At 61.2% G+C, this 55,979-nt stretch carries 55 protein-coding genes, 1 tRNA gene and 1 other RNA gene (1 of these 57 cut by a window edge); 35 read left to right on the top strand and 22 right to left on the bottom strand.

The features are described from left to right. Positions 1-478: 478 nt before the first annotated feature. Positions 479-895 (top strand): MarR family winged helix-turn-helix transcriptional regulator, encoded by a 417-nt coding sequence (locus ACD590_RS23155; RefSeq protein ID WP_003544385.1) that lies wholly within the window; start codon positions 479-481, stop codon positions 893-895. A 113-nt stretch (positions 896-1,008) separates the two neighbouring features. Here the strand turns inward: ACD590_RS23155 and ACD590_RS23150 are convergent, their stop codons facing one another. Then, the gene (locus ACD590_RS23150) at positions 1,009-3,393 is read right to left on the bottom strand and encodes a bifunctional diguanylate cyclase/phosphodiesterase (RefSeq protein ID WP_028731843.1); all 2,385 of its coding nucleotides are present in this window, start codon (positions 3,391-3,393) and stop codon (positions 1,009-1,011) included. Positions 3,394-3,607: 214 nt separating this feature from the next. On the opposite strand from ACD590_RS23150, the gene ACD590_RS23145 reads away from it, so the two are divergent. The 7 genes from ACD590_RS23145 to ACD590_RS23115 all read left to right on the top strand — a co-directional run bounded on the left by ACD590_RS23145 (position 3,608) and on the right by ACD590_RS23115 (position 13,413). Beyond that, the gene (locus tag ACD590_RS23145) at positions 3,608-4,996 is read left to right on the top strand and encodes a M20/M25/M40 family metallo-hydrolase (protein WP_028731844.1); all 1,389 of its coding nucleotides are present in this window, start codon (positions 3,608-3,610) and stop codon (positions 4,994-4,996) included. 403 nt (positions 4,997-5,399) lie between these two features. Continuing rightward, a complete protein-coding gene (locus ACD590_RS23140) occupies positions 5,400-6,068 on the top strand; it encodes an SH3 domain-containing protein (protein WP_028731845.1) in 669 nt (222 codons plus the stop codon). 536 nt (positions 6,069-6,604) lie between these two features. Then, positions 6,605-6,826, top strand: a complete 222-nt coding sequence (locus ACD590_RS23135; protein WP_028731846.1) for a hypothetical protein — start codon at positions 6,605-6,607, stop codon at positions 6,824-6,826. A gap of 211 nt (positions 6,827-7,037) precedes the next feature. Next, on the top strand, positions 7,038-9,377 hold the full coding sequence (locus ACD590_RS23130; RefSeq protein ID WP_028731847.1) for a transglycosylase domain-containing protein: 2,340 nt from the start codon (positions 7,038-7,040) through the stop codon (positions 9,375-9,377). A gap of 383 nt (positions 9,378-9,760) precedes the next feature. Continuing rightward, positions 9,761-11,677, top strand: coding sequence for a molecular chaperone DnaK (gene dnaK, locus ACD590_RS23125; RefSeq protein ID WP_018244286.1), 1,917 nt, complete (start codon positions 9,761-9,763; stop codon positions 11,675-11,677). Between the two features lie 86 nt (positions 11,678-11,763). Beyond that, on the top strand, positions 11,764-12,891 hold the full coding sequence (gene dnaJ, locus ACD590_RS23120; protein ID WP_018244285.1) for a molecular chaperone DnaJ: 1,128 nt from the start codon (positions 11,764-11,766) through the stop codon (positions 12,889-12,891). A gap of 321 nt (positions 12,892-13,212) precedes the next feature. Next, entirely contained in the window at positions 13,213-13,413 is a 201-nt protein-coding gene (locus ACD590_RS23115; RefSeq protein ID WP_018244284.1) for a hypothetical protein, read from the top strand. Positions 13,414-13,667: 254 nt separating this feature from the next. Here ACD590_RS23115 and ACD590_RS23110 read toward each other — a convergent pair whose 3' ends face one another. Then, positions 13,668-14,033: a helix-turn-helix domain-containing protein gene (locus ACD590_RS23110; RefSeq protein ID WP_018244283.1), complete on the bottom strand. Its 366-nt coding sequence runs from the start codon at positions 14,031-14,033 to the stop codon at positions 13,668-13,670. A 449-nt stretch (positions 14,034-14,482) separates the two neighbouring features. On the opposite strand from ACD590_RS23110, the gene recF reads away from it, so the two are divergent. The 3 genes from recF to ACD590_RS23095 are packed head-to-tail and all read left to right on the top strand — an operon-like array spanning position 14,483 to position 16,913. After that, positions 14,483-15,607: a DNA replication/repair protein RecF gene (recF, locus tag ACD590_RS23105; RefSeq protein WP_018448011.1), complete on the top strand. Its 1,125-nt coding sequence runs from the start codon at positions 14,483-14,485 to the stop codon at positions 15,605-15,607. Further along, entirely contained in the window at positions 15,604-16,428 is an 825-nt protein-coding gene (locus tag ACD590_RS23100) for a molybdopterin-synthase adenylyltransferase MoeB (RefSeq protein ID WP_130653387.1), read from the top strand. The genes recF and ACD590_RS23100 overlap by 4 nt, the downstream gene beginning before the upstream one ends. Next, the gene (locus ACD590_RS23095; RefSeq protein WP_028731849.1) at positions 16,425-16,913 is read left to right on the top strand and encodes a GNAT family N-acetyltransferase; all 489 of its coding nucleotides are present in this window, start codon (positions 16,425-16,427) and stop codon (positions 16,911-16,913) included. The genes ACD590_RS23100 and ACD590_RS23095 overlap by 4 nt, the downstream gene beginning before the upstream one ends. A gap of 13 nt (positions 16,914-16,926) precedes the next feature. On the opposite strand, the gene ACD590_RS23090 is transcribed toward ACD590_RS23095, so the two are convergent. Beyond that, on the bottom strand, positions 16,927-17,928 hold the full coding sequence (locus ACD590_RS23090) for a 2-hydroxyacid dehydrogenase (protein WP_028731850.1): 1,002 nt from the start codon (positions 17,926-17,928) through the stop codon (positions 16,927-16,929). A 185-nt stretch (positions 17,929-18,113) separates the two neighbouring features. Here ACD590_RS23090 and ACD590_RS23085 point away from each other — a divergent pair, with 185 nt between their 5' ends. After that, on the top strand, positions 18,114-18,653 hold the full coding sequence (locus ACD590_RS23085) for an SH3 domain-containing protein (protein WP_028731851.1): 540 nt from the start codon (positions 18,114-18,116) through the stop codon (positions 18,651-18,653). Here the strand turns inward: ACD590_RS23085 and ACD590_RS23080 are convergent. Further along, on the bottom strand, positions 18,646-19,638 hold the full coding sequence (locus ACD590_RS23080; protein WP_018244277.1) for an adenosine kinase: 993 nt from the start codon (positions 19,636-19,638) through the stop codon (positions 18,646-18,648). The two genes, ACD590_RS23085 and ACD590_RS23080, sit on opposite strands and share 8 nt — an antisense overlap. A 519-nt stretch (positions 19,639-20,157) precedes the next feature. Here ACD590_RS23080 and ACD590_RS23075 point away from each other — a divergent pair. Continuing rightward, positions 20,158-21,105, top strand: a complete 948-nt coding sequence (locus ACD590_RS23075) for an AEC family transporter (protein WP_003555804.1) — start codon at positions 20,158-20,160, stop codon at positions 21,103-21,105. Positions 21,106-21,233: 128 nt separating this feature from the next. On the opposite strand, the gene ACD590_RS23070 is transcribed toward ACD590_RS23075, so the two are convergent. Next, the gene (locus ACD590_RS23070; RefSeq protein WP_018244276.1) at positions 21,234-21,797 is read right to left on the bottom strand and encodes a c-type cytochrome; all 564 of its coding nucleotides are present in this window, start codon (positions 21,795-21,797) and stop codon (positions 21,234-21,236) included. Positions 21,798-21,951: 154 nt separating this feature from the next. Here ACD590_RS23070 and ACD590_RS23065 point away from each other — a divergent pair, with 154 nt between their 5' ends. Together ACD590_RS23065 and ACD590_RS23060 are read left to right on the top strand one after the other, a co-directional pair. Then, positions 21,952-22,707, top strand: a complete 756-nt coding sequence (locus tag ACD590_RS23065) for a 3-deoxy-manno-octulosonate cytidylyltransferase (RefSeq protein ID WP_028731852.1) — start codon at positions 21,952-21,954, stop codon at positions 22,705-22,707. Positions 22,708-22,717: 10 nt separating this feature from the next. Further along, entirely contained in the window at positions 22,718-23,572 is an 855-nt protein-coding gene (locus tag ACD590_RS23060) for a prephenate dehydratase (protein ID WP_018070385.1), read from the top strand. A 24-nt stretch (positions 23,573-23,596) separates the two neighbouring features. Here the strand turns inward: ACD590_RS23060 and ACD590_RS23055 are convergent, their stop codons facing one another. The 5 genes from ACD590_RS23055 to ACD590_RS23035 form a co-directional block, all read right to left on the bottom strand. Beyond that, positions 23,597-23,965 carry a VOC family protein gene (locus ACD590_RS23055; RefSeq protein WP_003555800.1) on the bottom strand — a complete coding sequence of 123 codons (369 nt, stop codon included), beginning with the start codon at positions 23,963-23,965 and terminating at the stop codon, positions 23,597-23,599. Positions 23,966-24,160: 195 nt separating this feature from the next. After that, positions 24,161-24,421, bottom strand: a complete 261-nt coding sequence (locus tag ACD590_RS23050; protein ID WP_018244273.1) for a hypothetical protein — start codon at positions 24,419-24,421, stop codon at positions 24,161-24,163. A 71-nt stretch (positions 24,422-24,492) separates the two neighbouring features. Continuing rightward, the gene (locus ACD590_RS23045; RefSeq protein ID WP_018448015.1) at positions 24,493-25,188 is read right to left on the bottom strand and encodes a helix-turn-helix transcriptional regulator; all 696 of its coding nucleotides are present in this window, start codon (positions 25,186-25,188) and stop codon (positions 24,493-24,495) included. A gap of 4 nt (positions 25,189-25,192) precedes the next feature. Then, positions 25,193-26,152: an NAD(+) diphosphatase gene (nudC, locus tag ACD590_RS23040; protein WP_018244271.1), complete on the bottom strand. Its 960-nt coding sequence runs from the start codon at positions 26,150-26,152 to the stop codon at positions 25,193-25,195. Further along, complete coding sequence (locus ACD590_RS23035; protein WP_026242289.1) at positions 26,149-26,559, bottom strand: HIT domain-containing protein; 411 nt, start codon at positions 26,557-26,559, stop codon at positions 26,149-26,151. The genes nudC and ACD590_RS23035 overlap by 4 nt, the downstream gene beginning before the upstream one ends. 89 nt (positions 26,560-26,648) lie before the next feature. On the opposite strand from ACD590_RS23035, the gene ffs reads away from it, so the two are divergent. The 3 genes from ffs to ACD590_RS23020 all read left to right on the top strand — a co-directional run bounded on the left by ffs (position 26,649) and on the right by ACD590_RS23020 (position 29,014). Next, positions 26,649-26,745, top strand: an RNA gene (ffs, locus tag ACD590_RS23030) — signal recognition particle sRNA small type. A gap of 45 nt (positions 26,746-26,790) precedes the next feature. Further along, positions 26,791-28,668, top strand: coding sequence for a DNA polymerase III subunit gamma/tau (locus tag ACD590_RS23025; protein WP_018244270.1), 1,878 nt, complete (start codon positions 26,791-26,793; stop codon positions 28,666-28,668). 22 nt (positions 28,669-28,690) lie between these two features. Next, complete coding sequence (locus tag ACD590_RS23020; protein ID WP_003555794.1) at positions 28,691-29,014, top strand: YbaB/EbfC family nucleoid-associated protein; 324 nt, start codon at positions 28,691-28,693, stop codon at positions 29,012-29,014. Positions 29,015-29,039: 25 nt separating this feature from the next. On the opposite strand, the gene ACD590_RS23015 is transcribed toward ACD590_RS23020, so the two are convergent. Continuing rightward, the gene (locus tag ACD590_RS23015) at positions 29,040-29,657 is read right to left on the bottom strand and encodes an MOSC domain-containing protein (RefSeq protein WP_439003411.1); all 618 of its coding nucleotides are present in this window, start codon (positions 29,655-29,657) and stop codon (positions 29,040-29,042) included. A 57-nt stretch (positions 29,658-29,714) separates the two neighbouring features. On the opposite strand from ACD590_RS23015, the gene recR reads away from it, so the two are divergent. Beyond that, positions 29,715-30,320, top strand: coding sequence for a recombination mediator RecR (recR, locus tag ACD590_RS23010; protein ID WP_003555792.1), 606 nt, complete (start codon positions 29,715-29,717; stop codon positions 30,318-30,320). Between the two features lie 11 nt (positions 30,321-30,331). Continuing rightward, positions 30,332-31,579 (top strand): lytic murein transglycosylase, encoded by a 1,248-nt coding sequence (locus ACD590_RS23005; protein ID WP_439003410.1) that lies wholly within the window; start codon positions 30,332-30,334, stop codon positions 31,577-31,579. Between the two features lie 6 nt (positions 31,580-31,585). On the opposite strand, the gene ACD590_RS23000 is transcribed toward ACD590_RS23005, so the two are convergent. Continuing rightward, positions 31,586-32,041, bottom strand: a complete 456-nt coding sequence (locus tag ACD590_RS23000) for a GNAT family N-acetyltransferase (protein WP_018448022.1) — start codon at positions 32,039-32,041, stop codon at positions 31,586-31,588. Positions 32,042-32,064: 23 nt separating this feature from the next. Further along, positions 32,065-33,744 carry an MFS transporter gene (locus tag ACD590_RS22995; RefSeq protein WP_197730794.1) on the bottom strand — a complete coding sequence of 560 codons (1,680 nt, stop codon included), beginning with the start codon at positions 33,742-33,744 and terminating at the stop codon, positions 32,065-32,067. A gap of 198 nt (positions 33,745-33,942) precedes the next feature. Here ACD590_RS22995 and rimP point away from each other — a divergent pair, with 198 nt between their 5' ends. From rimP to ACD590_RS22945, 10 genes are all read left to right on the top strand, one after another. Further along, the gene (gene rimP / locus ACD590_RS22990; protein ID WP_018244264.1) at positions 33,943-34,548 is read left to right on the top strand and encodes a ribosome maturation factor RimP; all 606 of its coding nucleotides are present in this window, start codon (positions 33,943-33,945) and stop codon (positions 34,546-34,548) included. A 60-nt stretch (positions 34,549-34,608) separates the two neighbouring features. Then, positions 34,609-36,210: a transcription termination factor NusA gene (gene nusA, locus ACD590_RS22985; RefSeq protein WP_018244263.1), complete on the top strand. Its 1,602-nt coding sequence runs from the start codon at positions 34,609-34,611 to the stop codon at positions 36,208-36,210. After that, entirely contained in the window at positions 36,207-36,899 is a 693-nt protein-coding gene (locus ACD590_RS22980) for an RNA-binding protein (RefSeq protein WP_017989926.1), read from the top strand. The genes nusA and ACD590_RS22980 overlap by 4 nt, the downstream gene beginning before the upstream one ends. 101 nt (positions 36,900-37,000) lie before the next feature. Beyond that, positions 37,001-39,754 carry a translation initiation factor IF-2 gene (gene infB / locus ACD590_RS22975; RefSeq protein ID WP_018244261.1) on the top strand — a complete coding sequence of 918 codons (2,754 nt, stop codon included), beginning with the start codon at positions 37,001-37,003 and terminating at the stop codon, positions 39,752-39,754. A gap of 148 nt (positions 39,755-39,902) precedes the next feature. Next, positions 39,903-40,307: a 30S ribosome-binding factor RbfA gene (gene rbfA / locus ACD590_RS22970; RefSeq protein ID WP_017966457.1), complete on the top strand. Its 405-nt coding sequence runs from the start codon at positions 39,903-39,905 to the stop codon at positions 40,305-40,307. A 13-nt stretch (positions 40,308-40,320) separates the two neighbouring features. Continuing rightward, positions 40,321-41,253 carry a tRNA pseudouridine(55) synthase TruB gene (truB, locus tag ACD590_RS22965; protein WP_439003409.1) on the top strand — a complete coding sequence of 311 codons (933 nt, stop codon included), beginning with the start codon at positions 40,321-40,323 and terminating at the stop codon, positions 41,251-41,253. Positions 41,254-41,356: 103 nt separating this feature from the next. Continuing rightward, a complete protein-coding gene (locus tag ACD590_RS22960) occupies positions 41,357-42,208 on the top strand; it encodes an alpha/beta fold hydrolase (RefSeq protein ID WP_210066697.1) in 852 nt (283 codons plus the stop codon). A gap of 151 nt (positions 42,209-42,359) precedes the next feature. Next, entirely contained in the window at positions 42,360-42,629 is a 270-nt protein-coding gene (gene rpsO, locus ACD590_RS22955; RefSeq protein WP_003544317.1) for a 30S ribosomal protein S15, read from the top strand. Between the two features lie 347 nt (positions 42,630-42,976). After that, positions 42,977-45,115, top strand: a complete 2,139-nt coding sequence (gene pnp / locus ACD590_RS22950; RefSeq protein WP_026188572.1) for a polyribonucleotide nucleotidyltransferase — start codon at positions 42,977-42,979, stop codon at positions 45,113-45,115. A gap of 180 nt (positions 45,116-45,295) precedes the next feature. After that, positions 45,296-46,312, top strand: a complete 1,017-nt coding sequence (locus ACD590_RS22945; RefSeq protein ID WP_439003408.1) for a class I SAM-dependent methyltransferase — start codon at positions 45,296-45,298, stop codon at positions 46,310-46,312. Between the two features lie 93 nt (positions 46,313-46,405). Here the strand turns inward: ACD590_RS22945 and fabI are convergent, their stop codons facing one another. Genes fabI through fabA form a run of 3 tightly spaced genes read right to left on the bottom strand, consistent with a single transcriptional unit; the run spans position 46,406 to position 49,010 of the window. Beyond that, positions 46,406-47,212, bottom strand: coding sequence for an enoyl-ACP reductase FabI (gene fabI, locus ACD590_RS22940; RefSeq protein WP_018244255.1), 807 nt, complete (start codon positions 47,210-47,212; stop codon positions 46,406-46,408). A gap of 4 nt (positions 47,213-47,216) precedes the next feature. Next, complete coding sequence (fabB, locus tag ACD590_RS22935) at positions 47,217-48,449, bottom strand: beta-ketoacyl-ACP synthase I (protein WP_112905647.1); 1,233 nt, start codon at positions 48,447-48,449, stop codon at positions 47,217-47,219. A gap of 45 nt (positions 48,450-48,494) precedes the next feature. Beyond that, positions 48,495-49,010 carry a 3-hydroxyacyl-[acyl-carrier-protein] dehydratase FabA gene (fabA, locus tag ACD590_RS22930; protein WP_027682244.1) on the bottom strand — a complete coding sequence of 172 codons (516 nt, stop codon included), beginning with the start codon at positions 49,008-49,010 and terminating at the stop codon, positions 48,495-48,497. Between the two features lie 300 nt (positions 49,011-49,310). Here fabA and irrA point away from each other — a divergent pair, with 300 nt between their 5' ends. Then, on the top strand, positions 49,311-49,730 hold the full coding sequence (gene irrA, locus ACD590_RS22925; protein WP_003555773.1) for an iron response transcriptional regulator IrrA: 420 nt from the start codon (positions 49,311-49,313) through the stop codon (positions 49,728-49,730). A 92-nt stretch (positions 49,731-49,822) separates the two neighbouring features. Here the strand turns inward: irrA and ACD590_RS22920 are convergent, their stop codons facing one another. Further along, positions 49,823-50,458 (bottom strand): trimeric intracellular cation channel family protein, encoded by a 636-nt coding sequence (locus ACD590_RS22920; RefSeq protein WP_064653569.1) that lies wholly within the window; start codon positions 50,456-50,458, stop codon positions 49,823-49,825. Between ACD590_RS22920 and ACD590_RS22915 the strand changes: the two genes are divergently transcribed. Then, positions 50,457-50,612: a hypothetical protein gene (locus ACD590_RS22915; RefSeq protein ID WP_018244250.1), complete on the top strand. Its 156-nt coding sequence runs from the start codon at positions 50,457-50,459 to the stop codon at positions 50,610-50,612. The two genes, ACD590_RS22920 and ACD590_RS22915, sit on opposite strands and share 2 nt — an antisense overlap. Positions 50,613-50,808: 196 nt before the next feature. Next, entirely contained in the window at positions 50,809-51,282 is a 474-nt protein-coding gene (locus ACD590_RS22910) for a hypothetical protein (RefSeq protein ID WP_018448035.1), read from the top strand. Between the two features lie 97 nt (positions 51,283-51,379). Here the strand turns inward: ACD590_RS22910 and ACD590_RS22905 are convergent, their stop codons facing one another. Both ACD590_RS22905 and ACD590_RS22900 read right to left on the bottom strand, forming a co-directional pair. Further along, positions 51,380-52,168, bottom strand: a complete 789-nt coding sequence (locus ACD590_RS22905) for a YdcF family protein (RefSeq protein ID WP_112905644.1) — start codon at positions 52,166-52,168, stop codon at positions 51,380-51,382. Between the two features lie 68 nt (positions 52,169-52,236). Beyond that, on the bottom strand, positions 52,237-52,959 hold the full coding sequence (locus ACD590_RS22900; protein ID WP_112906701.1) for a YoaK family protein: 723 nt from the start codon (positions 52,957-52,959) through the stop codon (positions 52,237-52,239). A 238-nt stretch (positions 52,960-53,197) separates the two neighbouring features. Between ACD590_RS22900 and ACD590_RS22895 the strand changes: the two genes are divergently transcribed. Then, on the top strand, positions 53,198-53,434 hold the full coding sequence (locus ACD590_RS22895; RefSeq protein ID WP_112905643.1) for a DUF2798 domain-containing protein: 237 nt from the start codon (positions 53,198-53,200) through the stop codon (positions 53,432-53,434). A gap of 55 nt (positions 53,435-53,489) precedes the next feature. Here ACD590_RS22895 and ACD590_RS22890 read toward each other — a convergent pair whose 3' ends face one another. The 3 genes from ACD590_RS22890 to ACD590_RS22880 form a co-directional block, all read right to left on the bottom strand. Continuing rightward, complete coding sequence (locus tag ACD590_RS22890; protein WP_028731870.1) at positions 53,490-53,729, bottom strand: GIY-YIG nuclease family protein; 240 nt, start codon at positions 53,727-53,729, stop codon at positions 53,490-53,492. A 120-nt stretch (positions 53,730-53,849) separates the two neighbouring features. Beyond that, positions 53,850-53,925, bottom strand: a tRNA-Ala gene (locus ACD590_RS22885). Between the two features lie 151 nt (positions 53,926-54,076). Further along, on the bottom strand, positions 54,077-54,460 hold the full coding sequence (locus ACD590_RS22880; protein WP_003544290.1) for a TIGR02300 family protein: 384 nt from the start codon (positions 54,458-54,460) through the stop codon (positions 54,077-54,079). Positions 54,461-54,735: 275 nt separating this feature from the next. Between ACD590_RS22880 and aroA the strand changes: the two genes are divergently transcribed. Continuing rightward, positions 54,736-55,979, top strand: partial view of a 3-phosphoshikimate 1-carboxyvinyltransferase gene (gene aroA / locus ACD590_RS22875; RefSeq protein WP_439003407.1) — the 5' portion only. The gene runs 115 nt beyond the window's last position; the window shows 1,244 of its 1,359 coding nt (coding positions 1-1,244); the start codon lies at positions 54,736-54,738; its stop codon lies beyond the right edge, outside the window.

Raw genomic sequence — 55,979 nt, 5'->3', positions numbered from 1 at the left:
AAGGATTATGGCGTTCGGAGCGTCACACAGCGCCGCGCGTCTTTTCGGACGCGCAAAGGACGCTGAGCACTTGGCGTTGCTGCATAATTTTATCCTTCCATCGATTCCGATCTCAGGAATTGTGCGGCAGCGATTCCAGCTCACCAAACTGTTACCGATTTGTAACGATCGCCCTCCCTTGAAAAACCACATTCTGAGCCACAAATCCATGTCACCGGCGCTTGATTGCGTCGCGGGTCTGATTACCGGCTTGTCCCCCGCCGCGTCAGGCTTGGACAAAGGCCTTATCCCCCTCTCCGGGCCTTTGTCCCCACTTTAAAGTCGCCATGGCCAACCTCCAGGCCATGGCGACTTTTGTTTTTTCGAGGCACTCGAAATTATCATCACGGCTTGCATGTTAAGGAGCATCGTAATGCGATTTGCTGCATTGTCTCCGGCATGGTTTTGAGCCTAACTTGCAATCATGGGATTTAACCGCATGGATTCGGGAGCCTACCTTGCCAGCCAGCTGGCGAAGGGTTTTGCCCGCTCGCTGCACCAGCGCGCGGTCGGGCTTGGTTTTTCTCCGGGCCAGTTCCCCATCCTGCTGGAACTCTGGGCCGAGGACGGGCTGACCCAGAAACAGCTTCTCGAGCGGGTCGATATCGAGCAGGCGACCATGGCCAATACGCTTTCGCGCATGGTCCGCGACGGGCTGATCGAGCGCCGGCCGCATCCGTCCGACAAGCGGGCGCAACTGCTCTTCCTGACGCCGAGGGCGCGCGCCATGGAGGCCGAGGCGATCGAGACCGCGCGTGAGGCCGACCTTGCGCTGTTTAAAGGTTTCCGGGTTTTCGAGCGCGAGCTGACGCTCGAATATATCCGCCGGCTGCTGGAAAACGCCAAGGCGCTCTGACCGCTGCATAATTTTATCCTTAAATCATAATCGATTTAAGGATAAAATTATTCAGCAATTCAAAGTGTTACAGCGTTTTTTGCGCGTCTGAAAAGACGCGCGGCGCTGTAAGATCACTCGCCGGCACGCTGTGCGCGTCGCAATAGGGACACGCCGGTTTCGATCTGCATGGTCAGGACGTTTTCGTCGGCGGCAAGCTTGACGCTCGGCTCGATATCCGGCTTGCCGAGTAAAAGGCCCTGCACTTGCGCGCAGCCTTCCTCGACGACGATCCGGCGCTGCATCTCCGTTTCCACGCCCTCCGTCACGACAGGCATGCCGAGGCTATGACCAAGGCCGATGATGGCGCGCACGATCGAGCGTGCCGACGCATCATGTTCCAGCACGCCGGTGAAACTGCGGTCGACCTTGATCTTGTCGAAAGGGAATGAACGCAGGTTGGACAGCGAGGAAAAACCGGTGCCGAAATCATCCATGACGATGTGCACGCCGAGCTTGTGCAGCCGCAGCAGCGTCGTCATCACCCGGTCGCGATCGCGAATGAGGGCCGCCTCGGTGATCTCGAGCTCCAGCCGGCTGGGCGCAAGCCCGGTTTCGGCGAGGATCGACTCGATCCGCTCACAGAGGTTCGGCAGCATGAATTGCACCGGTGAGAGATTGACGGCGATCATCAGCGGCAGCGGCCAGCGCACGGCCTCCCTGCAGGCCTGCAGCAACACCCATTCGCCGAGTTGGACGATCGAGCCGCTTTCCTCGGCGATCGGGATGAAGATATCGGGCTCGGTCAGGCCGTAACCTGGCCGGTTCCAGCGCATCAGGGCCTCGTAGCCGCCGATCTCGCCGCTCTGCGCATCGAGGATCGGCTGATAGCTGACATGGATCTGGTTGCGGGAGATCGCATGGCGCAGTTCGCTTTCGATCTGGCGGCGGTTCCGTGCCGCTTTGTCCATTTCCGCGTCGAAGAAACAGACCTTGCCGCGACCGTCATGCTTGACGCGGTAGAGTGCAGTATCGGCATTGTTGCAGAGCTCTTCAGCAGCAGCGCCATCCGCGGGATAGAGTGCGATGCCGAGGCTGACGCCGACGGCTGTGGGGTCACGCGCCGTGTCCATCTCGGCGGCGAATTCGTCGAGGATATCAGCCGCAAGCTTCTGCGCCGCCGCCGGCTGTTGCCCGGCGGGCTGAATGATGGCGAATTCATCGCCGCCGAGGCGGGCGACCGTATCGCTCTCATCGGCCACGCGGCGCAGGATCGAGGCGACCTTGCGGAGAATCCGGTCGCCTTCGGCATGGCCGAAGATATCGTTGACGGCCTTGAAGCGATCGAGGTCGAGATAGAAGAGGGCAACCTCGCTGTTCTTTCGTTCAGCCATCTGCAGCGCCTGCCGGATGCGGGTATCGAACAGCGACCTATTCGGCAGATCGGTGAGCACATCGTGGTGGGCGAGATGCTCGATCATCTCCTCGGCCTGCCTGCGCTCGGTGAGATCACGCACCGCAAGCACCTCACAATTGTGCCCGCGATAGACGATCCTGCTCGCGGTCACTTCGACGGCGATCTCCCTGCCGTTCCTGGTGTTGAGCAGCGTCTCGCTGGGTCTGTTCTGCCCAGTTCCCTGAATAGCAGACAAAACAGCCGAGGGCGCCTTGCCGGCAAGATCGGCAAGCTTCCAGCCGGAAAGCCCCTGGAAGCGTTCATTGGCATCGATGATCCGGCCTTCCCGCAGGATCAGCAGCCCTTCCTGCGAGGCATTCGCGAGCCCCCTCAGATCCGTCAGGTGGCTTTCGATAAAGACCACCGCGAGGGCAATCAGAATGAGCGTCGTCGCCGCCACCACGACGATCACAGCAAGCAGGCTGGCGTCGAGCACCGTTGCCGGAACTTGCTTGCCGGGATCCGGCACGAGTGTGATGCTAGCCATCGAGATGAAATGGAGAGCGCAGATCGCGAGGACGAAAGTGATTGACGAGGCGAGGAGCCGCCTCAGTCCCTTCAATTGGAAAAAGGCGTGGAAGGCGGCGCCCGACAACAGCGCTCCTGCGAGAACCGCACTCAGCGTCATCAAGGGATCATAAAGGATGACCGCCGGCGTTTCGATCGCCTGCATGCCGGTCAGGTGCATGGAGGCGATGCCGAGCGCCATCAGGACGCCGCCGCGGATGCGAGAAAACCTGCCGCGGCTTTCCGAAGCGACGAGGATCGCCGCCCACGAACCGACAACCGACAGGAGGAAAGAAAGCGTCGTCAGGCCCAGTTGGTAGCCGATCGGCATGCCGCCGTCATAGGCCAGCATTGCGATGAAGTGCGTTGCCCATACGCCGGTACCGAAAGCGAAAGCCGAGGCGCCGATCCAGAGCTTGCGCCGCCCGGCATCGCATTCCTGGGCGCGGGAAAGCAGCAGCATAGCCGCCGTAGCGCCGACCAGGCAGACCGCGGCGGCCGCAAGCACCAGCCGCCAATCGTGGTTGTCCCGAATACATGTAATGACCGAAAACATCCGAACCTCGCACAGCTGAATTCAGTCAGGCTATTTAGGTTATGCTAAATAACGGTAAATTGAATTAGAATTCTCTTCTATATTATCCAGCAAATCTTCTTGATATTAGTCTATGCCCCGCCGGTCTTTCGCGCCGCCGATTTTTTGTTTTTCCGCCTCGCCTGCCTATCTGGTTTGGTCTATCGTCCGGCCGAATTTCAAAAAGGAGTCGAAAATGACCGATGTACGTCAAGTGCTTGCGCGCGCGGATCAGAATCTTCCATCGAGCCTCGACAAGCTGTTCGAGCTTCTGCGCATCCAGTCGATATCCACCGATCCCGCCTACAAAGCCGAATGCCGAAAGGCTGCGGAATGGCTCCTCGCTTATCTCGGGACGCTCGGTTTTACGGCCTCGGTGCGCGATACACCAGGCCATCCGATGGTCGTCGCCCATCATGCCGGCGCGTCCGCCGATGCGCCGCATGTTCTCTTCTACGGCCATTACGATGTTCAGCCGGTCGATCCGATCGAACTCTGGGAAAACGACCCGTTCGAGCCATCGATCAAGGATGTCGGCGAGGGCCGCAAGATCTTGACCGGCCGCGGCACCTCCGACGACAAGGGCCAGTTGATGACCTTCGTCGAGGCTTGCCGCGCCTATAAGGAGATCAACGGCGCGCTTCCCTGCCGCATTACCATTCTCTTCGAGGGCGAGGAGGAATCCGGCTCGCCATCCCTGAAGCCCTTCCTCGAAGCCAATGCCGCCGAACTCAAGGCCGATTATGCGCTCGTCTGCGATACCGGCATGTGGGACCGCGACACGCCGGCGATCGCCGCTGCATTGCGCGGCCTCGTCGGCGAGGAAGTGATCGTGACGGCGGCGGACCGCGACCTGCATTCCGGTCTCTTCGGCGGCGCGGCGGCCAATCCGATCCATATTCTCGTCGAGGCTCTTGCCGGCCTGCATGACGAGACGGGCCGCATCACGCTTGACGGCTTCTATGAAGGCGTCGAGGAGACGCCTGACAACATCAAGGCGTCATGGGAGACGCTCGGCAAGACCGCGGAGAGCTTCCTCGGCGAAGTCGGCCTTTCCATTCCATCCGGCGAGAAGGGCCGTTCGGTGCTGGAACTCACCTGGGCCCGGCCAACCGCCGAAATCAACGGCATCTGGGGCGGGTATACCGGCGAAGGCTTCAAGACGGTGATCGCCGCCAAGGCTTCGGCCAAGGTTTCGTTCCGGCTTGTCGGCACGCAGGATCCGGCCGCCATCCGCGAGGCTTTCCGCAGCTATATCAGCTCGAAGATTCCCGCCGATTGCTCGGTGGAGTTCCATCCGCATGGCGGCTCGCCGGCAATCCATCTCTCCTATGATTCGCCGGTTCTGACCAAGGCGAAGAACGCGCTTTCCGACGAGTGGCCGAAACCCGCCATCGTCATCGGCATGGGCGGGTCGATCCCGATCGTCGGGGATTTCCAGAAGATGCTCGGCATGGAATCGCTGCTCGTCGGCTTTGGCCTCAGCGATGATCGCATCCACTCGCCGAACGAGAAATACGAGCTTATCTCCTACCACAAGGGCATCCGCTCCTGGGTGCGGATTCTTCAGTCGCTCGCTGCCTGAAGGAAAAGGCGCGGCTTCCATCAAGACGCGCCACGCAAAGTCGCGACAAACAAAAAGGCCGGTTCGACCCGGCCTTTCGTCATCCGCTCATCTCAGTGCCAGTTCATCCGTGGTCAAGGAGCAAGCGGGTATTGCAATGAGACTGCCGCCGAAAGGTTAACGGACCGTTAACAGTGCCCGCCCTTGCCGGAAGCACTACTCGCGGCTCAAGGGCGCTGACAGACATTTCGCCGTTCAAGCTACGTTCATCGCGAGCGACGTATAAGCCATTGAAAGATAAGACGAATGATAACGCCCTAAAAACACCTGCGGGCGATCCGTCTATCTTTTGTTTCAGTGGCATATGCCAAGGAAACGCGGCCCCAGCGCTGCCTGAAAAACGTGCCAACAAGGACTGAGAAGCGTGAAAAATCTCTTTGTTAAAATCGCAGCGGTCGGCCTGCTTATGCTGGCGCCTGCCGTAGTGCAGGCTGCCGAGGGCTACTCGACGGCGAACGTCAACATGCGTGCGGGTCCGAGCACCCGTTATCCTGCCGTCGCGGTCATCCCGGCTGGTTCTTCCGTCGAGATCCGCGGATGCCTTTCCGACGTCAACTGGTGCGACGTGGAATTCTACGGCGGCCGCGGCTGGGTTTCCGGCCAGTACGTGCAGGCCCTCTACCAGCAGCGCCGCGTCTATGTCGGCCCGCAATATTACCGTCCGCTCGGCATTCCGATGATTCGCTTCAGCGTCGACAATTATTGGGACCGCTACTACCGCAACCGCGATTTCTATCGCGACCGTGACCGCTGGAGCCGCGGCCCGGACTATTACTACCGCGACCGCGACAATCGGGATCGCGATAGAGATCGGGATAACCGGGATCGCGACCGGAACTGGCGCGAGCGGGATGGCGACCGAGATGGGCGCGACCGCGATCGTGACTGGCGCGACGACAATCAAAGGGACGATCGGCAGAGGGGCGATCGGCAAAGAGGTGAACGGCAGAGGGACGACCGGAGAGGCGATGATCGCAGGCCGGACCGCAGGGACTTTGATTGCCGCCCCGGCGATCCCTCCTGCGACGAATGAAACACAAAGGGGACGGCAGCGCCGTCCTCTTCCGAGGCTTGAAGCCAAGGGAAAACACCCAAGAAAAAGCCCGGCGCTCCCATGAGGGATGCACCGGGCCTGATGTCGATCGGCGCGTGTTGAGGGGAGACGGCCGATCATGCGCGGGACGTGAGGGGTTGTCCCGCTTGTACTTAAACAATCGCGGAGCCTATTGGTTCCGCCTCCTGCATAATTCCTTAAATCGGAATCGAATTTAAGGACGAAATTATGCATGAATTCAAAGTGTTACAGTGTCCTTTGCGCTTCTCGAAAAGACGCGCGGCGCGGTAATCCACGTCGTATCGCACGTAACTCACGCCACGCACTTCGGGGCCTTTGTTTTCACGACGCGCGCCGCTTCGCCGGCGAACGCAAGACAGGAACCGCGGGGGAACTCGAATGCGGTCACCGACAATTTGATGTGAAGCCATCGCGAGGCTCTTGTTTTGCGGGATTCTTTATTGCAGTTTTGTGGCGTTGCGGATTGATTTTAATCCGTTCGAGGCTGGACCCTGATGACGCAAGACTACCTGGCTTTCTTCGGGCTTTTTGCCCCTCGGGCAGCCGCCGCAGATGTTACCGTTTGGCATAAACACAACCCCATCCTGCCTGTACGCCTTACCGATGGGGCGAACCTCAACCCTTCCGGCCAGATCTGGCGCCGCTTTAATCTGGGCGAGTGGGAATATAAGCAGGACCCGGAAACGCTCGACGATTACGAGGCCCGGCAGTTCTGAAGGCCAATGCTGTCGCCCGGCGCGATCTGCTTTACTTTCCATTATTAACACCCCGTTAAATCGCCGCATTTACAGTTCAGTCGGATGATCACGGCGGCACTCAAAGTGCTCCAGCGTCCTTTGCGCGTCTGAAAAGACGCGCGGCGCTGGAGAAGAGCACCGTTATGCGAAGCTGGCTTCGCGATCGAACATGGGGTGTGACCGGTCCGCGATGGCAGGCAGAGGCAGATCAGGCGACAGAATAGAACCGTCCTTCAGCGGCCGCCCGGCACGCGACGATGACGAATTCTCGCTTGATGCCGACGATCGCATTGCCGGAGGCCGATCCCAACGCCGCGGCGGCTCGAAACCCCCGCCGCAACGTGCAGCCCCCCGGCGGCGGCGCGAGCCGCGGGAGCGTGAAGGCGGCGGGTTTTTCGGATTCCTGCGCCGCGTGATCTACTGGTGCGTCGTGCTTTTCATCTGGGCGGGCATCGGCGTTGCCGGGCTTGTGGTCTATTATGGCTCGCGCATGCCGAGCGCCAGCACATGGGCGATCCCGGAACGGCCGCCGAATGTGAAGATTACTGCCGTCGACGGCAGCGTCATCGCCAATCGCGGCGCGACCGGCGGCGAGGCGCTGTCGCTCGAAAACATGTCGCCCTATATTCCGGAAGCCGTCATCGCCATCGAGGATCGGCGTTTCTATTCGCATTTCGGCGTCGATCCGCTCGGCCTCGGCCGGGCGATCGTGACCAACTTCACGGCCGGCCACATGGTGCAGGGTGGCTCGACGCTGACGCAGCAGCTTGCCAAGAACCTCTTCCTCTCCCCGGACAGGACGCTGGAACGTAAGGTGCAGGAGGTGCTGCTCGCGCTGTGGCTGGAGCAGAAATACACCAAGGACCAGATCCTTGCCATGTATCTCAACCGGGTGTTCTTCGGATCGAACGCCTATGGCGTCGAGGCGGCATCACGCCGCTACTTCAACAAATCGGCGCGTGACGTGAACCTCGGCGAGGCCGCGGTGCTGGCCGGCCTGCTCAAGGCGCCGTCGCGGCTTTCGCCGGCCCGCGATGCCGACGCGGCGAATGCCCGCGCCCAACTCGTGCTCGCAGCAATGCGCGAACAGGGCTTCATCACCGATTCCGAGGTCAAGACGGCGATGTCACAGACCCCGGCCTCGGCCAAGAGCTACTGGTCGGGCGCCGGGCACTACGTCGCCGACATGGTGATGGACGAGCTGCCGGGTCTGATCGGCGACGTCAAGGAAGACGTCATCGTCGATACGACGATCGACAAGTCGCTGGAAAAGAAGGCCGAGCAATCACTGGTCGACGTGCTCGACAAGGAGGGCGGGAAGCTCGACGCCTCGCAGGCGGCCCTCGTCTCGATCGACGGCACCGGCGCGATCCGGGCGCTCGTCGGCGGCAGGGACTATGCGACGAGCCAGTTCAACCGCGCCGTCAAGGCCAAACGCCAGCCGGGTTCCTCGTTCAAGCCCTTCGTCTATGCCGCAGCACTCGAGAAGGGGCTGACGCCCTATTCGGTGTTCAACGACGCGCCGATCCGGATCGGCGACTGGACGCCCGAAAATTACGAGAAGAAATACAATGGCGAAGTGACGCTGGCGACCGCGCTGGCCAAGTCGCTGAACACGGTGGCCGCCCAGCTGGTGATGTATGACGGGCCGGATCAGGTGATCAAGCTTGCCCACCGGCTCGGCATCGAAAGCGAGCTGCAGCCGAACGCCTCGATCGCGCTCGGCACGTCCGAGGTGTCGCTGATGGAACTTACCGCCTCCTATGCCGCCTTCATGAACGGCGGCTACAAGGCGACGCCGCACGTCATTCGCCGGGTGACGACTGCCGAAGGGAAGGTTCTCTACGAAAATACCTATGACAGCCCACCGCGCGTGCTCTCCGAGCAGATCGTCGCCGAGATGGATGCAATGATGATGGGCGTCATCGACAACGGCACCGGCAAGAGCGCCAAGATCCCAGGCTGGCAGGCGGCGGGAAAGACCGGCACAACGCAGAATTCGCGCGACGCGCTCTTCGTCGGCTTCACCAGCAACCTCACCACGGGGGTCTGGTTCGGCAATGACGACGGCAAGCCGATGAAGAAGGTGACAGGCGGCGGCTTGCCCGCCAAGGCCTGGAAGGAATTCATGATCGCCGCCCACAAGGGTCTTTCGCCGGCACCGCTCTTCGGCAACGGCCAGTTGATCGCCGATCCGAACAATGGTCAGCCGATGGCGCAGGCAGCCCCTGGTGATGGACAAGCGGGCAGTGGGCAACCGATGACGGCCGAGGCGCCGCCGTCAACGATCGGCGGTATCATTTCCGGCGTCTTCGGCGGCGACGACAATGCAAACCGCTATCCGCAAGCGCCTGTCCGGCAGCAGGCGGCAAGCTCCGGCAATGGCCCGGTTCCGCCCGCAGACATTGCCGAAGGCGGCGGCTCGAACTATGAGGGCGTGGTGCCACCCGGGGATGTCGGAGGCGCGCAGACAACCTCTTCCGTCCAGCCGCGGCGCACGACGCTGCTCGATCTGATCATGGGCCAGTGAGATCTTTGCTGCACGTCCAACACAAGCCCGATGCTCTAAAGCGCATCGCGATCTTTCAGAGTCGCTATCGCGCTTTAGGTCTTTGTTTTACGCATGTCGTCGTCGCAAGACCGCTTCACAGTTTTGCGCGACATGCTCTAAAAATCGGCCGCTTTCCGGACATGGGGCGACCTCTTTCCCGGCTACTGTAAAAATTGAACGCAACACATTCGTTTTGCTGGATTCCGGGGCATTTCTCGCCTTGCAGTCCAGAAAACCGCTCCTTATATACGCCGCATCACCGCAATCACGATTGCGTAATCGCAAGTAGACCCATCCCGTAAGGGGCTGTCAGGGAAATGCCTTCTCGGGGTTCCGACAGCTTGCTTCAAGGAGAGAATGACATGGCAAAAGTAATTGGTATCGACCTTGGAACGACGAATTCCTGCGTCGCAGTCATGGACGGCAAGGACGCGAAGGTTATCGAAAATGCGGAAGGTGCACGCACGACCCCTTCCATGGTGGCATTTTCCGATGATGGCGAACGCCTCGTCGGCCAGCCGGCCAAGCGCCAGGCAGTCACCAACCCGACGAACACGCTCTTTGCGGTCAAGCGCCTGATCGGCCGCCGCTACGAAGATCCGACCGTCGAGAAGGACAAGCACCTCGTTCCCTTCACCATCGTCAAGGGCGACAATGGCGACGCCTGGGTCGAAGCCAATGGCAAGGGCTACTCGCCCGCACAGATTTCCGCGATGATCCTTCAGAAGATGAAGGAAACCGCCGAATCCTATCTCGGCGAAAAGGTCGAGAAGGCCGTCATCACCGTTCCCGCCTATTTCAACGACGCGCAGCGCCAGGCAACCAAGGATGCCGGCCGCATCGCTGGTCTTGAAGTTCTGCGCATCATCAACGAGCCGACCGCTGCAGCCCTCGCCTACGGCCTCGACAAGAAAGAAGGCAAGACAATTGCCGTCTACGACCTTGGCGGCGGCACCTTCGATATTTCGATCCTCGAGATCGGCGACGGCGTCTTCGAAGTGAAGTCCACCAACGGCGATACTTTCCTCGGCGGTGAAGACTTCGACATGCGTCTCGTCGAATATCTCGTTGCCGAGTTCAAGAGGGACAACGGCATCGACCTGAAGAACGACAAGCTTGCCCTGCAGCGCCTCAAGGAAGCTGCGGAAAAGGCAAAGATCGAGCTTTCGTCCTCGCAGCAGACCGAAATCAACCTGCCGTTCATCACGGCCGACGCCTCCGGCCCGAAGCATCTGACGCTGAAGCTGACCCGTGCCAAGCTCGAGAGCCTAGTCGACGATCTCGTCCAGCGCACGATCGCGCCGTGCAAGGCAGCGCTCAAGGATGCCGGTGTCACCGCTGCCGAAATCGACGAAGTGGTTCTCGTCGGTGGCATGAGCCGCATGCCGAAGGTACAGGAAGTCGTCAAGCAGCTGTTCGGCAAGGAGCCGCATAAGGGCGTCAACCCGGATGAAGTGGTGGCGCTTGGTGCTGCCATCCAGGCCGGCGTTCTGCAGGGCGACGTCAAAGATGTCCTGCTCCTCGACGTGACGCCGCTGTCGCTCGGCATCGAGACCCTCGGTGGTGTCTTCACCCGCCTGATCGAACGCAACACGACGATCCCGACGAAGAAGAGCCAGACCTTCTCGACCGCCGAAGACAACCAGCAGGCCGTGACCATCCGCGTTTCGCAGGGCGAGCGTGAAATGGCTGCCGACAACAAGCTGCTCGGCCAGTTCGACCTCGTTGGTCTGCCGCCGTCGCCGCGCGGCATGCCGCAGATCGAAGTCACCTTCGACATCGACGCCAACGGCATCGTGCAGGTTTCGGCCAAGGACAAGGGCACCGGCAAGGAACAGCAGATCCGCATCCAGGCTTCCGGCGGTCTTTCCGACGCCGACATCGAGAAGATGGTGAAGGATGCCGAAGCCCATGCCACCGAAGACAAGAAGCGCCGCGAGGCCGTCGAAGCCCGGAACCAGGCTGAAAGCCTGATCCATTCCTCGGAAAAGTCGCTGAAGGATTACGGTGACAAGGTTTCCGAGGCCGACCGCACCGCGATCTCGGATGCGATCGCCGCGCTGAAGACGGCGTCGGAAGCGTCGGAGCCCGATGCCGACGACATCAAGGCCAAGACCCAGACGCTGATGGAAGTGTCGATGAAGCTCGGCCAGGCGATCTATGAAGCACAGCAGGCCGAAAGCGGCGCTGCTGGCGATGCCTCCGCCGAAGGCGGCGACAATGTCGTCGATGCCGACTACGAGGAAATCAAGGACGACGACCGCAAGAAGTCCGCGTAATCCGCGACGGCGTGGTTATGCTTCAACACCTGATCCGGCTGCTCACCATGGCAGCCGGAAAATCCATTTCCGGGGTTTAATCCTTAATGGCAAAAGCGGACTTTTACGAAACTCTGGGTGTAGCCAAGTCGGCGGACGAGAAAGAGCTGAAAAGCGCCTTCCGCAAACTGGCGATGAAATTTCATCCGGACAAAAACCCGGATGACAAGGACGCCGAACGGAAGTTCAAGGAAATCAACGAAGCATACGAGATGCTCAAGGACCCGCAGAAGCGGGCGGCCTATGATCGCTATGGCCATGCGGCCTTCGAGCATGGCGGCATGGGCGGCGGTGGCGGCGGATTTGCCGGCGGCGGTTTCTCCGACATCTTCGAGGATATCTTCGGCGAAATGATGGGTGGTGGGCGCGCTCGCCAGCGCTCGTCGGGCGGGCGCGAGCGTGGTGCCGATCTTCGCTACAACATGGAAATAACGCTGGAAGAATCTTTCTCCGGCAAGACGGCGCAGATCCGCGTTCCCACCTCGATCACCTGCGACGTCTGTACGGGTTCGGGCGCCAAGCCCGGCACGCAGCCAAAGAACTGCGGCACCTGCCAGGGAACGGGGCGCGTGCGCGCGGCACAGGGCTTCTTCTCGATCGAGCGGACCTGCCCGACCTGCCATGGCCGCGGCCAGATCATTCCCGATCCCTGCCCGAAGTGCCACGGCCAGGGCCGGGTGACGGAAGAGCGTTCGCTCTCGGTCAACATCCCTGCCGGCATCGAGGACGGCACGCGCATCCGGCTGCAGGGCGAAGGCGAAGCCGGCGCCCGCGGCGGACCAGCGGGCGATCTCTACATCTTCCTGTCGGTCAAACCGCATGAATTCTACCAGCGCGACGGAGCCGATCTCTATTGCGCGGTTCCGATCTCGATGACGACGGCCGCGCTCGGCGGAACCTTCGACGTAGCGACGCTTGACGGCACCAAGTCGCGCGTAACCGTGCCTGAGGGCACGCAGGTCGGCAAACAGTTCCGCCTCAAGGGCAAGGGAATGCCGGTGCTGCGTTCGGTGCAGACGGGCGACCTCTACATCCAGATCCAGATCGAGACGCCGCAAAAGCTCACCAAGCGGCAACGCGAACTGCTTCAGGAATTCGAGCAGCTTTCTTCCAAGGAGAACAATCCGGAATCGACGGGCTTCTTTGCCCGCATGAAGGAATTCTTCGAAGGCTGAGCCGCAATCGACACGCCTATTTCGAAAGCCGGGGACGGAAACGTCTCCGGTTTTTTTGTTCCAGGAATCCCGATTTGCGACATTCGCCGCCCGCGCCGGCCAATCTGTCCCGGATCGATACGGCGGCGGACGGGAAGACGACTTGCGTTAACGCAGCCAGATGATGCCGCTTGCAAGTTTTCCAAATGAATTCAGTCTCTGCGGTCAGCGCATAACTCCGAAGATCGGAATCTCCTTTTGGGGTTATGCACCAAATCAAAGCGATAGAGCGTCCTTAGCACGGCGCTCTAGCGGGGGACAACCAAACCAAGGGTATCGACCATGGCGCCAGCCTTTTCCTCTCAGTCCGAAGACGTCGACGTTCTCGCCGGCGCCATCTACACCTGGTGCGCCGAGCGCAACATCAAGCTTCGCAGCCAGCAGGGCCTTTCAATCGCCAACATCGCGATCGACCTCTATCATGCCGGCCACCAGACGCAGGACGATCTGCTGATGGCGCTGCACGAATGCGAGATTCACTGAAGCGCGCGGCATCGAACCTGAACCGGGCGACCTGCTTCCCGGTCTTCGCCTTGAGGCACGCCGTCCTTCCAAAACCGCTGTACACCCGCATCGGTCCGAGATCATCCAGACCTTGAACAGGTCGTGCTTTCGGTGGGAATCCATTGCCCGCTGCATAGCTTATCGGAACCGATGCAGGGATAAAATCATGCAGCAATTCAAAGTGCTAGAGCGTCCTTGCGGCTCTCGAAAAGATGCCCGGCGCTGTCGTGGAATCAAGCGGCGGTTTCGGCCACTTCGCCAGTCATGAGGGTGACGATGGTCTTGACCGCTTCCTTGCCTGCCGGTGAGTTCAGCTTGTCGTAGCTCAGCGCAAGCGCATAGGCGTCGGGGCTGAGTTCGACACGGCTGCCGAATGGTGACATGCCGGCGCCCTCGAAAAGAGCAGAGATCTCAACGTCGAGAAAAACCGCGATCTGATGCAGCTTGCTGGCGGAAACGCGGTTCGTTCCCTTTTCGTATTTCTGGATCTGCTGGAAAGTCAGTCCGAGTGCTTCGCCAAGCTCAAGTTGGGAAACACGGCGAAGGGCGCGAAACTGTCTGACGTTGCGACCGACGATAATATCAACCGGATCTGGCACTTCATCACTCTCTTATACATAAACGTTCCGTTTACCATATCGTCTGCACCAGATAACTCAACCCTGCAGTTGCAAAATTCAACCGACTTTTTTTGGGCTTTACGTTACGTCAATAGCCTTAAAGGATGGCAGCAAACCCTGAATATCCGGAGCTGGGAGGCATTGACAATAACTGTCGACAGTATCAGCTTGGCGATGTCAGACCATCTCCGGTGGTTGTATTTTTAGCAGAATTTCGAAAGTGTCATGGCTGCCGTTACACCGGGAAGATGTCGGACACCAGGACTTCGGTCACGGGATCTCTGGAATATATGTCCTGGGTGGCGCCAGCCGCCGCGTCCCTGACTTGCGGCAGCACCGACGGTACGATCCCACGGCCAAAAAGCTGCCAGCCTTGCCATCAGCGCCGCTTCGGCTTAGCTGTCACGCTTTACGATTCCGGACATTCGATGCCGCACAAGGTTTCTCTTTCCCGTCTGAAGCTGACAGACTTCCGCAACTATGCGGCGGCGGCCCTTACCCTTGACGGTCGGCATGCCGTACTGACGGGAGATAACGGCGCCGGCAAGACCAATCTCATGGAGGCCGTCTCCCTGCTTTCGCCTGGCCGCGGCCTGCGCCGCGCGGCTTATGGCGATATCACCCGCGTCGGCGCCGCCGGTGGCTTTTCGATCTTCGCCGCGCTCGACGGCATGGAGGGTGACGTCGAGATCGGCACCGGCATCGAAACGAGCGAGGAGACCATCGCCCGCAGGCTGCGCATCAATGGCACGACGGCAAAGACTGCGGACGAACTGACCGACCATCTGCGCCTTCTCTGGCTGACACCGGCGATGGACGGGCTCTTTACCGGCGCCTCTTCCGACCGACGCCGCTTTCTCGACCGGCTGGTGCTGTCACTCGATCCCGCTCATGGCCGCCGCGCCAGCGATTTCGAGCGCGCCATGCGCAGCCGCAACAAATTGCTGGACGAAGGCCGCTTCGATCCGTCCTGGCTTGCCGGCATCGAGGAGCAGATGGCAAGCCTCGGTATCGCCATGGCGCTCGCCCGGCAGGAGATGCTCGGCCTCCTGACCCGGCTGATCGAGGAAACACGGGAGAGCTCGCCCTTCCCTTCGGCATCGCTGCAGCTCTCGGGCTTCATGGACGGTCAGTTCTCGCGCCCCTCGGTCGACCTCGAGGATGACTACGCGGCGATGCTGGCAGAGAGCCGCTACCGCGATGCCGGCGCTGGACGCACGCTCGAGGGGCCGCACCGGGCCGACCTCATCGTGCATCACCGCGAAAAGGCGATGGAGGCGGAGCGTTGCTCCACCGGCGAGCAGAAAGCGCTGCTTGTCGGCCTGGTGCTTGCGCATGCGCGGCTCGTCGGCAATCTCACCGGCCATGCGCCGATCCTGCTGCTCGACGAGATCGCAGCGCATCTCGACGAGAACAGACGCGCCGCGCTGTTCGACCTTATCGACGGGCTCGGCGGCCAGGCCTTCATGACCGGAACAGATCGCGCGATGTTTTCGGCACTCGGCGACAGGGCGCAGTTTTTCACGGTTTCCGACGGAAGAGTGTTCGAATGACGGAGGCGGCTTTTCCCGGCGTCGGGCGTCATGATAACATCGGCGCCATGGAACCGCTCAGCCCGGAAGAAATAGCGCGGTATCACCGCCACATCCTGCTCCCCGAGATCGGCGGCGCCGGCCAGCAGAAACTGAAAGCCGCCCGCGTGCTGGTGATCGGCGCCGGCGGCCTCGGTGCACCGGTCCTGCAATATCTGGCCGCAGCCGGCGTCGGCACGCTCGGTATCGTCGACGACGACCGGGTGTCGCTGTCGAACCTGCAGCGCCAGGTGATCCATGATTCCGGCACGATCGGCGAGTTGAAGACGGAGAGTGCCGCCTTCGCCATCGCCAGGCTCAATCCGCATGTCCGACTGATCCGCTTCGAGGAACGCTTTTCCCCGGAGGCCGCCCGCCGTCAGCTCTCCGGTTTCGATCTACTGATCGACGGCTCCGACAATTTCGACACGCGTTATGCCGCCGCCGATGCGGCGGAAGAAGCGCGCATCCCGCTCGTCAGCGGCGCCGTCGGGCGTTTCGATGGTTCGCTGACGGTTCTCAAGCCCTATGAGACGGCTGAGGACGGAACGTCCAACCCTAGATATCGCGACCTGTTTCCGGAAGCGCCGCCGGCGGGTCTGATTCCCTCCTGCGCCGAGGCCGGCATCATCGGCGCGCTCACAGGCGTCATCGGCACGATGATGGCGATGGAGGCGATCAAGCTCGTCACCGTCACCGGCGAACCGCTGGTCGGACGGTTGCTGCTCTACGACGCGCTCTCGGCCCGCTTCGACACGGTTCGCTACAAACGACGCCGTACAACACAAAGACCAGCCGGATGACGATTATTCGTCTTGATCATAGCTTCACGCGCTGGGACGAACTGCTGACGCTCGTCCTTTCCGCCTTCGCCTCGATGAACGGCAGGATCGACCCGCCATCTTCGGCGCTCAAGCTGACGACGGAGTCACTGGCCGAAAAGGCCAGGGCCGAGATCGGCCATGTCGCCATCGACGGCGAAAAGCTGATCGGCTGCCTCTTCCTGCGGCCGGAGGCCGATTGTCTCTATGTCGGCAAGCTCGCCGTCCTGCCTGAGATGCAGGGCAAGGGCCTCGGCAAGCGGCTGCTGGCGATTGCCGAGGAAACGGCTGCGGCGCTCGGTCTTCCCGCTTTGAGGCTGGAAACGCGGATCGAACTCACCGACAATCACGCCGTCTTTGCCGCCTGTGGATTTTCCAGAACCGCCGAAAAGGCGCATCCCGGCTTTGCCAGGACGACATTCGTCGAGATGCGCAAGGTCCTTGCGCCTCCAATCTGCGTCGCCTGATTTACAGCGTTTTTCAACGACCCGGCAGCACGCGGTTCGGCGGCCTGTGACCGTCGATGAAGGTGCGGATGTTGATGATGACCTTGTCGCCCATGTCGATGCGGCCTTCGATCGTCGCCGAGCTCATATGCGGCAGCAGCACGACCTTGCCCTCATTGGCGAGCTTGACCAACTTCGGATTGACGGCAGGCTCGTTCTCGAAGACGTCGAGGCCGGCGCCGGCGATCCGGCCCTCCCTCAGGCATTTGATCAGCGCAGCTTCGTCGACCACGTCGCCGCGCGCGGTGTTGACGAGATAGGCCGTCGGCTGCAGCAGCGCCAGACGGCGGGCCGAGATCAGGTGGAAGGTCGCCGGCGTCGACGGACAATTGATCGAAACGATGTCGACGCGGGCGAGCATCTGGTCGAGGCTTTCCCAATAGGTCGCCTCCAGTTCGTCCTCAACGGCCGGATTGACGCGCTTGCGGTTGTGATAGTGGATCGACAGGCCGAAAGCCTTGGCGCGGCGGGCCACCGCCGTGCCGATGCGGCCCATACCGACGATGCCGATTCGCTTGCCGTGAATGCGCCGACCGAGCATCCAGGTGGGAGACCAGCCTGCCCATTCACCCGGCTTGTCGGTCAGCACGCGCGCACCTTCGCCGAGCCTTCTCGGAACCGCGAGAATCAGCGCCATGGTCATATCGGCGGTGTCTTCGGTCAGGACGTTCGGCGTGTTGGTGACGGTGATGCCCTTGCGCGCCGCCGCCTCGACGTCGATGTGATCAGTGCCATTGGAGAAGCTCGCAATCAGCTTCATCTGCGGTCCCGCCTGGTCGATCAGCGCCGCATCGATGCGATCGGTGACGGTCGGCACCAGTACGTCGGCGGTCTTGACCGCGGCGATAAGCTCGGGAACGGAACGCGGCGCGTCGTCGATGTTCAGCTCGGCGTCGAAGAGTTCGCGCATGCGGGTTTCGACGGCATCCGGCAGCTTGCGGGTGATGTAGACCTTCGGTTTTTTCTTCGCTGTCATGGCTGCCTGTGGTGCCTTGTTCAGAGGTCTTTAACCAAGAGGGGTGATAATTTTCCCATTCCGGGCATTTTCTACCAGACCCGCACGCGAAGACAAACAAAACTCGCGGTGCAGCCGGGGAATGTCAAAGCCCGGACCGCGAGCAGGCCGGGCCTGCCCGCGAATTCGAGCAAACGGAAACTTCCATGCGCAGCAAAGTCCTGAAGTCCTGCCTCGCCCTTGCCATCGCACTGGCCGCATCCATGGGAAGTGTCGAATTCGCCCATGCGCAGGCGGCCAAGGGGCCAAGCGGACTGCCATTGCCGCGTTTCGTCACGCTGAAATCCAAGCGCGTCAACCTGCGCATCGGTCCGGGAACGGATTACGCCGTTTCGTGGATGTACCTGAAATCCGGCCTGCCGGTGGAGATCATCCAGGAATACGACAACTGGCGCCGCATCCGCGATGCCGACGGCACCGAAGGCTGGGTCAACCAATCGCTGCTGTCCGGCCAACGCGCGGCGATTGCCGCCCCGTGGATGAAGACCAAGGGCAAAGGCGTCTATGTCAATCTGCGCCGCGAAGCGCAGCCCTCCGCCTCGATCGTTGCCAAGCTAGAACCCGGCGTGATGATCACCATTGGCGAATGCAACGGCGACTGGTGCCGCGCCGAAACCGACGGCGCCTCGGGCTGGGTGGCGCAGTCGGAGATCTGGGGCGCCTATCCTGGCGAAGCCTTCAAATAAGCCCCGCCCGTTTGGCTGCCTCGGAAAGCGAGGTCATCGGGCGCGGGCCGATCTGCTGGATGACGATGCCGGCAGCCAGGCAACCGAGCTTGCCGCAATCTTCCAAAGAACGTCCCTGGGTGTAGCCATAGAGGAAGCCAGAGGCGAACAAATCGCCGGCACCCGTCGTATCCACAACTTCCTTGATCCGGATCGCATCGACGTAAAAACGCTCACGGCCCTTCAGGATGACGGCACCATTCTCGCTCATCGTCACAGCGGCGATTTTGCAATCGGCGGCGATCCTGTTCAGCGCCTCCTCGAAATCGTCGGTCTCGTAGAGCGACAGCGCTTCCTGGCGATTGGCGAAGACGATATCGACCTTGCCGGAGCGCATCAGATCGAGGAATTCGCCGCGATAGCGGTCGACGCAGAAACTGTCGGACAGCGTCATCGACACTTCGCGGCCGTTTTCATGGGCGATGCGGGCACAATCGAGGATGGCTTCCTTGGCGCGCGGCGGATCCCAGAGATAACCTTCGAAATAGGTGACCTTGGCGTTGGCCACGACGTCGGTCTCGACGTCTTCCGGGCCGAGCTCGACGCAAGCGCCCAGATAGGTGTTCATCGAGCGCTCGCCATCCTCGGTGACGAAGATCATCGAACGTGCCGTCGGCGGGAAGGTGCCCTTGGGCCGGGTCTGGTAGTGGACGCCCTGGGCGCGGATGTCGTGCGCGAAGATATCACCGAGCTGATCTTCGGCGACATTGCCGAAATAGGCAGCTTTGCCGCCGAGGTTAGCCACGCCAGCCGCCGTGTTACCGGCGCTGCCGCCGGAGGCTTCGAGCGCCGGTCCCATGCGCGAGTACAAGAGTTCAGCGCGTTCGGCATCGATGAGGTTCATCGCCGCCTTGGTGATCTGGTTGTCAATGAGGAACTGGTCGTCGCAACGGGCAATGATATCCACGATTGCGTTGCCGACTGTCAGAACATCGAATCTTGTCATGAAATGGGGGGTCCCGGATTTTGTGATAGCCGGGGTTTGGTCTTAGCGAAATTTCCGCGGTTTGGAAGGATAAATGGTGGATGGCGCATCTATTTCTTCGCAAAAGTGCCGCCTATTCGTCATGTCCCTGTCATCTTCCAAATCTAGAAATACTCGCAAGAAGACCGGCATGAGCAGCTTTCAGTTGCAGCCGGGCGCACGAGGGATGATCCCTTCGATCTTACCGGCGCGACGCTGACCACGGATGAACTGGCAGCTTCGTGATCCGGGTTTCCGGCAAGACCGGAGCGGAAAAGCGGGCTATGCCCGCTTTTTTTGTTTTGCCGATGCGCCTGATTGGACGGCGATTGCCTTTTCAATCCAAGCGGTTTGCTGCTACTGCATAATTCCTTAAATCGGAATCGATTTAAGGATAAAATTATGCAGCAATTCAAAGTGCTACAGCGTCCTTTGCGGCTCTCGAAAAGACGCGCGGCGCTGTAGACGTCGAATACTCCCCCGCGCAGAGCAACCTCCCCCATGTCAGCCATCATTCTCGACGTCCTTCCCATCTTCATCCTGATTCTCATCGGCTGGGTGATCGTCCGCAGCGGATTGATGGCGTCGAATGTCGGCGAAGCGCTCAGCGAATTCGTCTTCAAGATCGCCGTGCCGCTTCTGCTCTTCCGCACCATCGCCGAGGCGGATTTTCATGGCGCCTCGCCCTTCCGACTCTGGATCGTCTATTTTTCCGGCGTTGCCATCACCTGGACGGCCGGCCATATCGCGGCCACACGCCTCTTCGGCCGCGACGAACGGATCGGCGTGCTGGCCGGCGTTTCCTCGGCCTTCGCCAACAATATTTTCATCGGCCTGCCGCTGGTCGAGCGAACCGTCGGCGACGAAGGGCTGGTGGCGCTGTCGATCCTGCTTGCCGTGCATCTGCCGGTGATGATGGTCGCCGGCACGGTCCTGATGGAGCATGCCGAGCGCAAGATCGCCGGCAAAAGCGATCGCAGCATGGTGCTCGTGCTTCGCCAGATCGCGGTCAATCTCGTGCGCAACCCGCTGGTGATCGGGCTTGCGGCCGGCATGGCAATGCACCTTTCCGGTCTCACCATGCCGACGACGGTGGCAACGGTCGTCGGGCAGATCGCCGGCATTGCCGGTCCGGCGGCGCTGATATCGCTTGGCATGGCGCTGGAGAGATACGGCGTCTCCGGCAATCTCGGCATCGCCAGCGTCACCTCGACCTTGAAGCTGCTGCTGCTGCCCGGCTGCGTGTGGGCGGCGAGCCATCTCCTCGGTCTCAGTCCCGAATGGACGGCAGCAATCGTGCTGACTTCCTCCGTCCCGACAGGCGTCAACGCCTGGCTGATTGCCAATCGCTTCGGCGTCGGTCACAGCCTCGCCGCCTCGACGATCACGGTGACGACGGCGCTCGGCGCCATCACGGTCTCGCTCTGGGCCTATTTCCTCGGCGCCTAAAGCGCGTCGTAATGTCGTTAGCGCAAAACCGCTGCACAGTTTTGCGCGACATGCTTTAAGCGGCTCTCTGCACAACGAAAAGCCCGGCTTGCGGGCCGGGCTTCGATGTCATGCGATTGTCTGCCACGTCACTGCGTTGCGGCGTTCGGATCCGGCAGCGGCACCGGCGAATCGGCGAGCGTGTGCAGGTAAAGAATGACGTTGGCGCGGTCCTGATCCTTCGCCAGACCGGCGAAGCCCATGGCGGTGCCCGGAACGTCCTTCTTCGGCGCCAGCAGGAACTTGTTGAGAAATTCGAAAGTCCACTTCTCGCTGCTGCCCTTGGAGAAATCCTTCATGGCAGCGGAATAGGCGAAGCCTTCATGCGAGGCGATCGGGCGATCTACGACACCAAAGAGGTTGGGACCGACCTTGTTCGGTCCCCCTTTGGTGCCGTCATGACAGGCCTGACACTTCTTGAAGACCGTTTCACCGGCCTTGGCATCTGCAGAAGCGAGCAATTGCGCGATCGGAACAGCAACGGCAGGCGCAGCCTCACCACCAGCGGCGGGCGCCTCTTCGGCAACGATCGCGAAACCTTCCTTTTCCGGTGCTTCGGAATGGAAGATCCCTTCGGACGCGATGGAGACCGACATCAGAACGAAAATCGTTCCGAGCAGCGCCCCCACGGCCGTATTGACGTATGAATTCATCTGCAATGCTCCCCTTGCAGCCGGCAGACCATAAACCGGACCATCTTGAAATCGCGCGGAACCTATGTCTTTTGGTTGATCGTTGCAACTGTCTAAATGGTCTTGTGCGTGAGACTTTTTGACACTTTTCAGCCCGGAATAGAAGGCCCGAACAATGAGTGATTCAAATTTAGACGGCGTGCTCGTATTGATCCCGGCGCGCATGGCCTCCACCCGGCTTCCGGGCAAGCCGCTCGCCGATATTTGCGGCCTGCCGATGATCGTCCAGGTGGCGCTACGCGCCAGGGAGGCAGCCATCGGCCGCGTTGTCGTCGCCGTCGACGATGATCGAGTGTTCGATGCCGTCGCCGCCGCCGGCTTCGAAGTCGTCATGACCCGCGTAGACCACCAATCGGGTTCTGATCGAATCTTTGAGGCGCTGAAGAAAGTCGATCCGGACGGAAAGGCGAAAATCATCGTCAACGTCCAGGGCGATCTGCCGACGATCGATCCCGAAACGGTGCGCGCGGCTTTGCGCCCTCTCGAGAACGAGGCGGTCGATATCGGAACGCTGACAACCGAAATCGACAATGAGGAGGACAAGACCGCGCCGCACATCGTCAAGATCGTCGGCTCGCCGATTTCCGACGCCCGGCTGCACGCGCTCTACTTCACGCGGGCAACGGCCCCTTACGGCCAAGGGCCGCTCTACCACCATATCGGCCTCTATGCTTATCGGCGGGCGGCGCTCGAACGGTTCGTCTCGCTCGGTCCTTCGACGCTCGAAAAGCGCGAATCGCTGGAGCAGCTACGGGCGCTGGAAGCCGGCATGCGCATCGACGCCGAGATCGTTGACACGGTTCCGCTCGGTGTCGATACTCCCGCCGACCTCGAAAAAGCGCGGCGCATCCTCTCCGCAAAGTCGAACTGACGGAACCATCATGAACATCAAGACCAACAGGATCGCCTTCCAGGGCGAATTCGGCGCCAATTCCGATATGGCCAGCCGCGACATGTTTCCGACCATGGAGCCGCTGCCCTGTCAGACCTTCGAGGATGCGTTCACGGCAGTCGACAACGGCGACGCCGATATCGCGATGATCCCGATCGAGAACACGATTGCCGGGCGCGTCGCCGATATCCACCATCTGCTGCCGGAGTCGCGGCTGCACATTATCGGCGAATATTTCATGCCGATCCGCTTCCAGCTGATGGTGCTGCCCGGTGTCACCAAGGACGAGATCCGCACGGTGCACAGCCATATCCACGCGCTCGGCCAGTGCCGGAAGATCGTTCGCGCCAACGGCTGGAAGCCGGTGATCGCCGGCGATACGGCAGGGGCGGCAAAGCTCGTCAAGGAAACCGGCGACCGCTCGATGGCCGCCTTGGCACCACGCCTTGCCGCCGATCTCTACGGGCTCGAGATCATTGCCGAAAATGTCGAGGATACCGAAAACAATGTCACCCGTTTCGTCGTCCTGTCCCGCGACGAGGAATGGGCGCAGCGGAATTCGGCGGAAGAAAAGGTCGTCACCACCTTCGTCTTCAACGTCCGCAACATTCCGGCCGCGCTCTACAAGGCGCTCGGCGGTTTTGCCACCAACAACATCAACATGACGAAGCTCGAAAGCTACCAGCTCGGCGGAAAATTCGTGGCGACGCAGTTTTATGCCGATATCGAAGGCCATCCGAACGATCCGAACGTGCGCCGGGCGTTGGAGGAACTGCGGTTCTTTTCCGAGAAAGTCCGCATCCTCGGGGTCTACAAGGGGCATGCGATGCGAGGCCTGCTGTAAGGCAAGCCCCGCAAGTCGCCTGAATTATTTATCCGGCTCACAGACACGCAGCCGATGCCCATCCGGATCGAGCACGACGAAGGTCGGGCCGAAATCCAGTTCGGTCAGTTCCTGGGCGATCGGCAGACCGCGCTGGCGCCAGTCCTCATAATGTCTGGCGACAGCATTTTCTCCCTCGACCATGAAGGCCACTTCGCCGCGGTTGCCGATGGCGGAGGGCTGCGGTTCGACCTTGCTGCGCCGCCAGAGACCGAGCGTGAAGCCACCCTCGAGCGGAAAAGCGACGAAATTCGGCGCCTCCACGGCCGGTTCGCGATTGAGCAGGTTCCGGTAGAAACTGGCGCTTTCACCGGGGTCCTTGACGTAAAGAATGATGAGATTGGGGCTGGTCATTTCGGTTCTCCCGTTATTTAAGAATGGCGCCGCGAGAGGCCTCGTCTGCTGACAGATTATGGCAGCAGATTACCGAGGGCGTTGCGATCGCAACGCCCCGTTCTCGTCGGGCAGAGTGTTGATAAGGATGGGCGGCCTAAAGCGGTCGCGCATGTCGTTGTCGCAAAACCGCTGCACACTTTTGCGCGATATGCTTTAGAGCGGAAAACGGTCCTCGCAGCGCGGGTCGCGTCCGTCGATGAAGCCGAGGTCGCGCTTCAAGTAATCCGGTGTCGCTTCAAGGTCGAGGCCGGTGCGGTCTCCTCTGCGAAATCGGAAAATGTTCATGACCAGGTCCAGCAGGCCGGACGGCGCTGACTGGCGAACATCGGCAAAAGTCTCGGCCGAAATGACATCGGCAAAGGCCTCGGCCGCAAAACGGTCGTTGGTGAAATGAATGGCTGGAGGCGTTACCATGATCAGTACTCCTTCCTGGTGGATTGGCACTGATAATAACTCCATCTGCTGACAGTTTATGGCAGCAGCGTTCAGTTCTCCATCGGCACGTCCTGCGTCTCGCGCCATTCCTTGAGGAGCACCGTGCGGCGGCGCGGATAACGCCCCTCATGCAACGCCATATCGATGATGCGATCGGTGCGGAAATGGCGAAAATCCTGGCGCAGTTCGCACCAGGCCATGAGGACGCGCACATGCTCGAAATAGCCGAGCGCGAAGGGCCAGACGCGGCGGCGCGAAATACGACCCTGCTCGTCGCCATAATGCAGTTCGAGGATACGCTCCAGGCGGATCGCCCTACGGATGGCCGAGACATCGGCCTTGTCCTCGTCCCTGCGTTTAGGGCCGACGAAAAGCGCTGCCGAATCGATCATCTCTCGCATATCGGCCGGCAGCACGGCGGCAATCTTGGCCAGCGCGTCGGCGCCAGCGCCGGCAAGGCGCGGCTCGGCGGCGCGGGCAACCCAGCGCGAGCCGAGCACCAATGCCTCCAGCTCTTCTTCGGAAAACATCATCGGCGGGAGCATGAAACCGGGCTTCAGCACATAACCGATGCCGGCTTCGCCTTCGATCATCGCACCCTGGGCCTGCAGGCTGGCAATATCGCGATAGAGCGTGCGCAGGCTGACACCGGTCTCCTCAGCGAGCACCGAGCCGGTCACCGGCCGCCGGTAACGCCGGAGCGTCTGGAGCAGCGTCAGCAGCCGTTCCGAGCGGGCGACCGGCATGGCGCTACCGCTTCCACTCCACCCAGTCACGCATCAGGCGGTGGGCGATCGCCCCTTTCGGCGGCGAGGCCTTGCCTGTCGCGCTCGGGCGTTCCAGCATCTCGATCGTTTCCTCGCGGGTAAACCAGCGACAATCCTCCAGTTCCGTCTCATCGCGGCTGATTTCGGTGGATTTCGCCTCGGCGTAACAACCGATCATCAGGGAATGCGGCATCGGCCAGGGCTGCGAGGCGTGGTAGCGGATGCGGCCGGTGCGGATGCCCGATTCCTCCAGCGTTTCGCGACGCACGGCGTTCTCGATGGTCTCGCCGGGTTCGAGGAAGCCGGCAAGACAAGAATACATGCCGGGCGCGAAATGCGGGCTGCGGCCGAGCAGGCAGAGGTCGCGCTGCTCATCGACCGTCAGCATGATGACCACGGGGTCGGTTCGGGGGAAGATCATGTGCTCGCAGGCGGCGCAGACGCGCTTGTAGCCGCCGATGTGGATCTCCATCGCCGAGCCGCAGCGGCCGCAGAAGCGATTGTCGCCGTTCCAGCGGATGAGGCTTGCGGCCTGGGCGAATTCACCGAGCAACACTTCGTCGATCAGCATTTCGCGAAACAGCGTGCGGCCGTCGGCAGGCTTGTACTGGCTGGTGAGGTCGTCGACATCGATGCCGACGGGAACGGCAAGGCGCGGCTCGCCGGTCTTGCGGTAGCCGAGAAGCACCGTTTCATCCCAATCCGGCTGCAATCCCTGCAGCTCATAGCGGGCAAAGAGCGGGTCGAGCACCTGGCCGTCATGCTTCAGCACCAGCTTATCCCCCGCGAAGGCGAAGATATGGGTGCCTTCCTTTGCCAGCGCCTTTTCGACGGATTGTTCATCGCGATGTTCGGAATCGCGATTGAGGTCGTTGGCGGCAAAGGCCGTGAGATTGCTGGGTTCCGGATGCGGCACATCCGAATCGAAAAGCGAATGACTCATGATGAAAGGGCTTCCCGCAGCTTCGCTATAAATTCGTCTCTCTTTCCGTCCTCGTAGGGCTCCGCGCGCCCGAAGCCCCAGACGGGACCCGGCCAGTTGGCATCGCCTTCGAAGCGGGCAATGATATGAACATGAAGCTGGCGGACGATATTGCCAAGAGCCCCGACATTGATTTTTGTCGCGCCGGTGATCTCCTTCAGCGCCTTGGCGACCAGCTCCGTCTCGAAGGCAAGCAGCACCTGGTCGAGCGGCGTCAGCTCGAAGATTTCCGTGATACCAGCCCGGCGCGGCACGAGAATGAGCCAGGGCCAGCGGGCATCCCTCGACAATCTCAGATCGCAGAGACCGGTGACCATGATGCTGACGCTGTCGTTTTCCAGCCGAGGGTCGAGCGCGAAACCTTTCAAAGGGCATTCTCCTCATGTTTTCCAACGACTAGCAGTTTTTTTGCATGTTGGCTTGCTTTTGATGACGATATTGCCGATATGTGCATCCGGGAGGTTGGTGGTGGACGAGCCACTCGCCAACCGGGTCAGGTCCGGAAGGAAGCAGCCCTAACGAGCCCGGCACGGGTCATCGTGCCAGCCTCCCACCTTCTCTCCACGAAGTGCCCGACGATCCGGGCGACAAGCAGGGCGATGAGCGACACCGAGCGACAATCAAAAGATGCCGCCTCGACGGGCACCGGATACCGGGTGCTGGCTCGCAAATACCGCCCCAAGGATTTCACGGACTTGATGGTCGGCCAGGAGCCGATGGTCCGTACCCTCACCAACGCCTTCGAAACCGGCCGCATCGCGCAAGCCTATATGCTGACGGGTGTGCGCGGTGTCGGCAAAACGACGACGGCGCGCATCCTGGCGCGGGCGCTGAACTACAAGACATCGGAAATCGACAAGCCGACGATCGACCTTCGCACGCCGGGCGAGCACTGCCAGGCGATCATGGAAGGCCGGCATGTCGACGTGATCGAGATGGATGCCGCCTCCCATACCGGTATCGACGATATCCGCGAGATCATCGAGCAGGTGCGGTACCGACCGGTTTCGGCGCGCTACAAGGTCTATATCATCGACGAAGTGCATATGCTGTCGACGCAGGCCTTTAACGGCCTGTTGAAGACGCTGGAAGAGCCGCCGGAGCATGTGAAATTCATCTTCGCCACTACCGAAATCCGCAAGGTTCCGATCACCGTGCTGTCGCGCTGCCAGCGCTTCGACCTGCGCCGTATCAGCGCCTCCGATCTCGTCGGGCTGTTCACGACGATCGCCGCCAAGGAAGGCATCGAGGCGGAAGCCGATGCGCTGGCGATGATCGCGCGTGCTGCCGAAGGTTCGGCGCGCGACGGCCTGTCGCTGCTCGACCAGGCAATCGCCCATGGCGCAGGCGTCGTGCAGGCGGAAGCCGTGCGCGGCATGCTCGGCCTTGCCGATCGCGCCCGGATCGTCGATCTCTTCCAGCATATCGTCAAAGGCGATGTGGCCGCCGCGCTCGGCGAGTTCCAGAACCAATACGAAGCCGGCGCCAATCCGGTGGTGGTGCTGACCGATCTTGCCGATTTCACCCATCTGGTGACGCGGCTGAAATATGTGCCGGATGCGGCAAACGATCCTTCGCTCAGCGAGGTCGAACGCACCAAGGCGGCGGAATTCGCCAAGGGCGTTGCGGTGACGACGCTGTCGCGCATCTGGCAGATGCTGCTGAAGGGCATTCCGGAAACGGAAGGCTCGTCGCGGACGGCAGGGGCAGCCGAGATGGTACTGATCCGGCTTGCACATGCCGCGCATCTGCCGGCGCCCGAAGATGCGGCGCGGCGGCTTGCTGAATTTTCCGGCGACAATTCCGGCCCGCGGCCTGCGGCTCCGCCGTCCGGCAATGGCGGCGGCAACGGGACACGGGTTTCCTATCAGAACAGTGTCGCGGCGCGTGCCGCGGAAGCCGCACCGAGCCCGCCACAGCCTTCGGCGCCGGTCGCGATGCTGCGTGCCGTGCCGAGCAGCCAGCCCGAGACCATGTCTGTCGGGCGGATCGAGCCAAAACCGGCGGAAGCCCTAAAGCCGCTCGTCCCGGTCAATTCGGTCAATGATATCGTCAACCTCGCCACCGAGAAACGCGATCCGAAGCTGAAGGCGATGGTGCGCACCTTCCTGCGCCCCGTGCGGATCGAAGCCGGCCGGCTCGACGTCAGCTTGGCTCCCGGTGCGCCGACGACGCTGCTCAACGAGCTTGCCGTCAAACTGAAGGAATGGACCGGCATCCATTGGATCGTCAGCCTCAGCCGCGACGAGGGCCAGCCGACGCTTGTCGAAGCGGAGGCCAGGACCAGGGAACAGCATGTGATCGACGCGCGCCAGGACCCTGACGTAGCGGCAATCCTTGCGCATTTCCCCGGTGCCAAGATCATCGACGTGCGCGTACGGGCGCCCGAACCGGAGGAGGAAGGCGAGGCGACGCCGCCGGCGGCCGCCGAATCCGAGGAAGGTGACATCCTGCCCGGCGACGACATAGAATTCTAAAGTTTCAACAAGGAGCGAGACGATGCGCGACATCATGGGCATGATGGGCAAAGTCAAGGAAATGCAGGCCAAGATGGAGCAGATGCAGGCGGAGATCGCCGAGCTCACGGCCGAAGGCAAGGCGGGCGGCGGGCTCGTCGCCGTCGTCATATCGGGCAAGGGTGAGCTGAAAAGCCTGAAGATCGATCCGTCGCTGTTCAAGGAAGACGATGTCGAGATCCTCGAGGACCTGATCGTCGCCGCCCACAAGGACGCCAAGGACAAGGCCGAGGCGCTGGCCGCCGAGAAGACCAAGGCCCTGACGGCCGGTCTGCCGATCCCGCCCGGCTTCAAGCTGCCGTTTTGATCTATACGCCACGTATGCCCGGTGGTCAGCGGCCGGCTTCCAACAACGCTCGAAGCTTGTAGTGGATCGGTGAGGCGAGATATCGCGCCCGGTCCGCCTCCGAAAGCCTCCGGCCGAAAGTTTTCATCAGCTCCGGCATCGTCACCTTCTCCCCCGTAAAGAGTCGATGGTCGACTGGCATTCCGGCCTCGGCCACACCGCCTTTGATGACGCGGCAATAGATGCCGGGACGGGCGGCGGCGGTGTAGCGCGCGACGAATCTCGGATCGGCCATCCTGGCGGCGAAGGTGGCGCAGGGAATGCGGCATGACGTGACTTCGAGGACGAAATCGCCGGCGACGAATCGGTCGCCGACTGAGACGTCGCGATTGTCGAGATGCGATATCACCATGTTCTCCCCGAAAGTGCCGGGCTCATAAGGCCTGCCGAGCTCCCTGCTCCACCAGTCGAGTGTCAGCGATCCCTCGACATAAACAGCCTGGTCGACGCCGCCATGGTGTTTGCGGTTGCAGATCGCATCGCCGACAAGACCTTCGGCGTCGATCACCACGGCGCCATTGACGGCATGTTTGAAGATGCCGGTCTTGTAGCTCTTGCCGGGCAGTCTTTCGGGATTGCCGGTGCACAAGGCCAGGATTTTCATGAGACGGGCAATCCTTCCGCGATTCCGTTTCCGTTCCATATCAGCTAAGAACGGCGCATGGCAAAACGAGTCACCGGCCCCGAAATCGAAAAACTCATCCAGCTTCTGGCGAAGGTGCCGGGCCTCGGGCCGCGCTCGGCGCGCCGGGCGGCACTGCATCTGATCAAGAAGAAGGACCAGCTGCTCGGCCCGCTGTCGAATGCGATGGGCGAGGCCTATGACAAGGTGAAGATCTGCTCGCGCTGCGGCAATGTCGATACGGTCGATCCCTGCATTGTCTGCACCGACACGCAACGCGATCAATCCGTCATCATTGTCGTCGAGGACGTATCGGATCTCTGGGCGCTGGAGCGGGCAGGCGCGATGAACGCCGCCTATCATGTGCTCGGCGGCACGCTGTCACCGCTCGACGGGGTCGGTCCTGACGATCTCAATATTCGCGGCCTGATCGACCGGGTCGGCGAAGGCGGCATCCGGGAACTGATCATCGCGGTCAACGCCACAGTCGAGGGACAGACGACGGCGCATTACATCACCGATCAGTTGCAGGGGCTCGACGTGAAGATCACACGGCTGGCGCATGGCGTGCCGGTCGGCGGCGAACTCGACTATCTCGACGAGGGCACGCTTGCGGCGGCACTTCGGGCGCGGACGGTGATATGAGAGGCTTGTCTATGCCGAAGAGCACGGGGATATTCGCACTCGCGTTGGCGGCAGCTCTCTTGCCCCTCTCCTGTTACGCGGCCTCTTCGAAAGCCGATGTCGAGGCGCAGTTCGAGAAATGGGTGCAGAGCGAGCTCTGGCCGGAGGCGAAGGCCAACGGCATTTCGGAGAAGGTCTTTCAAGCAGCTTTCTCTGGCATCACGCTGAACTGGAATTTGCCCGATCTCGCTCCGCCGGGCTTCCCGCCGCCGAAGGAACAGAAGCAGACGCAGGCCGAATTTTCCTCACCCGCTCCCTATTTCAACGAAGACCAACTGAAGAAGCTTGCCGCAACGGGACGCGGCTTTGCCGCCCAATATGGCTCGACGCTGAAGCGGATCGAAAAGACCTATGGCGTGCCGGGCTCGATCGTGCTGGCTATCTGGGGCCGGGAGACGGGCTTCGGTGCGGCGAAGATCCCGAATTCGGCGATCGAGGTGCTGGCGACCAAGGCCTTCATGTCGACGCGCAAGGAGATGTTCCGCACCGAGCTGGTGGCCGCACTCCATATTCTCGACGGCGGCGACGTGACACCTGCCAACTTCAAGGGTTCGTGGGCGGGCGCACTCGGCCAGCCGCAATTCATGCCGACGAGCTATCTGAAATATGCGGTGGATTTCGATGGTGACGGTCACCGCAATATCTGGACCTCGGTGCCCGATACACTCGCCTCGATCGCCAATTACCTGGTCAAAAAAGGCTGGCAGCGCGGCCGCGACTGGGGCTTCGAGGTGTCGATACCGGAGGCGGTCTCCTGCGCACAGGAGGGACCCGATCTGACAAAGCCGCTGTCGCACTGGGCCTCACTCGGCATCGACCGCATCTCCGGCAAGGGCTTTCCCTCAGGCGAGATGAAGGCTGAGGGCATGATGCTGGTACCGGCCGGCCGCGACGGACCGGAATTCATCGTCACCCCGAATTTCTACATCATCAAGGAATATAATAATTCCGATCTGTACGCGCTCTATATCGGCAATCTGGCCGACCGCATCGCCTATAATGGCGGCGCCTTCCAGGGCAGATGGGGCGATGTCGGCAAGATGCTGCGCTCGGACGTCGCCGCCATGCAGAAGGCGCTGGAACGGCAGGGCTATGATGTCGGCGGTTCCGACGGCCTGCCGGGCTACAAGACGCGGCGTTCGATCGGCCAATGGCAGACAAAGAACGGCATGAAGCCGACATGTTTTCCGGAGGCCACGATGAAGGGCAAGCTGAAGTAACCGGCTTCAGAGAGTGCGTTTCAAACCTTCATGGCTGGCGACGAAACCGAGCTTCTCGTAGAAGCGGATTGCATCCCCTCGCGTCTTGTCCGATGTCAGCTGCACGAGGCCGCAGCCACGCTCGGCGCATTGGGCGATCGCCCATTCGATGAAGTGCGAGCCGAGGCCTGAGCCGCGAAGATCGCTTGCGACACGCACGCTTTCGATCTGGCCGCGCCACATGCCCGTCCTGGAAAGGCCTGGAACAAAACTCAGCTGCAGACAGCCGACGACCCGATCGGCCGCATCGGTTGCGACGGCCAGAAGCTGATTGGCGTCCGCCTCGATCGCAGCGAAGGCCGAGAGATAACGCGCGTCGACGGGATCAGAAACGATCTCCCTGGTGCCGCCGAGATCGTCATCGGCCAGAAGCCGGACGATGGCAGCAAGATCGGACGGGCGGGCGAGCCTGAATTTGTACATGCTTGATCTATGCATAGCTGATCTCAATGATGCAGATCGATCGGCGCCTTGTGGAAGACGTCGTCACCCGGTGGAATGGCCTGGCGTTCGATCATCCGGTGGACATGCAGCGGACCTTCGCCGCGGTGAAGCGCACGAAGCCTGTCGGTGTTTTCGGCATCGGCCTGCGTGCGCCGCTGGTTGTGTCTTATGTATTCGACCCAGGTCGGCGTATGGTAGGTTTCCGTCCAAAGGCTGGGATTTTCTAGATCCCGCATCAGCGCCCAGTTGCGGGCCCCGTCGCGGATGCGGATACGGCGGCGCTCGCCCATCAATTCCATGAACTCGGCAAGGTCCTCATCGGCAATCTCGTAATCGACCTGGATGACGATCGGCCCGCTGCGTGGCGTGATGTCGAGACTGAGGGCCGGCTCGGTGAAGCGGTTCAGCGGGTCGAGATTGAGCGAGGCGAAGGCCGGCATCGAAAGACGCAGGCCGATGGCGATGCCGAGCAGCATGACGACGGATGACATCAGCAGCGCATCGGCGACGCCATAGCGATCGGCGGCAATGCCCCACAGCCAGCTGCCGCCGGCAATGCCACCGAAGGTGACGGTCTGATAAAGCGACAACGCACGGCCGACCACCCAGCGCGGCGTCGAAAGCTGAACGATGGTGTTGAAGAGCGAAAGTGCGGAGACCCAGCAGGCGCCGGAGACGAGCAGCCCGGCAGAGGTGAGGAGGGCACTCGGGCTGAAGGCTGCGATAACAGCACTCAGTGCAAAGCCGGCAAAGGAGAGGCGGATGATCATCTCGCTGGAAAGCACCTCGCGAAGCCTGGCATTCAGCACCGCGCCGCCGATCGCGCCGATGCCGAAGGCGCCGAGCATGAAACCATAGGTCAGCGGCCCGCCGGCAACGAGATCGAGGGCGACGACCGGCAGCAGCGCCAGGATCGAGCTGGCACCGATGCCGAAGAGCAGCCCTCTGACAAGGACCTTTTCGAGATTGGGCGACATCGAGACATAACGCAGGCCGGCGAAGATGGCGCTGCCGAGTGCCTCCCGCGGCAGGGTCGAGACGGGCGCGGCTGGCCGCCAGCGCAGCAGCGCATAAATCAACGCGAGGTAACTCAGCGTGTTCACCGCGAAGGCCGCGGCCGCGCCGGCAGCCGCCACGATGACGCCGCCGATTGCCGGGCCGACGCTGCGGGTGATGTTGAAACCCATGCTGTTCAGCGTGACCGCGGCCGGCAGATCGGCGCGCGGCACCATGTCGCCGACCGAGGCCTGCCAGGAGGGATTGTTGAGCGCGGTGCCGCAGCCGATTAGGAAGGTGAAGAAGAGCAGCAGCCAGGGCGTGATCCAGCCGAGAAGGGCTGAGGCCGTCAGCAGCGCCGAGACGGTGAGCATCATGCACTGCGCCGTCAGCATGACCCGGCGGCGGTCATAATTGTCGGCCAGAGCGCCCGATATCAGCGAAAACAGCATAATCGGCAGCGCCGTCGAGGTCTGCACCAGTGCGACCATGTCCTCCGAGGCGGTGATCGTGGTCATCATCCAGGCGGCGCCGACCGCCTGGATCAGGCCGCCGAAATTCGAAGAAAGGCTCGCAAACCAGATGGTGCGGTAGGTATCGTGCCGCAAAGGCGCCAATGTCGACGAAGTGTAGGCCACGATTTCTCCCGCTTTTGTTATTGCGCGCCAACGGCAATATATGCGCAAGACCGGCGCTGGCCATAGGCCTGTTCACGTCGCCGGAAGGGAATTGGCCGAATCGGTCGCAGACCTTGCAATTTCGGAAAAACCCGACTATATGCCTCTCAAATTCTTGATCGCTTGATGAAGAGTGGGCCGCAAGGACCCGCTCTTTTTTATTACCGCGATCGCTTGAACAGCATGAAATTGCGAGGAGCGCACCGCTTGTCGGACATGACAAACGCAGACAACGAACTTGAGCCGCGGCTGATTACCGAAACCGGGCTCGACCAGCGTCTTGCCGATATCATCGAACCCGTTCTCGTCGGCATCGGCTTTCGGCTTATCCGCGTCCGTATGCTGAACCAGAACGGCGCGACGATGCAGGTTATGGCCGAACGCAACGACGGCACGATGTCGGTTCAGGATTGCGAAGAAGTCTCGATGGCGATTTCTCCCGTCCTCGATGTGGAAGATCCGATCGATAAAGAGTATCATCTGGAAGTGTCTTCGCCCGGCATCGACCGTCCGATGGTGCGGAAATCCGATTTCGTCCGCTGGCAGGGCCACCTTGTGAAATGCGAGACATCGATCTTGATCGACAATCGCAAGCGCTTCCGCGGCAAGATCGTCGAAGCAGGCGCAGATGGTTTCACGCTCGAGCGTGACCAGGTTGCCTATGGGGAAGAGCAGAAGGTCACCATTCCCTTCACGGCGCTTAGCGATGCGAAGCTCATTCTGACCGACGACCTGATCCGCGATGCGTTGCGCGCCGACAAGCTGGCGAAAGCCCAGGCCGCCAACCAGAACGAAGCAGAAGACGAAGAATAACCGATCAACAGACCGCTCTAGGGACGGGAACCCGGCGAGTAAAGACGGAGAAACAAGACAATGGCAGTCAGTGCGAACCGGCTCGAACTTCTGCAGATCGCAGATGCAGTGGCGCGCGAAAAAGTCATCGACCGCGAGATCGTGCTGGCCGCAATGGCCGATGCCATCCAGAAGGCGGCACGCTCCCGTTACGGCACCGAGTCCAACATCCGGGCCGACATCAATCCGAAGACCGGCGAAATCCGTCTGCAGCGCCTGCTTGAAGTCGTCGAGAAGGCCGAGGATTATTCGACGCAGATCCCGCTGGAGCTTGCTCGCGACCGCAACCCGGACGCCGCACTCGGCGACTTCATCGCCGATCCGCTGCCGCCGATGGATTTCGGCCGTATCGCCGCACAGTCCGCCAAGCAGGTGATCGTGCAGAAGGTGCGTGAAGCCGAGCGTGACCGCCAGTTCGACGAATTCAAGGATCGCGTCGGCGAAATCGTCAACGGTACCGTCAAGCGCGTCGAATACGGCAACGTCATCGTCGATCTCGGCCGTGGCGAAGGCATCATCCGCCGCGATGAAATGATCCCGCGCGAAAACGTCCGCTATGGCGATCGCGTCCGTGCCTATGTCTATGATGTCCGTCGCGAGCAGCGCGGCCCGCAGATCTTCCTGTCGCGCACGCATCCGCAGTTCATGGTGAAACTCTTCACCATGGAAGTGCCGGAGATTTACGACGGCATCATCCAGGTGAAGTCGGTCGCCCGCGATCCGGGTTCGCGCGCCAAGATTGCGGTGATCTCGAACGACAGCTCGATCGATCCGGTTGGCGCCTGCGTCGGTATGCGCGGCTCGCGCGTTCAGGCCGTCGTCGGCGAGCTCCAGGGCGAGAAGATCGACATCATTCCATGGTCGCAGGACCCGGCGACGTTCGTCGTCAACGCCCTGCAGCCGGCCGAAGTCGCCAAGGTCGTTCTCGATGAGGATGCAGAGCGTATCGAAGTCGTCGTTCCCGACGAGCAGCTGTCGCTTGCGATCGGCCGTCGCGGCCAGAACGTCCGCCTCGCCTCGCAGCTGACCGGCTGGGATATCGACATCATGACGGAGGCCGAGGAATCGGAACGCCGCCAGAAGGAATTCAACGAGCGCACCAACCTGTTCATGGATTCGCTCGATGTCGACGAGATGGTCGGCCAGGTTCTGGCTTCGGAAGGTTTTGCCGCGGTTGAAGAACTGGCTTATGTCGATCTCGACGAAATCTCTTCGATCGACGGTTTCGACGAGGAAACGGCGCAGGAAATCCAGCAGCGCGCCCGCGAATTCCTCGAGCGTCTCGAAGCCGAGATGGACGAGAAGCGCAAGGCGCTCGGTGTTCAGGACGAACTGCGTGAAATCAACGGCATGACCGCCCAGATGATGGTGGCGCTCGGCGAAGACGGCATCAAGACGATCGAGGACTTTGCCGGATGTGCTGCCGACGATCTCGTCGGCTGGACGGAGCGCAAGAACGGCGAAACGAAGAAGTTCGAGGGTCTGTTCTCGAAGTTCGACGTGTCGCGCGTCGAAGCAGAACAGATGATCGTCCAGGCCCGCCTTTCGGCCGGCTGGATCACGCAAGAGGACCTGGATAAGGGGACCGAAGAAGAGGTCACCGAAGCCGAACAAGAAGCATGATGACCGCGCATGAACCGGACGCTCCTCTCGAGGACGACGATCTTGCAGGTTATGACGTGAACGGACGCATGTGCATCGTGACGCGCGAAAGCGGATCGCCGGAAGAGTTGATCCGCTTCGTCGCCGCTCCCGATGGAACAGTTGTCGCCGACCTGAAGCGCGAGCTTCCGGGACGTGGTTGCTGGGTGAAGATCGACCGGTCGCTGGTCGACAGGGCAGTGGCGAAGAAGCTCTTCGCCCGTGCACTGAAGACGGATGTAAAGGCGGCGGACGATCTCGGCGCGAGTGTCGATCGGCTGCTCGCGGCGCAACTGATGCAGATGATGAACATGGCGCGGAAAGCCGGCCAGTTCGTCAGTGGATCCTCGAAAGTGGATGCCGCGGTTAGAAGCGGAGCAGCCCTTGCGGTGTTCCACGCGACTGGGGCAGCGGACGATGGCGTCCGGAAAATCGACCAGGCCCGCAAGGCCTGGCACCTCGGAATGGAGACCGAGGAGGAGATACCTTCCTTCCGTCTCTTCTCGGAGAGCGAAATGGAAGGCCTGATGGGCCAGAATGCTTTTATCCATGCCGCAGTGCTTGCAGGGCAGGCGGGTGAAGGTGTAGTGAAGCGCGCAAAGATGCTCGAACAGTACCGTATTGGCGGTCAGTCCCGGGCAGCGGGCGGCGCTGGCCGGCAAAAACAATGAGGCGGTCACCGGCATCGGCCGGTCCCATACTCATTGATCGACAGTATTGAACGACAGGGTCTGATCTAGTCATCGCTCCCTGTCCGAAGGAACGGGAACGAATGACCGATAGTAACGACGACAAGACAATCAGCGTAGCGGGCAAAAAGACACTCACCCTGAAACCATCGGGGATGAGCCAGGGCACCGTTCGCCAGGATATGGGTCGAGGTCGCACCAAGGCGGTCGTCGTCGAGACCCGTAAGCGGCGCCCGATGCGCCCGGAAGATGAAAAGCCGATCACACCCGTCGCTCCGGCGGCCCCCGTCCGCGCAGCCGAACCGGCGCCCGCACCCGTGCAGGCGCGTCCGCAGCAGCCGACGCCGGCTCCGCGGGTTCAGCAGGGCAACAACAACCAGACGAACCAGCGTCCGCCGCAGCAGTCTCACCAGCCGCCGCGCCAGAACGATCGCCCGCGCCCGGTGGTGCTGAACCATCTGTCGCCGGAAGAGATGGACGCCCGCCGCCGCGCGCTTGCCGACTCCCAGGCGCGTGACGCCCAGGATGCGATCCGCCGCGCCGAGGAAGAAAAGCGCCGTGCCGCAGAAGAGGTGATCCGCAAGGCCGCCGAAGCGGAAGAAGCTGCCCGCAGGGCCGCTGAAGAGGCTATCCGGCAGGCTGAGGCACCCGCTGTCGCAGAACCCGCAGTCGCAGAACCGGCTCCGACCGAAGCACGCTCCGACGCGCCACGGCCGCCGCAGCCCGCATCGTCGGCACCTGCTGCACGCCGGTCCGATGCGGCTGGAGCACCTGCTGCCCGTCCGGCACCCGGCGCTGCCGTCCCCGGCGCCGTTCGCGGCCGTCGCGAGGAAAAGGAAGACGACGATCGTGGCGCAGCGCGCGGCGGTCCGGTCCGTGGCCGCGTCGTTCGCCCGGAACCCGCAAAGCCGGTCACGACTCGTCCGAAGACGGATGAAGAGCGCCGTCGCGGCAAGTTGACGATCACCACTGCCAACGTGGACGGCGAGGACAATGCCCGCGGTCGTTCGCTTTCGGCGATGCGTCGCCGGCAGGAGAAGTTCCGCCGTGGTCAGATGCAGGAAACCCGCGAGAAGATCTCCCGCGAGGTGGTTCTGCCCGAGACCATCACCATTCAGGAACTGTCGCAGCGCATGTCCGAACGCGCCGTCGACGTCATCAAGTACCTGATGAAGGAAGGCCAGATGATGAAGCCGGGCGACGTCATTGACGCCGACCTTGCCGAACTCATCGCCGGCGAATTCGGCCATACGGTCAGGCGCGTGTCGGAATCCGACGTCGAACTCGGCATCTTCAACGTGTCCGACGAGGATGGCGAACTGGTTTCGCGCCCGCCGGTCGTTACCATCATGGGCCATGTTGACCACGGCAAGACCTCGCTGCTCGACGCCATCCGCCATGCCAACGTGGTCTCCGGCGAAGCCGGTGGCATCACGCAGCATATCGGCGCCTATCAGGTGGAGCAGAACGGTCAGAAGATCACCTTCATCGATACGCCCGGCCACGCCGCCTTCACGGCAATGCGTGCCCGCGGTGCGCAGGCGACCGACATCGCGATCCTGGTCGTCGCAGCCGACGACAGCGTGATGCCGCAGACGATCGAATCGATCAACCACGCCAAGGCGGCCGGTGTTCCGATCATCGTTGCGATCAACAAGGTCGACAAGCACGAGGCTGATCCGCAGAAGGTCCGTAACCAGCTGCTGCAGCACGAAGTCTTCGTGGAATCCATGGGCGGTGAAGTGCTTGACGTCGAGGTTTCGGCCAAGACCGGCAAGAACCTCGACAAGCTGCTCGAGGCAATCCTGCTGCAGGCGGAAATTCTCGATCTCAAGGCCAATGCGAACCGGACCGCGGAAGGAACGGTTATCGAAGCCCAGCTCGATCGTGGCCGTGGTTCGGTCGCGACCGTGCTCGTCCAGAAGGGCACGCTGCGTCCGGGCCAGATCATCGTCGCAGGCGACGTCTGGGGCCGTGTGCGCGCTCTCGTCACCGACAAGGGCGACCATGTGAAGGAAGCCGGTCCGGCAACGCCGGTCGAGGTTCTCGGTCTGTCCGGTACGCCGCAGGCGGGTGACAAGTTCGCCGTCGTCGAAAGCGAAAGCCGCGCCCGCGAAATCTCGGAATATCGTCAGCGTCTGGCCCGCGACAAGGCGGCTGCCCGCCAGTCGGGACAGCGCGGTTCGCTGGAACAGATGATGATGCAGCGCCAAAGCGTCGGCATCAAGGAGTTCCCGCTGGTCATCAAGGGCGACGTGCAGGGCTCGATCGAAGCGATTGCCGGCGCGCTGGAGAAGCTCGGCACCGACGAAGTCCGCGCCCGCATCGTCCATTCGGGTGCCGGCGGCATCACCGAGTCGGATATCTCGCTCGCCGAAGCCTCGAACGCGGCCATCATCGGCTTCAACGTTCGTGCGAATACGCAGGCACGCCAGTTCGCCGAACGCGAAGGCATCGAAATCCGCTACTACAACATCATCTACGACCTCGTGGATGACGTGAAGGCAGCGATGTCGGGCCTCTTGTCTCCAGAGCGACGCGAAACCTTCATCGGCAACGCCGAGATCCTCGAGGTGTTCAACATCACGAAGGTCGGCAAGGTCGCAGGCTGCCGTGTCGTCGAAGGCAAGGTCGAACGTGGTGCGGGCGTCCGCCTCATCCGCAACGACGTTGTCGTTCACGAAGGCAAGCTCAAGACGCTCAAGCGCTTCAAGGACGAAGTGTCCGAAGTGCCGATGGGTCAGGAATGCGGCATGGCCTTCGAAAACTACGAAGACATGCGCGCCGGCGACGTCATCGAGTGCTTCCGCGTCGAGCATATCACGCGCACGCTCTAAACTGCTGCGCCTGAGCTTTCCGAAAGCCATCCGCCACCGGCGGATGGCTTTCGGGCATCTGCCGCCTTGACCTTTTCGACCAAAAGAGTCATGGACGCTCTCCTTTGACGGGTTCGATTCCCAGCCGCATCGGCAAATAGAGATAACAATGACCAGAGCAACTTCTTCCGCGCCTTCGCAGCGCATGCTGCGCGTTGGCGAACAGGTTCGCGCCGCTATCACCCAGGTGCTGCAGCGCGGCGAAGTGCGTGATGACGTCATCGAAGCGACCGTGATCTCGATCTCGGAAGTGCGCATGTCGCCGGACCTCAAGATCGCTACCGCCTATGTGACGCCGCTCGGCGTTTCAGACCACAGCATCGTCATCGAGGCGTTGAACCGTAATGCAAGGTTCATCCGCGGCCGGCTCGGGCAGCAGCTCCGGCAGATGAAATACATGCCGGAGGTGCGCTTCCGCGACGATACCAGCTTCGACAACTACAAGAAGATCGACGAGCTGCTGCGTTCGCCCGAGGTGAGCCGCGACCTCGACGGCGATAATGACGAACAATAAACAGAAGAGACGCATGTCCAAACCACGCAAACCCAAGGGCCGGCCGATTTCCGGCTGGCTGATCCTCGACAAGCCGGTGGATTTCGGCTCGACGGAAGCCGTTTCCAAGATCAAATGGCTCTACAAGGCGCAGAAGGCCGGTCATGCCGGCACGCTCGATCCGCTCGCCTCCGGCATGCTGCCGATCGCGCTCGGCGATGCGACGAAGACCGTTCCCTACGTGATGGATGGCCGCAAGATCTATGAATTCACGGTGAGCTGGGGCGAGGAGCGCGCGACCGACGATCTCGAGGGCGAAGTGACTGAGAGTTCGGACAAACGCCCGAGCGAACAGCAGATCCGCGATATCCTGCCTCGATATATCGGCACCATCAACCAGGTGCCGCCGCAGTTTTCCGCTATCAAGATATCGGGTGAACGCGCCTATGATCTGGCGCGCGAAGGCGAAACCGTCGAAATCCCCTCACGTGAGGTCGATATCTTCCGGCTGACCTTGCTTGCCTGCCCGGACGCCAATAGCGCACATTTCGAAGTGGAATGCGGCAAGGGCACCTATGTCAGGGCGCTGGCGCGCGATTTCGGCCGCGAACTCGGCTGCTACGGCCATGTGTCCGGGCTGCGGCGCACCTTCGTCGCGCCCTTCGCGGAAGAGGCCATGGTGCCGCTCGCAGATCTCGTGGCACTGGAGGCGATCGAGGATATGGACGAGCGGCTGGCGGCCCTCGACGCGCTGCTGATCGACACCTGCGAAGCGCTATCGGCCCTGCCCCATCTCGTCATCAACGACGACCAGGCGCACCGGCTGAAGATGGGCAACCCGATCCTGGTGCGTGGCCGCGATGCGCCGGTTGCCGAAAGCGAAGCCTATGCGACCGCCCGCGGCAGGCTGATCGCGATCGGCGAGATCGGCCAGGGCGAGTTTCGCCCGAAGCGTGTTTTCGCCTGACCCCACAACGATAGCGATTGTCAGCCGGTAACGATGCGATATCTTCCCTGTCGGGCCGCCATAGCGGCCCGAGGGGCCATGGTGGCCCGACAGGAGAAAGAATATGCGCGTAACTGCTATCGGAATACTGACGTTCTTTTCGATGTTCCTGACCGTGGCCAACGCTCGATCCGCCGAGCGCTGGGCCGAGCTCCCGGCCTTTCCTTCGATGCCGGCGGCAAAGACGAGCGGCATGGCCGAAGTGAACGACATCAAGATGTATTACGCCGAATACGGCGAAGGCGACCCCATCCTGTTCATTCACGGCGGACTTGGAAATGCCGAGGTCTGGGCTCATCAGGTCGCCGATTTTGCCAAGGACCACCTGGTCATCGTTGCCGACAGCCGCGGCCATGGACGCTCGACGCGCAGCCAGCAGCCCTTCGGTTACGACCTGATGACATCGGATTATGTGGCACTTCTCGACTATCTGAAGATCGACAAGGTGACGCTTGTCGGATGGTCGGACGGTGGCATCATCGGCATCGACATGGCGATGAAACATCCGGAGAAGCTGACGCGGGTCATTGCCCAGGCAGCCAATGTCACGACAGAGGGCGTCAAGCCAGACGTGTTGAACGACAAGGTCTTCAACGACTACATCAACGTCGCCGGCGAATATTACAGGAAGCTGTCGCCGACGCCGAACGAATACGACGCCTTCGTCAAGCAGATATCCGAAATGTGGGCAACCCAGCCGGCCTGGACGGCCGCCGATCTTGGCAAGATCTCGGTGCCGGTCACACTTGCCATCGGCGATCATGATGAAGCCGTAAAGCTCGACCATACGGAAATGATGGCAAAACAGATTCCGGGCGCTAAACTCGTCATCCTGAAAGATGTGAGCCATTTCGCCATGCTGCAGGATCCTTCAGCCTATGACGGGATGATCCGGGGCGCCATGGCGGGCCGTTGAAGCCGCCAAGGACGACCCCTCTTTCCATCGATCCATATTTGGTTTATAGGCAGCGCCAGCATCGGGTACGCCCGTTTGCATTCACGGCCAAAGCTGGACGACATCCCGGCTTTTGGCGACTCTATCTCCTCCTCTTAGAAAGGATCACCCGATGTCGATCACTGCTGAGCGCAAGTCTGCGCTGATCAAGGAATATGCGACCGTTGAAGGCGATACCGGTTCTCCGGAAGTCCAGGTCGCGATCCTGACCGAACGCATCAATAACCTGACCGAACACTTCAAGGACCACAAGAAGGATAACCATTCCCGCCGTGGCCTGCTGACGATGGTTTCGAGCCGCCGCTCGCTTCTTGATTATCTCAAGAAGAAGGATGAAGGCCGCTATTCCAAGCTGATCACCAGCCTGGGTATCCGCCGCTAAGATTATCCGGCGGGCGCTTTCCAAGCGTCCGCCGGATGTGTTTCGGGACACGGCTCCCGATGAAATGTTCCAGCCGCGCCCTATTTTACGCGGTGGAAAGACCGGTAGACCCGGATGGGCCGGATCTGCCAAACCAACCGTTGACCTGTCATGGGGCAGGATTGCCGGATGCTTTCGGCCAAGGCTTATCAATGAGCTTTGGCCCGGTTTCTCAAGAACTCCTGAGGAAGCCGAGGATGAAAAGCCTCCCGTTGTCTTGCCCGTGATACGTCACATTGATTGCGGTCGACTGTGCGCTGCGCCTTGATATCGGCGATGGCGCGTGCTCCCGCATTGAAGGACAAGAGATGTTTGATACACACACAGTGGAAATCGAGTGGGCCGGCCGCCCGCTGAAGCTCGAAACCGGCAAGATCGCCCGTCAGGCCGACGGCGCGGTTCTCGCCACCTACGGCGAAACCGTCGTTCTCGCCACCGTCGTCTCGGCCAAGTCGCCGAAGCCCGGCCAGGACTTCTTTCCGCTCACCGTCAACTACCAGGAAAAGACCTACGCTGCCGGCAAGATCCCCGGCGGCTATTTCAAGCGCGAAGGCCGCCCGAGCGAGAACGAGACCCTCGTTTCCCGCCTGATCGACCGCCCGATCCGCCCGCTCTTCCCGGAAGGCTACAAGAACGACACGCAGGTCGTCGTCACCGTCATCCAGCACGACCTTGAAAACAATCCCGACGTGCTGTCGATGGTTGCCACCTCGGCAGCGCTGACGCTGTCCGGCGTTCCCTTCATGGGCCCGGTCGGCGGTGCGCGCGTCGGCTACATCAACGGTGAATACGTTCTCAACCCGCATCTCGACGAGATGGACGAATCGAGCCTCGACCTCGTCGTCGCCGGCACCTACGACGCCGTGCTGATGGTGGAATCCGAAGCCAAGGAACTCAACGAAGACGTCATGCTCGGTGCCGTCATGTTCGGCCACAAGGGCTTCCAGCCGGTTCTCGACGCGATCATCAAGCTCGCCGAAGTTGCCGCCAAGGAGCCGCGCGACTTCCAGCCGGAAGACTACTCCGCTCTCGAAAGCGAGATGCTCGGCCTTGCCGAAGGTGAACTTCGCGAAGCCTACAAGATCACCCAGAAGGCCGACCGCTACGCCGCCGTCGACGCCGTCAAGGCGAAGGTGAAGGCACACTTCCTCCCCGAGGAAGGCGACGCCAGGTACACGGCCGAAGAAGTCGGCGCGATCTTCAAGCACCTGCAGGCAAAGATCGTCCGCTGGAACATTCTCGACACCAAGAGCCGCATCGACGGCCGCGACCTCGAAACCGTTCGTCCGATCGTTTCGGAAGTCGGTCTTCTGCCGCGTACGCACGGTTCGGCGCTGTTCACCCGCGGTGAAACGCAGGCGATCGTCGTTGCCACGCTCGGCACCGGCGAAGATGAGCAGTATGTCGACAGCCTGACGGGCATGTACAAGGAGCGCTTCCTGCTCCATTACAACTTCCCTCCCTACTCGGTTGGCGAGACCGGCCGCATGGGCTCCCCGGGTCGCCGCGAAATCGGCCACGGCAAGCTCGCATGGCGCGCGATCCGTCCGATGCTGCCGACCGTCGAGCAGTTCCCCTACACGCTGCGCGTCGTCTCCGAGATCACCGAGTCGAATGGCTCGTCCTCGATGGCGACTGTCTGCGGTACCTCGCTCGCTCTGATGGACGCCGGCGTTCCGCTGGCAAAGCCGGTGGCCGGTATCGCCATGGGTCTGATCCTGGAAGGCGATCGCTTCGCTGTCCTCTCCGACATTCTCGGTGACGAAGACCACCTCGGCGACATGGACTTCAAGGTCGCCGGTACCGCCGACGGCATCACCTCGCTGCAGATGGACATCAAGATCGCCGGTATCACCGAAGAGATCATGAAGGTCGCCCTTGGCCAGGCCCAAGGCGGTCGTGCCCACATCCTCGGCGAAATGTCCAAGGCCATTACCGAAAGCCGCGGCCAGCTCGGTGAATTCGCTCCGCGCATCGAAGTCATGAACATCCCGGTCGACAAGATCCGCGAAGTCATCGGCTCCGGCGGCAAGGTCATTCGCGAAATCGTCGAAAAGACCGGCGCGAAGATCAACATCGAGGACGACGGCACCGTCAAGATCGCTTCGTCCTCCGGCAAGGAGATCGAAGCGGCCCGCAAGTGGATCCACTCGATCGTCGCCGAGCCTGAGATCGGCCAGGTCTACGAAGGCACGGTCGTCAAGACCGCCGACTTCGGCGCCTTCGTCAACTTCTTCGGCGCCCGCGACGGTCTCGTCCACATCTCGCAGCTCGCTTCCGAGCGTGTTGCCAAGACGCAGGACGTCGTCAAGGAAGGCGACAAGGTCTGGGTCAAGCTGCTCGGCTTCGACGAACGCGGCAAGGTTCGCCTGTCGATGAAGGTCGTCGACCAGGCCACCGGCCAGGAAATCCCGAACGAGAAGAAGAAGGAAGAAGCGGCCGAATAAGCCGCCTTCCAAATTTAATATCGGGCGCGGGAATGCTTCCGCGCCCTTTTTTGTATCCTAAAGCGTGGCGCGATCTTTCAGATTCGCTTGCCACACTTTAGGTCCTTGGTTTTGCGCATGTCGTGATCGCAAAACCGCTGAACACTTTTGCGCGACATGCTTTAAGACGAGACGAGGCCCATGAGCAGCGAGACGCTGAAGACCCTGTTCCATCCCTTTGCCAGCGGCACAGTCGAGGCGCCCGGCGAGGGCGAGCGCGTGCTCTTCCTCGGCGCCGAGGCAGGCTTTGCGCTGCCGGAAGGCTTTGCCGCCTCGCTCAGCGCCGTCCAGGGCTTCCGGCCACTCTATCGGCAACTGCTGGCGCAGCGCATCGAAGCAAAGCCGGAGATCGACGGCGAGGACTACGATGCGGCTCTGGTGCTCTGCACCAAGCACAAGGGTAAGAACGAGGGCAATCTCGCCGCCGCTATTGCCCGCACACGGGTCGGCGGCCTGATCGTCGTTGCCGGCGCGAAGGAAGACGGCATCCAGCCGCTGCGCAAGCGGATGGAAGGTTTCAATCTCGCAGTCGACCATATGCCGAAATATCACGGCGTCGCCTTCTGGTTCGGCCGGCCGGCGGATGCCGATGAGATTGTCTCCAAGCTGGCAAAGGCGCCGGTGCACGTCGACGGCCGTTTCAATGCAACCGCCGGCATGTTCTCGCATGACCGCATCGATGCCGGATCGGAACTGCTGGCCTCGCGCCTACCGCAGGATTTCACCGGCGACGTTGCGGATTTTGGCGCCGGATGGGGCTATCTCTCGGTCGAGCTGGCCCAGAAGTCGCGTGGACTGACGCGCCTCGACCTCTACGAGGCCGATCACGCGGCTCTTGAGGCTGCCAGGGATAATCTGGCGGAGAACTGCCCGAACGCGCCTGCGCGCTTCTACTGGCACGATCTGGCGGGTGAGCCGGTCAAGGACAAATACGATCTCGTCATCATGAACCCGCCCTTCCATGAGGGGCACGCAGCCGAGCCGGCACTCGGCCAGGCAATGATCAAGACTGCCGCGTCCGCCCTTCGCGGCGGCGGCCGCCTGATGCTCGTCGCCAATCGCGGCCTGCCTTACGAACCGGTTCTGGCGGCGAATTTCAGGGAAAGCGGCGAAACCTGCCGCAACGCCCGCTTCAAGGTGCTGTGGGCGAAGAAATAGGGCTCAAGCAGCCTCGATCCGATCACTCTTATCGATAGAAAAAGGCCGTGCGCATCATCTGCGCACGGCCTTTGAGTTTCGATCGAATGGTGTTTATTCGACGTCCGCTTTGCGCAGCGTTTCCAGCGTCGGCATGGAGGTGACGTTGAAGCCGGCGTCGACGAAGTGGATTTCGCCGGTGACGCCGGAGGAAAGGTCGGAGAGCAGGTAGAGAGCCGAGTTGCCGACCTGATCGATGGTCACAGTCTTGCGCAGCGGTGCATTGCGCTGGTTCCAGGAGAGGATCGCGCGCGCATCCGAGATGCCGGCGCCGGCAAGCGTACGGATCGGGCCGGCGGAAATGGCATTGACGCGGATTCCGCGCGGGCCGTAGTCGGCGGCGAGATAGCGCACCGAAGCCTCGAGCGCAGCCTTGGCAACCCCCATGACGTTGTAATTCGGGATGACGCGCGTCGAGCCATTGTAGGTCAGCGTCAGCATCGCACCGCCATCTTCCATCAACGGAGCGCAGCGCTTGGCGATCTCGGTGAAGGAGAAACAGGAAATGACCATTGTGCGGCTGAAATTCTCACGCGTCGTATCGGCGTAGAGACCCTTGAGCTCATTCTTGTCGGAAAAGCCGATGGCATGGACGATGAAATCGAGCTTGCCCCAGCGCTCCTTGATCGCGTCGACCACGGCATCGACCGAGGCGGTGTCCTCGACGTCGCAGGGCAGCACGAAATCCGAGCTGACCTCGGCAGCAAGCGGCTTGACGCGCTTGCCGAGCGCATCGCCCTGATAGGTGAAGGCGAGTTCCGCACCCTGTGCGGCGAGAGCTTTTGAAATCCCCCAGGCGATCGAGTGGTTGTTGGCGACGCCCATGATGAGCCCGCGCTTACCCTGCATAATTCCCGTCATATTATTATCCGTTATAGCGCTGGAAGACGAGCGTGGCGTTGGTGCCGCCGAAGCCGAAGGAATTGGAGAGGGCAATGTCGATCTTGGCGTCGTCGATGCGCTTGCGGACGATCGGGACACCTTCGAATTCGGGATCAAGCTCGGTGATATGAGCGCTTTCGCCAATGAAGCCTTGCTGCATCATCAGCAGGGAATAGATCGATTCCTGCACGCCGGCAGCGCCAAGCGAATGGCCGGTCAGCGACTTGGTCGACTGGACATGCGGAATCTTCGAGCCGAATACCTCGCGGATGGCGCCGATTTCCTTGCTGTCGCCGACCGGCGTCGACGTGCCGTGGGTGTTGATATAGTCGACGTCACCTTTGACGGTGGCGAGCGCCTGGCGCATGCAGCGGATAGCGCCCTCGCCCGAGGGGGCAACCATGTCGTAGCCGTCCGAGGTTGCGCCGTAGCCGACGATTTCGGCATAGATCTTTGCACCGCGGGCCTTGGCACGCTCCAGCTCCTCGAGCACCAGCACGCCGGCGCCGCCGGCGATGACGAAACCGTCGCGGTTGACGTCATAGGCGCGCGAAGCGCTGTCCGGCGTGTCGTTATATTTGGAGGACATGGCGCCCATGGCGTCGAAGAGATTGGACATCGTCCAGTCGAGGTCCTCGTGGCCGCCAGCGAACATCACGTCCTGCTTGCCCCACTGGATCATCTCGGCGGCGTTGCCGATGCAATGCGCCGACGTCGAGCAGGCCGACGAGATCGAATAATTGACGCCGTGGATCTTGAACCAGGTGGCGAGTGTGGCCGATGCGGTCGAGGACATCGCCTTCGGCACGGCGAAGGGGCCGATGCGCTTCGGGCTGTTGTTCTTCACAGTGATTTCGGCAGCCTCGATGAGGGTGCGGGTGGACGGGCCGCCGGAGCCCATGATGATCCCGGTGCGTTCGTTCTGAGCGTAGTCTTTCTCTTCCAGGCCGGAATCGGCAAGTGCCTGTTTCATGGCGACATGGTTCCAGGCACCGCCCTGCGACAGGAAGCGCATGGCGCGGCGGTCGACCAGTTCGGCAAGTTCCGCCGAACCGAGCTTCGGACTGCCCCAAACCTGGCACTTGAATCCATGTTCGGCGAAATCGCTCGAAAAGGAGATACCCGACTTTGCCTGCCGCAAGGATTCGGTGACTTCGGCCGCGTCGTTTCCGATCGAGGACACGACACCCAGACCTGTGACAACTACCCGTCTCATCTGATCAAACCTTTGTTGTTTTCGTCAGCCGCTCGAAATGCGGTTTCAGGCCGTCTTGTCTTTCGATAGACCGACGCGAAGGTCGGCCGCCTGGTATATGGTCTCGCCATCCGCCTTCAGCCAGCCGTCAGCCGTGCCGAGGACCAGACGGCCGCGCATGACACGCTTGAAGTCGATGCCATATTCGATCAGCTTCGTCTGTGGCCGGACCATGCCCTTGAATTTCACTTCGCCTGTTGAAAGCGCCATGCCACGGCCTGCCTCGCCGAGCCAACCCAGAAAGAAACCGGTCAGCTGCCACATGCCGTCGAGACCGAGGCAGCCTGGCATGATCGGATTGCCTTCGAAATGGCAGGGAAAATACCAGTCGTCGGGGCGAACGTCATATTCGGCCCGGAGGTAGCCCTTATCGAAGGTGCCGCCCGTTTCGGAAATATCCGTGATGCGGTGAACCATCAGCATAGGCGGCAGGGGCAGCTGCGCATTGCCGGGGCCGAAGAGCTCGCCATGGGCGCAAGCAATGAGTTCTTCATACGAGAAGCTGGACTGTCTGGTCGTCATAAAGTTTCTTTTCCCCCCGCATCAAGCCGATGGATGTGAACGTGTAGTCCAAGTTCTTCAGAAAATGAAGCACAAGCAAGGCAGCTTCATTCATCTCCCCGGACCAGGCTTGCGCCATTATTTGGTGGTCGCATACAGGAAGGCTAGGGCCGGGACCAGACCTATTTGCGTCAAAAGCCCGTTTTTGCCGCGTTTATCAGGCTCGTGTCCCCATTGAACTATTGAAAGGCTCCGATGCAAAAGTTATACCCCTTAAAGAAACATGATTGCTTTATGCCAGAATAACCGGAGTTGGTTTTGATGACGGGTGCACTCCCGATCGCAATAGAGGTAAGGCTGCGCGGTGCGGGCCTGCGCCCTACTCGCCAGCGTGTCGCGCTTGGCGACCTCCTGTTTGCCAAGGGCGACCGGCATTTGACCGTCGAGGAACTGCATGAGGAGGCTGTTGCCGCCGGTGTGCCAGTGTCGTTGGCAACCGTCTACAACACGCTGCATCAGTTCACGGAAGCCGGTCTCATCCGGGTTCTCGCCGTCGAGAGCGCCAAGACCTATTTCGACACCAATGTTTCCGACCATCACCATTTCTTCGTCGAAGGCGAAAACGAGGTGCTCGACATTCCCGTCAGCAACCTGACGATCGCCAATCTGCCGGAACCGCCTGAAGGCATGGAGATCGCCCATGTCGACGTGGTGATCCGCCTGCGCGCGAAGCAGGGCTGACGACACCTCTAAAGCGCGTCGCGCCGGATCGGCTTTTATGTATGTCGGTGTCCCAAAACCGCTGCGCACTTTTGGGCGACATGCATTAGGCTTCACATGACATCGTCCGGATGCCGGCCAGGCTTGTGCCTGTAGGTCGGGAAGGTCCAGCCGAACCACAGGGCTCCACCGCGCACCGCAAAGGCCGCCACGACGCCGCAGGCAGACGCCAGATAAAGCTGCATTCCGAGCGCATTGGCGAGCGTGAAGACGCCGGCACCGATGAGGGCTGCGGTCACGTAGATTTCCGGCCTCAACAACACCGAAGGCTCGTTTGCCATCAGATCGCGCAGGATGCCGCCAAACGTCGCCGTCAGCGTGCCGGTGACGATCGCGATGGTCGGCGAGCCGGTGGCGGCGAGGCCCTTGGCGGCGCCGATCACGCAATAGGCGGCAAGGCCGATCGCATCCAGCCAGATCAGCAGGCGATAGCGCGATTCCAGCAGATGGGCGGTGAAGAAAACAATGACGCCCACGATGCAGCAGACTAGGATATAGGCCGGGTTCAGAACCCAGAAGACCGGCACGCGGCCGAGCACGATATCGCGCACCGTGCCGCCGCCCGTTCCCGTCACCATGGCGAAAAACAGAAAACCGATCAGGTCCAGCTGCTTGCGCGAGGCGGCGAGCGCGCCCGTCGCGGCAAACAGCGCAATGCCGGCATAATCGAGATAGACGAGCAAGGACATGCGAACCTCGGAACCGGCAGAAGTTTCAGAGCATGATGCCGAAAAGTGTCAGCGGTTTTCGGACGACATCATGCTCTACCTGTTCTCGGGAAAGAACCACGGCGGCAAGGGCGGCGCAAGGCGGCGGCGTCATAAAGCGAAGGTCTTTATTTGATGCATGTCGTTGTCCCAAAACCGCTGCACACTTCTAGACGACATGCATTAGAACAGGATGATTTTAGGCCGGGTCGACCAAAAATCTGAATCCTGTTCTAAATTATATAGTTAGAGCATGATGTCGTCCGAAAACCGCTCACACTTTTCGGCATCATGCCCTAGGCTACAGAGCCTTTATCCAAAAGAGGAAAGCCGTGAAAACGCTGGTGCTCGCCGTTCTGAATATCGTCCTGCTGCTTGTCATGCCGGCTGTCGCCTTCGGCCAGCAATCGCTGATTTCCGATCCTGAGATCTACGAGAAGAAACACTTCCAGGAGCAGTGCAAGACGGCCGAATTTGCCGACGGCTTCATCATCCGGCAGGACATCAACAATGACGGCCTGATCGACGCCGTGGTCAACGAGGGCCAGCTGACCTGTGACGGGCAGAAGGGGCCGCAATGCAATGACGACGGCTGTACCTATAATTTCTACCTGCAGGTTGCCGAAGGCGGTTATTTCATGATCGCGACGGCGCAGATCTATGGCTACGATTTCGTCCAGCGCTTCGGCAACATGGTGCTGGCGATGAAGATGCATCCGCGTTTCTGCGACCGCACCGAAGGTGATCCCTGCATCGTGACGGCCCGCGTCCGCGGCACGAAATTCGTCACCATCTCGAAGAAATAGCTTAGCGCAAGACCCGAAATCGGAATCGATTTTCGAGTCATTCGCAAATTCAAAGTGATAGAGCGTCCTTGGCGCGTCCTGTTGGACGCGCGGCGCTCTATTGCGGATAAAGTTCCGACGTGCGGCCAGCGAGATAATAGCCGACCAGGCCGTACCATTCGCGGATTGCCGTCGCCAGGTTCTGCGCGTTGAGGTTCGGCTGAGTGAAATCGAGCCCGAGCCTCACCTGGCCGTCGGTGCGATAATCGGTCGGCCAGGGCGCGATATCGATGCCGAGCTTGCGGAAGATGCCGACGGACCGCGGCATGTGGAAACCCGAGGTGATCAGCAGGCAATTGGAAAGCCCCTGGCTTGCCAGGAATTCCTTGGTGTTAACGGCATTTTCGAAGGTCGTGCGCGATTGCCTCTCTTCGATCAGGCGATCCCTGTCGACGCCGAAGAGCGGGAAGAACCGCTCGGATGCCGCCGCATCGCCTTCATAGATGCCCGAAATGGAGCCGTCGCCGCCCGATACCAGAATGCGCGACTGCGGAAATTTCTGCGCAAGCCGCAAGGCTTCGATGAAGCGGTCGGCCCCGCCGTTGAATTCTATGCCGTGGCGCGCCGTGTTCACCTCATTTTCGAAGGCGCCGCCGAGCACGATCATGCATTGCAGGCTACCCGGATCAGCGGCGGGCTTTGCGAAGCGCTGCTCGAGACCCTGCATCAGAAGGTTGCCGGCCGTGGTGTAGAGCGTGACGAAAAGGATGAGGGCCGCACCCGTTGCGCCGAGGATACTTAAGGTACGCCAACGCAGAAGACCGACAAGCACGGCAAAGAAGACGAGGAAGAATGCCAGCGACAGCGGCTGAGCGAAAATCCAGACAAGCTTCGAAATCAGGAACAAGACCCACTCCTTGGGGATTGGCGGCGGTCCTTTCTATCCGATTCGACGGTAACAGGAATGCGACGGTTCTATTTCACGCGCGCAGCGGCCGATCGATGTGGCGCTATCTTCTGGTTGAAGCGCCGCTGAAGCGGCCGCGGGATGAGCATGGCAGCAAGTGCAAGCACCATGGCGAAGAGGGAGACCAGCCACAGTGCATGCGCGCCCGTCAGCCGCGTCAGGACGGCGCCGACGATCGCGCCAAGCATCATGCCCCCCCAGGGCACAATCTGGATCGTCCATTCGATATGGCGGTCGCCGATGATCCAGCGGCCGATGCCGCGGCCGAAGCGCGACAGGGCGCCGGTCACATAGGTTAGGCCGATCGGCAGGCCTTCGATGTGTTCGACGGCAGCGTTCACCATGCCCATGGAAAAAACGATCATGTAGAACCGCGCGAACAGCATGTTCTGCACCGTCATCATCGAGGCGAGCGCCAGGACGAGACCGACGCAGCCGAGCACCACGAAGATGCGGCGCTCGGAGACATGAGCGATGACGACCCCAGCCGCATTGCCAAGCACGAAAACGACGATGGCGGAGATCAGGACCGCCGCGTGATAAAGATTGCCCTCACTCAAGGCCAGTGCCGCCCGCGTCGTGTTGCCTGTCATGAAGGAGACGAAATCGCCGGTCAGCAGAAGACCGGTCGCATCGGTCATGCCAGCCAGAAACGAGATCGAGCCGACGAGGGCGAGCCCGGTCAGGGTTCGTCGGGTCCGGATGATGCGACGGCGTCTTGATCTGGTCATTGGCTGAGGGTCCTGGAGCCGAATCACTGAGATTCCAGCAACGAACATACATCCTCTCATTGAGGAATTGGCAAAGGCGGTCGGAAGCGGATGGGAGCGGACTTGAACGGCAGCACATTTTCGGCCATAGAAACGGCGTTGCTTTAGATCGAAGCTCCGTAAGCGTTTACGTCAATCAACGCGCAACCCGCCGATCGGCGCTGCGCAATTGTCTGATCGGCACCTTACGGAGATCAAAATGCCCAAAGGCAAACTCCCCAAACGTTACAATACGGTGGTCATGCCGCTCATCCTCTCGCTGTTGATGACCTCAGTCGTCTCGGCGATCAGCATCGTGAGAGCACAAGGCCTGACCGCGCCTGCCCTTGCCATGTGGCCCTCCGCATGGGCGCTCTCCTGGGCGATCGCCTTTCCCGTCCTGCTATTGGTGCTGCCGGTGGTCAAGCGGGTGACGGCTGTTATCGTCGAGATGTGAGCGCAAGGCGCCGGCGGGCTGCGCAGGCGGCCTGCCGGAGTTGCGGTCGGGGCAGTTAGAGTCTTTTCTTTGCGAATGCCCTGCCCGACGCCGACTTCAGATATTTCTCGAAAGCAAAGGCCTGCGCTTCATCGGAAAAAGCGACATAGGTCTTGAGAGACCAAGGGACGTATTTCGAGGTATGAGAGACCTCCCCGGCGTTGTGCTTCGCCAGGCGCGACTTCAGGTCACTCGTCACGCCAACGTAATAACGATCCGGAAATTCGACACTCTGGAGAATGTAGACATACTTCATGGAAGGATCATAGCCCGCCTATGTTGCTTCGCAACTTCGGCGCGGCAGCCTCCGCTTCCTTCTCGCCCTCGTCCGGTCAAGCCTTTCGGCTTGCCGAGCCGAAGCTCGAAGAGCGTAGGCTGGTGGAGCTAAGCGGGATCGAACCGCTGACCTCTTGCATGCCATGCAAGCGCTCTCCCAGCTGAGCTATAGCCCCATCAAGGTGGTCCGGCTCGAGGCCGGTCCTGGGATACTCCTCAAGGCGTGCCCTGCGGAGTGGCGGCTTATTACTTCCGGTTTTCAGAGATAGCAAGCCTAAAAAAATGCGGCCCGGAGAATTTTTTCCTCGCCGGGCCGAAATGCAGTCGTCAGACTTCGTCGTCGTCGCCGGTCACGCCGATGATGTCGCTCATGTCGTCATCGTCGTCGTCTTCGTCCGGTGTGAGGAAGGTATCGTCGTCGTCGTCGCCTTCGATTTCAACATCGTCATCGCCGATATCGGGAATGTCGTCGCCGCCGGCGGCTTCATCGGCATCTTCCAGCGAAACCAGTTCGACTTCGGTGTTTTCAGTATCGACTTCCGCGACCTCGTCTTCTTCGGCAACTTCGGCGATCGCCGAGGTTTCTTCGAAGAAGGACAGAGGATAGGACTTGCCGGTATAAGGAGAAACGATCGGATCCCGGTTCAGATCATAAAACTTCTTGCCGGTTTCCGGATCGGTACGCTTGGTTCCAAGTTCCGCTTTCGCCACTATAAGCCTCGTGTGAATGACCGAATAAGAGATTCGGCAAATGCCGATCAAGCCGGCGTTCCATCGGAATTTATAAGCCGGTCCCCTTAATCGCTGTGGCTTCCCATGTCAAAGCCAAACTTTGCGATCGGAGCCCGGGGTTTTTGGCAAGCCGACGGATGACCGCCCGGCGCGTTTGTGTTAACGAGCCGCAACAGCTGCAGAAGCGGACGGGAATTGCGACCGGCCAAGCCTGTCTTGTGGCAAAAATAGACTGCATTTGCAAAGGATTACGCATGTTGCACGGCTCTGCGCCCAGGCCCGCCACCGCCCGCAAATCCGCCGGTCTTACGGGCAGCGTGCGTATTCCGGGCGACAAGTCGATCTCGCATCGTTCCTTCATGTTCGGCGGGCTTGCTTCCGGCGAAACCCGGATCACCGGCCTGCTCGAAGGCGAGGACGTGATCAATACCGGCCGGGCAATGCAGGCAATGGGCGCCAGAATCCGCAAGGTGGGCGAACAATGGCTGATCGAGGGCACCGGCAACGGCGCGCTGCTTGCACCTGACGCGCCGCTCGACTTCGGCAATGCCGGCACCGGCGTGCGGCTGACCATGGGCCTCGTCGGCACCTACGACTTTCGCTCCACCTTCATCGGCGACGCCTCGCTTTCGAAACGGCCGATGGGCCGCGTGCTCAATCCGCTGCGCGAAATGGGCGTGCAGGTCAGCGCCTCCGAGGGCGACAGGCTGCCGGTGACGCTCAGAGGCCCGGGAACGCCGAGCCCGATCCGCTATCGGGTGCCGATGGCATCCGCCCAGGTGAAATCGGCCGTGCTGCTTGCCGGGCTCAATACGCCGGGTGTCACCACGGTCATCGAGCCGGTGATGACGCGCGACCATACCGAAAAGATGCTGCAGGGTTTCGGCGCCGCCCTTTCCGTCGAGACGGACGAGGAGGGCGTCCGCACGATCCGGCTCGAAGGCCGGGGCAAGCTGACGGGCCAGGTGATCGACATTCCCGGTGATCCTTCTTCCACCGCCTTCCCGCTGGTTGCAGCGCTGCTTGTCCCCGGCTCCGACATCACCATCGTCAACGTGCTGATGAACCCGACCCGTACCGGGCTGATCCTGACGCTGCAGGAGATGGGGGCTGATATCGAGGTGCTGAATGCGCGTCTAGCCGGCGGCGAGGACGTGGCGGATATGCGCGTGCGCCATTCCGAGCTCAAGGGCGTGACCGTTCCCGAAGATCGCGCTCCGTCGATGATCGACGAATATCCTATTCTCGCCGTCGTCGCCTGTTTCGCTGAGGGCGTCACCGTCATGAAGGGGCTTGAGGAATTGCGCGTCAAGGAGTCCGACCGTCTTTCCGCTGTGGCCGACGGACTGAAACTCAATGGCGTGGATTGCGACGAAGGCGAGGATTTTCTCATCGTGCGCGGCCGGCCTGACGGCAAGGGCCTCGGCAACGCTGCCGGCGACAAGGTCAGCACACATCTCGACCATCGCATCGCCATGAGCTTCCTTGTCATGGGGCT

Source organism: Rhizobium sp. 862_C5_N1_2 (assembly GCF_051811205.1).
GTDB classification, from domain to species: domain Bacteria; phylum Pseudomonadota; class Alphaproteobacteria; order Rhizobiales; family Rhizobiaceae; genus Rhizobium; species Rhizobium leguminosarum.
Note: the sequence above shows the minus strand (reverse complement) of the source record. Positions and strands in the feature narration are given on the sequence as shown.

What these genes read in the sequence shown, in the direction of transcription:
- ACD590_RS23155 (WP_003544385.1), top strand. Translation starts at nt 479, where the DNA reads ATGGATTCGGGAGCCTACCTTGCCAGCCAGCTGGCGAAGGGTTTTGCC.
- ACD590_RS23150 (WP_028731843.1), bottom strand. Translation starts at nt 3,393, where the DNA reads ATGTTTTCGGTCATTACATGTATTCGGGACAACCACGATTGGCGGCTG.
- ACD590_RS23145 (WP_028731844.1), top strand. Translation starts at nt 3,608, where the DNA reads ATGACCGATGTACGTCAAGTGCTTGCGCGCGCGGATCAGAATCTTCCA.
- ACD590_RS23135 (WP_028731846.1), top strand. Translation starts at nt 6,605, where the DNA reads ATGACGCAAGACTACCTGGCTTTCTTCGGGCTTTTTGCCCCTCGGGCA.
- ACD590_RS23130 (WP_028731847.1), top strand. Translation starts at nt 7,038, where the DNA reads ATGGCAGGCAGAGGCAGATCAGGCGACAGAATAGAACCGTCCTTCAGC.
- dnaK (WP_018244286.1), top strand. Translation starts at nt 9,761, where the DNA reads ATGGCAAAAGTAATTGGTATCGACCTTGGAACGACGAATTCCTGCGTC.
- dnaJ (WP_018244285.1), top strand. Translation starts at nt 11,764, where the DNA reads ATGGCAAAAGCGGACTTTTACGAAACTCTGGGTGTAGCCAAGTCGGCG.
- ACD590_RS23115 (WP_018244284.1), top strand. Translation starts at nt 13,213, where the DNA reads ATGGCGCCAGCCTTTTCCTCTCAGTCCGAAGACGTCGACGTTCTCGCC.
- recF (WP_018448011.1), top strand. Translation starts at nt 14,483, where the DNA reads ATGCCGCACAAGGTTTCTCTTTCCCGTCTGAAGCTGACAGACTTCCGC.
- ACD590_RS23100 (WP_130653387.1), top strand. Translation starts at nt 15,604, where the DNA reads ATGACGGAGGCGGCTTTTCCCGGCGTCGGGCGTCATGATAACATCGGC.
- ACD590_RS23095 (WP_028731849.1), top strand. Translation starts at nt 16,425, where the DNA reads ATGACGATTATTCGTCTTGATCATAGCTTCACGCGCTGGGACGAACTG.
- ACD590_RS23090 (WP_028731850.1), bottom strand. Translation starts at nt 17,928, where the DNA reads ATGACAGCGAAGAAAAAACCGAAGGTCTACATCACCCGCAAGCTGCCG.
- ACD590_RS23085 (WP_028731851.1), top strand. Translation starts at nt 18,114, where the DNA reads ATGCGCAGCAAAGTCCTGAAGTCCTGCCTCGCCCTTGCCATCGCACTG.
- ACD590_RS23080 (WP_018244277.1), bottom strand. Translation starts at nt 19,638, where the DNA reads ATGACAAGATTCGATGTTCTGACAGTCGGCAACGCAATCGTGGATATC.
- ACD590_RS23075 (WP_003555804.1), top strand. Translation starts at nt 20,158, where the DNA reads ATGTCAGCCATCATTCTCGACGTCCTTCCCATCTTCATCCTGATTCTC.
- ACD590_RS23070 (WP_018244276.1), bottom strand. Translation starts at nt 21,797, where the DNA reads ATGAATTCATACGTCAATACGGCCGTGGGGGCGCTGCTCGGAACGATT.
- ACD590_RS23065 (WP_028731852.1), top strand. Translation starts at nt 21,952, where the DNA reads ATGAGTGATTCAAATTTAGACGGCGTGCTCGTATTGATCCCGGCGCGC.
- ACD590_RS23060 (WP_018070385.1), top strand. Translation starts at nt 22,718, where the DNA reads ATGAACATCAAGACCAACAGGATCGCCTTCCAGGGCGAATTCGGCGCC.
- ACD590_RS23055 (WP_003555800.1), bottom strand. Translation starts at nt 23,965, where the DNA reads ATGACCAGCCCCAATCTCATCATTCTTTACGTCAAGGACCCCGGTGAA.
- ACD590_RS23050 (WP_018244273.1), bottom strand. Translation starts at nt 24,421, where the DNA reads ATGGTAACGCCTCCAGCCATTCATTTCACCAACGACCGTTTTGCGGCC.
- ACD590_RS23045 (WP_018448015.1), bottom strand. Translation starts at nt 25,188, where the DNA reads ATGCCGGTCGCCCGCTCGGAACGGCTGCTGACGCTGCTCCAGACGCTC.
- nudC (WP_018244271.1), bottom strand. Translation starts at nt 26,152, where the DNA reads ATGAGTCATTCGCTTTTCGATTCGGATGTGCCGCATCCGGAACCCAGC.
- ACD590_RS23025 (WP_018244270.1), top strand. Translation starts at nt 26,791, where the DNA reads ATGAGCGACACCGAGCGACAATCAAAAGATGCCGCCTCGACGGGCACC.
- ACD590_RS23020 (WP_003555794.1), top strand. Translation starts at nt 28,691, where the DNA reads ATGCGCGACATCATGGGCATGATGGGCAAAGTCAAGGAAATGCAGGCC.
- ACD590_RS23015 (WP_439003411.1), bottom strand. Translation starts at nt 29,657, where the DNA reads ATGAAAATCCTGGCCTTGTGCACCGGCAATCCCGAAAGACTGCCCGGC.
- recR (WP_003555792.1), top strand. Translation starts at nt 29,715, where the DNA reads ATGGCAAAACGAGTCACCGGCCCCGAAATCGAAAAACTCATCCAGCTT.
- ACD590_RS23005 (WP_439003410.1), top strand. Translation starts at nt 30,332, where the DNA reads ATGCCGAAGAGCACGGGGATATTCGCACTCGCGTTGGCGGCAGCTCTC.
- ACD590_RS23000 (WP_018448022.1), bottom strand. Translation starts at nt 32,041, where the DNA reads ATGTACAAATTCAGGCTCGCCCGCCCGTCCGATCTTGCTGCCATCGTC.
- nusA (WP_018244263.1), top strand. Translation starts at nt 34,609, where the DNA reads ATGGCAGTCAGTGCGAACCGGCTCGAACTTCTGCAGATCGCAGATGCA.
- ACD590_RS22980 (WP_017989926.1), top strand. Translation starts at nt 36,207, where the DNA reads ATGATGACCGCGCATGAACCGGACGCTCCTCTCGAGGACGACGATCTT.
- infB (WP_018244261.1), top strand. Translation starts at nt 37,001, where the DNA reads ATGACCGATAGTAACGACGACAAGACAATCAGCGTAGCGGGCAAAAAG.
- rbfA (WP_017966457.1), top strand. Translation starts at nt 39,903, where the DNA reads ATGACCAGAGCAACTTCTTCCGCGCCTTCGCAGCGCATGCTGCGCGTT.
- truB (WP_439003409.1), top strand. Translation starts at nt 40,321, where the DNA reads ATGTCCAAACCACGCAAACCCAAGGGCCGGCCGATTTCCGGCTGGCTG.
- ACD590_RS22960 (WP_210066697.1), top strand. Translation starts at nt 41,357, where the DNA reads ATGCGCGTAACTGCTATCGGAATACTGACGTTCTTTTCGATGTTCCTG.
- rpsO (WP_003544317.1), top strand. Translation starts at nt 42,360, where the DNA reads ATGTCGATCACTGCTGAGCGCAAGTCTGCGCTGATCAAGGAATATGCG.
- pnp (WP_026188572.1), top strand. Translation starts at nt 42,977, where the DNA reads ATGTTTGATACACACACAGTGGAAATCGAGTGGGCCGGCCGCCCGCTG.
- ACD590_RS22945 (WP_439003408.1), top strand. Translation starts at nt 45,296, where the DNA reads ATGAGCAGCGAGACGCTGAAGACCCTGTTCCATCCCTTTGCCAGCGGC.
- fabI (WP_018244255.1), bottom strand. Translation starts at nt 47,212, where the DNA reads ATGACGGGAATTATGCAGGGTAAGCGCGGGCTCATCATGGGCGTCGCC.
- fabB (WP_112905647.1), bottom strand. Translation starts at nt 48,449, where the DNA reads ATGAGACGGGTAGTTGTCACAGGTCTGGGTGTCGTGTCCTCGATCGGA.
- fabA (WP_027682244.1), bottom strand. Translation starts at nt 49,010, where the DNA reads ATGACGACCAGACAGTCCAGCTTCTCGTATGAAGAACTCATTGCTTGC.
- irrA (WP_003555773.1), top strand. Translation starts at nt 49,311, where the DNA reads ATGACGGGTGCACTCCCGATCGCAATAGAGGTAAGGCTGCGCGGTGCG.
- ACD590_RS22915 (WP_018244250.1), top strand. Translation starts at nt 50,457, where the DNA reads ATGCGAACCTCGGAACCGGCAGAAGTTTCAGAGCATGATGCCGAAAAG.
- ACD590_RS22920 (WP_064653569.1), bottom strand. Translation starts at nt 50,458, where the DNA reads ATGTCCTTGCTCGTCTATCTCGATTATGCCGGCATTGCGCTGTTTGCC.
- ACD590_RS22900 (WP_112906701.1), bottom strand. Translation starts at nt 52,959, where the DNA reads ATGACCAGATCAAGACGCCGTCGCATCATCCGGACCCGACGAACCCTG.
- ACD590_RS22895 (WP_112905643.1), top strand. Translation starts at nt 53,198, where the DNA reads ATGCCCAAAGGCAAACTCCCCAAACGTTACAATACGGTGGTCATGCCG.
- ACD590_RS22890 (WP_028731870.1), bottom strand. Translation starts at nt 53,729, where the DNA reads ATGAAGTATGTCTACATTCTCCAGAGTGTCGAATTTCCGGATCGTTAT.